This is a genomic window from Cellulomonas uda, assembly GCF_006538705.1.
GTDB classification, from domain to species: Bacteria; Actinomycetota; Actinomycetes; order Actinomycetales; family Cellulomonadaceae; genus Cellulomonas; species Cellulomonas uda.
The window spans coordinates 1-57,671 of the sequence record NZ_BJLP01000001.1 but is presented as its reverse complement, the minus strand read 5'-3'; the positions used below and the strand labels follow the sequence as shown (position 1 = coordinate 57,671).

Here is a 57,671-nt window from a genome sequence, read left to right as displayed (position 1 = left end):
GGAGCAGCACGACGGGCCGCGGGCGGGCGCGTGCGGCAAGCAGCACGGCGAACGTGCTCTTCCCGCTCGCGCCCCGCCCGTCGACCGCGACGAGCGCGCGCCCACCCACCGGCACGCCGTCGAGCACGCCGTCGAGCACGCCATCGAGCACGTCGCCCAGCACGCCCTCGAGCACGTCGCCCCGCCCACCCGTCACCACGCCGCCCATCCTGCCCCCCGCCCCCGCCCCTCCCCCACCCCGCCCCCTCCGCCGCCGAGTGCGCACGGTCGTGCGCGAGTGCGCATGCCCGGCGTGCGCACTCGGGTCGGGACGTGCGCACTCGGCGAGGGGGGGCGGGGGGACCGGGGCGGGTGGGGATGTCGTCGTCGGGGTGCTGCGGGTCAGCGGGTGGGTGTCGGGGTCCAGAGGACGCCGCGCTCGGCGAGGAAGTCGCCCGTGACCGTGAGCACGTGGCCCTTGTCGCTGAGGTCGACCACGTCCACGTCGTCGGACGTCGGCCTCCCGAGCCGCTGGAGGTGCCCGCCCTGCCAGACGAACGGCTGCGTGAGGTCGGCGCTCGTCGAACCGAGCGCACCGGCCACCTGGCCACGCTCGTTCACGTCGGTCGCGACGCTCCACCCGCTCGTCGTGACCGGTGTGAGCACCCCCGCACGCCACACGAACCCGGTCCCCCGCTGCCCCGGCGCCACCGCGCTCACGCCGACCACCACGTCCTTGTCGTTCAGCGCGTACGCCTGCGACGACGCGGTCCCGGGCAGCGCGCCGAGCCGGACGATCCCGCCGCCGCGCCACAGCGCCGCCTCGCGCAGCCCGCCGCCGAGCCCGACCGACCCCGCGACCCGGCCGCGGTTGCTGAGGTCGACGCCGCGCAGCACGGCGCCGTCGTCGCGCAGCTCGGTGAACGTGCCCTTCGACCACACGTACGCCAGGTCGGAGTCGTCGTCGTACTCGCCGTCGCCCAGCACCACGCCCTTGTCGTTGAGGTCCTTGATCGACGCGACCGAACGCGCGCCCGGGAACGGCGGGGACGGCAGGTCGACGCGCGTGCCCGCGGTCCACACGAACGGGTTCTCCGACCACGTCTCGGGCTTCGCGACGACGCCGCCGACCTGCCCGCGCTCGTTGACGACCGTGCCGTAGGCGCCCTCGGCCACCACGGTCGTGGTGCCGCGGCGCCAGACGAACGCGTCCGAGTCCTCGCCCGGCTGCGGTTGCACCCAGCCGCTGACGTGGCCGCGGTCGGAGATGTCCGTCGCGGTGCTGTCCTGCGCGTCGGGCGTCAGGTCGGTCATCACGCCGTTCACCCACAGGAACGCGTGCCACCGGCCGTCGGCGACCTGCGAGCGGCCGACCACCTGGCCCCTGTCGTTGACGGCGGTCGGTGTGGTGCGCTCGCCACCGAGCGTGCCGAGCTCGACGGCCTTCCACGTGGGCGGCGGGCACGGGCGCCCGGGCGCCGCGCTCGCGGGCACGGCGGTCAGTGCGAGCGCGGCGGCGAGCGCCGCCGCGGTCAGGGCAGGACGAAGTCGTGCGGTCATCGGGCAACCCCCTGGGACCTGCGACGCCGCACCCTGCGACGTCCGGTTCGTCCGTTCTAGGGTCCGGGCCGCGGCGCGACAAGGCGCGGCGCGGGTGAGACCCGAGGTTCACCCGTCCCGCAGGACGCCGCGGCCGGGCCCGCCTCGACGCCGGCCCGCGAACCCGCCGCGACTCGAGGAGCCCGGCGATGAAGGCCGTGGTCTACGACCGGCGGTCCGGAGGTCCAGCGCGTCGCGGAGGTGCCCGCCCACGCCCCGCACCGGGTCAGGTGCTCGTGCGGGTGGCGGCGACGTCGTCGGCCTGCCGCAACGCGGCGCACCGTGGGTGCCGCTGCTCGCGTTCGCGGTGCCGTGGGTGCGCTGCTGCCGGTCCTCGCGCTGCTGTGGTGGCTGGTGGGCGACGCGCGTTCCTCGGCAAGTCGTGAGTTTCTCGCCAGGTCGTGCAGTCATCTGCACGACTGACCGAGGAACTCACGACCTCACCGGGACCGCGCGTCGCCCAGCAGGCCCGCGAGGCGCAGGGCCTCGTCGACGAAGCCGTGGCGGGGCAGGTCCGCAACCGCGTCCAACGGGAACCAGGCGGCGCGGTCGGTCGAGCCGTCGACCTCGTCGCGCAGCGCGCCGCCCGTGACGTGCGCGCGATACACGACGCGCAGCGCGTGCCGGTCCGGCGCACCGGCCGCACGGACGGCACGACCTCGGAGCCGACGCCGAGCAGCGCGTCGAGCGCGACGTCGTAGCCCACCGCGTACGCCCCCACCCGCTGCTGCACGCCTGCCACGCCAGCCGCGTCGTCGTGAACGGGTCGCGACGATCCTCCCCACAGGTGTCGAATTCCGTCAGGCCCGTTCGTCGGGAAGGTGAGAGGCGGTCATCCGGACCGCGTCGTAGGACCACCCGTGCACCGAGGAGACCCGAGATGCCCAAGTACCTGCTGTCCGTGTTCGGCCCCGCCGAGCGCACCCCGTACGGCAACTACGCGTCCAAGGAGGCGATGCTCGAGGCGTTCGCCGACACCGGCGCGTTCAACGACAAGCTCGTCGCCGAGGGCTACTTCGTCTACGCCGACGGTCTCGCCGAGGCGACGACGGCCACGGTCGTCGACGGCCAGGGCGACCAGCCGGTGATCACCGACGGCCCGTACCTCGAGTCGAAGGAGCACATCGGCGGGTTCTGGATCGTCGACGCGCCGGACCTGGACGTGGCGCTACGCCTCGCGGCCGAGGGCTCGAAGGCATGCCGCGGCAAGGTCGAGGTCCGCCCGTTCCAGACCGAGGAGTCGATCAAGGACCTGCTCGGGTCGTGACACCCGAGGTCGAGGCGGCGGTCACCCGCGCCCACCACCAGGAGTGGGCGCGGGTGGTCGCCACCCTCACGCGCAGGTTCGGCGACCTGGGGGTCGCCGAGGACGCGGCCGCGGAGGCGTTCGCGGCGGCCGTCGAGCGCTGGCCGCGCGACGGGGTCCCGACGACGCCCGGTGCCTGGCTGACGACGACGGCGACCCGCAAGGCGCTCGACCGCGTCCGGCGCGAGTCGCACCGCGACGCCAAGCACGAGGAGGCGCGGCTGTTGTTCGACGACGACGAGCGCGCACCGCTCGGTGCGGTGGACGACGACCGCCTGCGGCTGGTGTTCACGTGCTGCCACCCGGCGCTGTCGCCGGACGCGCGCGTGGCGCTCACGCTGCGGATGCTGGGCGGGCTGACCGTGCCGGAGATCGCGCGCGCCTTCCTGGTGCAGGAGACGACCACTGGGTCGCAGCGCGCAGGCGCGCGAGGCGTACGGGCGGGCGATCGAGCTGGCGGGCAACACGGCGGAGGTGGCGCACCTGACCCGGCGGCGCGACCAGCGGGGCCGCGCCGAGCCCCGGCGCTGACGCGCGGGCGCCGACACTATCGCCGGGTCGGCCGCGGTCGGACGGCGCGTCGAAGGGCGTGGCACGCGCGGCCTCGTCGTCCCCGGGACACCCACCTCGCGCTGACCTGAACAGACGTCGTCGAACGGTCTCTCGAAGCGGTTCGATATCGGAAAGCCGCGCGAAATCGGCAAACGATTAGGTTCGTTGACGGTCGGATTGTCCCGGCGAAGAGTGACCCTCGCCGACCGGCTCACCGTGGATCCGGGCCACGGCCGACCTAGGAGAGACGATGACCCCCTCATCCATGTCCAGACGCGCGCGCGTCGCGTCCGCGCTCGCGATCGTCACGCTCGGCGCGACCATCGCGACGACGATCCCCGCCCAGGCCGCCGGCAGCACGCTGCAGGCCGCGGCCTCCGAGAGCGGCCGGTACTTCGGTACCGCCATCGCGGCGTTCAAGCTCAACGACAGCACGTACTCGTCCATCGCGAACCGTGAGTTCAACATGATCACGGCCGAGAACGAGATGAAGATGGACGCGACGGAGCCGTCGCAGAACAACTTCAGCTACTCCAGCGGCGACCAGATCCTCAACTGGGCGCGCAGCAACGGCAAGCGGGTTCGTGGGCACGCGCTCGCGTGGCACTCGCAGCAGCCGGGCTGGATGCAGAACATGTCCGGCACCCAGCTGCGCAACGCGATGCTCAACCACGTCACTCAGGTCGCGACGCACTACAAGGGCAAGATCTACGCCTGGGACGTCGTGAACGAGGCGTACGCGGACAGCGGCGGCGGCCGTCGCGACTCGAACCTGCAGCGCACCGGCGACGACTGGATCGAGGCGGCGTTCCGCGCGGCCCGCGCCGCGGACCCGGGCGCCAAGCTCTGCTACAACGACTACAACACGGACAACTGGACCTGGGCCAAGACGCAGGGCGTCTACAACATGGTCAAGGACTTCAAGGCCCGTGGGGTGCCGATCGACTGCGTCGGTTTCCAGTCACACTTCAACTCGGGCAGCCCGTACCCGAGCAACTACCGGACCACGCTGCAGAACTTCGCCGCGCTCGGCGTCGAGGTGCAGATCACCGAGCTCGACATCGAGGGCTCGGGCCAGCAGCAGGCCCAGACGTACGCCAACGTGGTCGCCGACTGCCTCGCCGTGAAGGCCTGCACCGGCATCACGGTGTGGGGCGTGCGCGACTCCGACTCGTGGCGCTCCTCGGGTACCCCGCTGCTGTTCGACGGCTCGGGCAACAAGAAGGCCGCGTACACCTCCACGCTCGACGCGCTGAACCGCGGCGGCGTCCCGACGGACCCGACGACGCCGCCCACGGACCCGACCACGCCGCCCACGGACCCGACGACCCCGCCCACGGACCCGACCACCCCGCCGACCGACCCCACCACGCCTCCGACCGACCCGACGGGCCGGTGCACGGCGAGCCTGGCGATCGCGAACGCGTGGCCCGGCGGGTACCAGGCGACCGTGACCGTCAAGGCGGGCTCGTCGTCGATCAACGGCTGGCGCGTCACGCTGCCCAGCGGTGTCAGCACGAGCAACCTCTGGAACGGCGTGCTCGCCAACGGTGTGGTGACCAACGCGCCGTACAACGGCTCGGTCGGCGCCGGCCAGTCGACGACCTTCGGGTTCGTCGGCAACGGCAGCGCTCCGAGCGCAGGCTCCGTGACCTGCGCCTGAGCCGCTGACCCCCGGCTTGTCGCCGGAACCACGACGGCGTCGCACCCCACCGGTGCGGCGCCGTCGTCGTGTCCCTGGCCGCCTGTCCACAGCCACTCACACGACCCGTCCGCGCGATGTCCGGTTCGTGTACTTTCGGGCCCCATGAAGAACCAGGGGGCCATCACCGCACTCGCGCTCGCCACACTCGTGCTCACCGCGTGCACCGACCAGGGGCCCGCGGCGCCCACCACACGAGCGACGACGACCACGGCCCCCGCTCCGCCCTCGGCATCCGCCGGCCCCACACCCACGCCGAGCCCGACACCGAGCGCACTCCCGGACGTCACGGTCCCGCCCCAGCCACCCGCAGCGCTCGAAGGTCCAGCAGATGCGGACAACGCGCAGGCCGTCGCCCAGTACTTCATGTCCCTGTTCCCATACGTCTTCGCGACAGGCGATACGACGGCCTGGGACGAGCTGAGCGGCGAGGACTGCGGCTACTGCGCCGACATCACCGACTTGGCAGCCGCAGATCGCTCCAAGGGCTATCACGAAGTCGGCGGCCACATCGAGTTCACGTTCGCAAGCGCAATGGACTTCGAGGACGGGACGTTCAGCGCGACGATCGCGTTCGACGAGCACCCGTCCCAGACCGTCAACAGCGACGGCGAGGTGGTCGAGGACTACCCAGGGATCAAGGTCACCCAAGCAGACGTGAGCTTGGAGTGGCGTGACGGTCGATGGCTCGTCCAGGGCGTCGACCCGACGCTCGTCGAGAAGAAGCTGTGAGGGCGCGGCTCCACGCCCTCGTCCTCGTGACGTGCGCAACGCTCCTGGCCCCCGCGTCCCCTGCGAGTGCCAAGGAAGTTGTCGTGTCGGGCGACGGCGACGAGGCGTTCTGGCTCAGGGCGTTCAAGGCGAACCGGGTCTACGAGGCCTATCTGAAGACGACCGCGAACGACCCGGACCGCACCGTGGAGTACAAGCGCAAGGCGATCTGCATCGAGGACTCCGACGACGAGCCCGGCATCGACCAGCCCTGCTACCTGCCTCCGGACACTCAGGTCGAGCCACCGCCGTGCGAGGACGGGCCCGCGGTCGAGCCCCTGTGGCGGCACACCCTGCGGGAGCGCACGGCGGAACGCGACGTCTGGAACCGCTGGGAGCAGGTGCTCGGGTGGTCATGCCCCGAGCACCAGCTCCCGCCCCTGACGCAGGAGGAGTTCCGCCGGCTCGTGATCGACGCACCCGAGGTGAACGTCCAACCGTCCGCCGACGTCCTGGTCAACAAGCGGACGATCCTCTACACCGACGGCAGCGAGCAACGGTTGCGCACCACGGTCTTCGGCACGTGGGGCATCGACATCGTCGCGACTCCCGTCGAGTACCACTGGACGTTCGGCGACGGCGAGTCGGTCGTGAGCGCGATCCCCGGAGCCCCGTACCCGTCGTTCGACGTCACCCATGTCTTCACTGAGCCCCTCACGCACACCACGGTCGGGCTGTCCGTGGTGTGGGAGGGCAGGTTCCGCATCGACGCCGACCCGCTGCACAAGTGGCGCGACGTCGCCGGGACCGCCACGACGCAGTCCGTCAGCGCACCGTTCGACGTGGTCGAGCTGAGGTCCCACCTGACCGGCTGACGACACGGGCTCAACGGCGAGCGGCGAGGGGGCAGCCTGCGCACGCGGGGGACGGGCGGCACGACGAGCAGGCGGACGCGGCGGCGTGCGGCGCGGGCCGTTCGGTGCGCGCGGCGCTGGCGTCGCCGCGGGCGACGAGGCGCGCGAGCGCGGCGTCCACGAGCCCGCGGTCGAGGCGCAGGCCGCGGGCGATCGCGTCGGGGGTCGCGCCCGTGCGCGCGGCCGTCAGCACGTCGTCGAGCACGCTCATCCGAGTGCCTTCCCGACCGTGAACACGAGCACCGCACCGACCCACGCGACGACGAGCCCGACGACGAGCCCGAACGCGGTCCACCGGCTCCCGAGCAGGCGGCGCTGCTCGGCGAGCGTCGCGAGGCACGGGCTGTACGCGAGCACGAACCACAGGAACGCGGCGGCCGCTGCGGCGCCGTGCCCGCCCGACGACGCGTCGAACGTCGCCTGCAGCCGCTCACCCACCAGGCCGGGCTGCGCAGGGTCGTCGGGCTCGGCGACCGCGGCGGTCTGCGCGAACGAGCCGACGACGACCTCCTTCGCGACGAACCCGGTCGCGAGAGCCGCTGTCGCCTCCCACGAGCCGAACCCGGTGGGGCCGAACACGGGCGCGGCGGTGTGCGCCGCGCGCCCGTACAGCGAGTCGGCGACGGGTACGGCGGCGAAGTCGTGCCCACCGGCCACGGGCACGGCCAGGAGCACCCACACCGCGGTGAGGGTCACCACGATGATCGACCCGGCCTTGCGCACGAACGCGCGCGCCCGCACCGCGCTCGACACCGCGATGGCTCGCAGCCCGGGGCGCTGGTAGGCGGGCAGCACCAGGACGAGCGGCTGGCGCACGAGGTCGCGGAACAGGGTGCGGCGCAGCACCGTCCCGCCGAGCACGACGAGCAGCACCGATGCGACGTACATGACGAAGATCGCGGTGCCGGCATGCTCGGGGAAGAACACCGACGCGAGCAGCACGTAGACGGTCAGCCGTGCGGTGCACGACGTGAACGGGACGAGCAGCCCGACGAGCAGGCGCTGGCGCGCGTGCGGGAGGGTGCGGGTCGCGGCGAGCGCGGGCAGGTTGCAGCCGAAGCCGACGACGAGTGGCAGCACCGCGCGGCCGTCGAGCCCGAGCGTCCGCATCGCACGGTCGGCGACGAACGCGGCACGCGCGAGGTAGCCGCAGTCCTCGAGCAGCGCGACCGCGACGAACATCAGTGCCATGAGCGGGACGAACGACAGCACGGTCCCGGCACCCGCGAGCACGCCGTCGACGACGAGCCCTTGCAGCCACCCGGTGGGCAGCACGCCGCGCACCGCGTCCGCGACGACGCCGTTGACGAGACGGTCGACCCCGTCGACCAGCGGCGCGGCCACGCTCGTCGTGAGCTGGAACAGCGCCCACATGACGCCCAGGAAGACCGGCACGCCCAGACGCGCGTCGAGCAGCACGCGGTCGATGCGGTCCGACCACGTCCGCACGGGGCGGACGGGCGCCGGGACCGCGGCCAGCACGTCCGCGACCCAGTCGTAGAGCGCGTCGTCGGGTGCGTCGTCGTCGGGGATGGCCAGGGTCATCGTCGGGCGGGTGCGCACGGCCGCGGTGACCACGCGCGCGAGCTCGCCCGCACCCGCGCCCGTGCGCGGGTCGACCTCGACCACCGGGACGCCGAGCCGCGCTCGCAGGTGGTCCGCCGCGCGCCCGAGCCCGCGCGCCCGAGCGACGTCGCCCATGGTCAGTGCCACGACGACCGGCACGCCGCGCCCGTCCGGGCCCGCACTGCGGGCGACCTGCCCCGCGAGCAGCAGGGACCGCGCGAGCGCGCTCGCGTCCGCCACGAGCACGACGAGGTCCGCGGCGCCGCCGTCGAGCTCGTCGGCGACGACCTGCTCGTCGGGCGACGCTGCCTGCAGCGCGTACGTCCCGGGCAGGTCGACGAGCCGCAGGTCGACGTCCTCGACGCGCCAGCGGCCCTCCTGCAGCTCGACAGTCGTGCCGGGCGCGTTGACGACGCGCTGGCGCGCGCCCGTGAGCGCGTTGAACAGCGTCGACTTGCCGACGTTCGGGTTCCCGACGAGGACGACGCGCGGGGCGTCGAGCACGCTCGTCGCGGCGGCCGGTGCCGCGTCGTCGTCGTGGCAGCTCACGAGCGCACCGCGACGGCCTCGACGCGCACGCGTCGGCACGTGCCTGCGTCGAGCGCGAGCCGGTCGGCACCCACGCCGACGACGCGTCCACCGAAGCCGCCGCGGTGCGTCACGTGCAGCACCGCGCCCGGGGCGAGCCCGAACGTGCGGAACCGGCGGCGGGTGCTCTCGTCGAGCTCGACGTCGAGGACCCGGACGGTCGCTCCGGGTTCACACGAGGCCAGGTCCACGCGTCGACGCTAGCGATCAGGCAAGCCTTACCTCATGGGACCTCGGTCCCGTCCTCACTCGCACCACCCGCCGCCGGGCACCTCACTGCGTGGGCGGCTCGTCCTGGCCCGACTCCTCCGCGGCGTCCGCCTCCTCCTTGGTCGCGTGCACCGCGCCCTCGGCGTGCTCGGGCGGGCCGTAGACCGTGTAGAGGATCAGCGGGTTCTCGCCCGTGTTGACGAAGTTGTGCGTGCGGCCCGCGGGGACGACGACGAGGTCGCCCTGCGCCACGTTGCGCTCCTGACCGGAGACGATCGCCTTGCCTGTCCCCGAGACGAACGTGAGGATCTGGTCGATGTCCTCGTGGACCTCCTGACCGATCTCACCGCCCGGCGGGATCGTCATGACGACCAGCTGCGTGTGCTGCCCCGTCCACAGCACCCGGCGGAAGTCCGGGCTCTGCTCGGCGACGGTCGCGATCGTCCAGTGCTCCACGTGTCCTCACCTCTCGTCGGGTCGACGTCCTGGTCATCCTGCAACCGACACCGCGATGCCGCGCGTCGAGCGGCGCACTCGCCCGAGATGCCGGGCCGACGATCTCCGGAGAAGGTGGGCGACATGGGGACGATGACCGCAGGAGCAGTCGGTACCGCCACGTCACGCGACCGGGTCCGCCAGGTCACGGTGCTCGTCGGCGCGGTGGTCGCGATCGTCGGCGCGACCATCGGGTCCGGCGCGTTCGGCGGGCAGCCCATCGCCCAGGCCGCCGACGGCGCGCTGTCGGCGACGGCCACGCCCGTCGCGCCCGACAGCCCGGCGTTCTCGATCTGGTCGGTGATCTACACGGGCCTCGCGGTGTTCGCCGTGGTGCAGGCGTTGCCACGCCACGCGGCCGACCGGCGCCTGCGGGCCGTCGCGTGGTGGGTGCTCGCGACGATGCTGCTCAACGCGCTGTGGATCGGGGTGGTGCAGGCCGGGTCGGTGGGCGCGAGCGTGCTGGTCATCGCCGTGCTGCTCGCGGTGCTCGCCGCCGTCTACGTGAAGCTGGTCCGGCTCGAGCACACCTCCGCCCTGCCGTCGGTCGTGACCGACGTGACCATGGGGCTGTACACCGGGTGGGTCGGCGTCGCGACGCTCGCGAACACCGCGGCATTCCTGGCCGACGCCGAGGTGGGCGAGCTGGGCCTCGGCGCGACCGGGTGGTCCGTGGTGCTGGTGTCGCTCGCCGCGGTGCTCGCCGTCGCGTACGCGTTCTACGGGCGGCGCCGGCCGACCGTCGTCGTCCCGGTGGGGCTGGCGATGGCGTGGGGTCTGCTGTGGATCGGCCTGGGCCGCACCACCGGCGAGCTGGTCGACGAGACGGCCGCCAGGGCCGCGTTCGTCGCAGCGACCCTCGCCCTCCTGGCCCCCGTCGTCGCCACGTCGACAACCCGCCACCCCTAACCCCACCCGTGGCGCCGTCGGGTCGCGCGTCTCTCGATAGGTCGTGCGGATGACTGCGCGACTCATCGTCAAACGCACGACCCGACGAGAGATGCACGACCTCACCGGGGGTGACCGGCCGCGCTGACCAGCGGCGGGAGGGGTGCGGGGCACCCGGGTGCGTGTCAGGGTGTGGGCATGGTCGGGGCGCGGGGCGTGCTGGCGCTGGTGCGCGCCGCGCACGCCGCGCCCGCGATCGCCGTCACCGCGTTCGCCGGGGCGTACTCGTGGGCCGTCGGTGCGCCCGCATGGCTGGTCACGGCAGCGGTGCTCGCGGGGCAGCTGTCGATCGGCTGGTCGAACGACTGGGTCGACGCGGCGCGGGACCGCGCGGTCGGCCGCACCGACAAGCCGATCGCGACCGGGGCCCTCGACGTCCGCACGGTCCGCACCGCGGCGCTCGTCGCGGTCGCCGCATGCGTGGTGCTCTCGTTCGCGCTCGGCGCCGCCGCGGGCGTCATGCACCTGGTCACGGTCGCGTCGGCGTGGTCGTACAACCTGTGGCTCAAGTCCACGCGGTGGTCGTGGGCGCCGTACGCGCTGTCGTTCGGCCTGCTGCCGTCGGTCGCGACGCTCGCCCTGGACCCGCCCCGCGCCGCACCGGTCACGACGACGGTCGCCGCGGCCCTGCTGGGCGTCGGGGCGCACCTCGCGAACGTGCTGCCCGACCTCGAGGACGACGCGGCCACGGGCGTCGTCGGGCTGCCGCACCGCCTCGGTCGGCGCCGCACCACGCTGGGCGCGGTCGCGCTGCTGCTCGCGGCGACCGCGCTCGTCGTGCTGGGCACGCCCGGCGGGGCCACGGCCGTGGGGATCGCCGCGCTGGTCCTCGCGGCCGCGCTCGCCGCGAGCGCCGCTTGGGTGGCCGCACGCCGCCCCTCGCGCCGGTACCCGTTCCTCGCGGCGATCGGCGTCGCGGCGGTGACGGTCGCGGTCCTGGTGACCACAGGCTGACCACAGGCTGAAAGCGAGCGCTCCGGCACCCGGACACCACCTCGCGCGGCCGGCGCATCCGCGTGCGACGATCCCGGCATGTCCCGGATCGTGGCGGTTGCACCCGTGCTGCCCCGCCATGCCTACCCGCAGTCGCAGATCGCCGACGAGCTGGCCGACATCCTCACCACGGACCCCGCGCGCCGCGTCCTGCTGAAGCGGCTGCACGCGTCGTCGGGCATCGACACCCGGCACCTCGCGGTCCCCCTCGAGCGCTACCGCACGCTCGGCGGGTTCGACGAGACCAACGCCCTCGCGCTGTCGACCGGCCTGGACCTCGCCGAGCGCGCCGTCCGCGCGGCCCTGGCCGCCGCGGGCCTCGAACCCGCCGACGTCGACCACCTCATGCTCACCACCGTCACCGCGATCGGTGCGCCGTCGATCGACGCGATGCTCGTCGACCGGCTCGGGCTGCGCCCGGACGTCACACGGCTGCCGAGCTTCGGCCTGGGCTGCGCGGGCGGCGCCGCGGGCCTCGCGCGCGTGCACGACCACCTGTCGGGCCACCCGGACCAGGTCGCGGTGCTCGTGTCGGTCGAGCTGTGCTCGCTGACGCTGCAGCGCGACGACGACTCGACGGCCAACCTCGTCGCGAGCGGGCTGTTCGGTGACGGTGGTGCGGCGGTGGTCATGGCGGGCAGCGGACGTGCCGCGCCCCGGGCGGCGTCGGGCCCCGCACGCCGGACCTGGACGTCCGCGCCCCGCGTCGTCGGGTCCCGCAGCGTGCTCTACCCCGGCTCCGCGGACGCGCTGGGCTGGCAGGTCGGCTCGTCGGGACTGCGGATCGTGCTGTCCGGAGGGCTTCCGGACGTCGTGCGCGCGCACGTGGCCGACGACGTGAAGGCGCTGCTCACCGCGCAGGGCGCGGTCCCCGACGACGTCGCGACGTGGCTCGTGCACCCCGGTGGCCCGAAGATCCTCGACGCCGTGCAGGACGCGCTCGACCTGCCGCACGGCGCGCTCGCCCGCTCGTGGGCGAACCTTGCGCGCGCCGGGAACCTCTCGTCGGCGTCGGTGCTGCACGTGCTCGCCGACGGCATGGCGGACACCCCGCCGCCCGGAGCGCTGGGCGTGCTCACGGCGTTCGGGCCGGGCGTGGGCGTCGAGCTGGTCGCACTGCGCTGGCCGTCCGACGAGCACCCGTCCGACGAGCCCCCGTCCGACGAGGATGGTGTGGCATGAGCCTCGCGCTGTACACGGTGCTCGTCCTGGCGACGGGCGTGGAACGGCTCGTCGAGCTCGTCGTGTCGGCGCGGCACGCGCGCTGGTCGTTCGAGCGCGGCGGGCGCGAGAGTGGGCGCGGGCACTTCCCCGCGATGGTCGCGCTGCACACCGGTCTGCTCGTCGCGTGCGTCGCGGAGGCCACGCTCGCCGACCGGCCGTTCCTGCCGTGGCTGGGCTGGCCCATGCTCGTCGTCGTTCTCGCGGCGCAGGCGCTGCGCTGGTGGTGCATCGCGACGCTCGGCCCCCAGTGGAACACGCGCGTGATCGTCGTGCCCGGCAGCGGCCTGGTGGCGCGCGGCCCGTACCGGTTCCTGCGCCACCCGAACTACGTCGCGGTCGTCGCGGAGGGCGTCGCCCTGCCGCTCGTGCACACCGCGTGGGTCACGGCGCTCGCGTTCACCGTGCTCAACGCCGTGCTCCTGCTGGGGTTCCGGATCCCCGCCGAGGAGCGCGCGCTCGCGGACGCGCGGCAGGCCTGAGCGGTGCCCGCGGGAGGTCTCGACGCGGACGTGCTCGTCGTCGGGGGCGGACCGGTGGGGCTCGCCGCGGCCGTCGAGGCGCGCCTCGCCGGGCTGTCGGTGCTGGTGCTGGAGCCGCGCACCGGGCCCGTCGACAAGGCGTGCGGCGAAGGGCTCATGCCGGGTGCGCTCACGGCCGTGCGTCGGCTCGGGGTGGACCCCGAGGGGTACGAGCTGACCGGAATCGCGTACGTGGACGCGACGCGCCGCGTGGAGCACCGCTTCCCGCGCGGGACGGGCCGTGGCGTCCGGCGCACCGTGCTGCACGACGCGTTGGCGCGCCGCGCGGCGGCGCTGGGCGCCGAGGTGGTCGTCGGGCGCGCGTCGAGCGTGCGGCAGGACGCGCACGGCGTCACGGTCGACGGTCTGCGGGCCGGGCACGTGCTCGCGTGCGACGGGCTGCACTCGACCGTCCGGCGGCTGCTGGGCCTCGAGGCCCCGGTCCGACGAGCGGGCGCGGACGGGCGTCGGCGGTTCGGGCTGCGCCGGCACTACCGGGTCGCGCCGTGGAGCCACCTGGTCGAGGTGCACTGGGCGCCCCACGCGGAGGCGTACGTGACGCCCGTGGGCGCCGGGCTGGTCGGCGTCGCGGTCCTCGGGCCCGCCCGCACGGACCTCGACGCGACCCTGGCCGCGCTCCCCGCGCTCGCGCACCGCCTCGCCGGTGCCGAGCCGGACGGTCCGGTGCGCGGCGCGGGCCCGCTGCTGCAGCGCACCACCGCGCGCACGGCCGGACGGGTGCTGCTCGTCGGGGACGCGTCCGGCTACGTGGACGCGCTCACGGGCGAGGGCCTGCGCGTCGGGCTCGCGCAGGCGGCCGCCGCGGTCCGCCACCTCGACGACCCCGCGGGCTACGAGCGCGCGTGGGCGCGCGCCACCCGCGACTACCGCGTGCTCACCACGGGCCTCGTCGCCGCCGCGACGTCCCCGGCCCGCCGCACGATCGTCCCGGCGGCCGCCCACCTGCCCCGCGTCTACGGCGCGATCGTCGACCGCCTCGCCCGCTGAGCCGGACCGACCTCGCCGCCCAAATCGATTCGAGACCCCCCGCTCGGCGAGCCTGCCACCCCGGCGCAGGACCACACTCGCGGGGCGACGAGTGTCGTGGCGGCACCCCCGCCGCCCGGCACGTCCTTCAACGACGAGGAGATCGATGTCCGCGCGTCTCAAGTCAGCTTCCCTGGTGCTCTCGTCCCTGCTCGCGACGGTGGGCATCGGGGCGGTCACCACGTCCTCGGCCCAGGCGGCCGTGGGCTGCAGGGTCGACTACGCCGTCACCAGCGAGTGGGGCGGGGGGTTCGGGGCCGCCGTCACGGTCACGAACCTCGGCGACCGCCTCGACTCGTGGACCGTGGGCTGGACGTACGCGTCCGGCCAGCAGGTCACGCAGGCGTGGAACGCCACCGTCACGCAGTCCGGGACCGCCGTCACCGCCCGCAACGCGAGCTACAACGGCACGCTCGCCACCGGTGCGTCGACGAGCTTCGGCTTCAACGGGTCGTGGTCCGGTGCCAACCCGAAGCCCACGGCGTTCACCGTGAACGGCGTCGCGTGCACGGGCGGGACCACCACCCCGACCGCCACGCCCACGCCGACCCCCACGCGGACCCCCACACCGACGCCCACCCCCACCACGACGACCCCGCCGCCGCCCACGGGCACGACGCCCCTGGCGGTCAACGGCCAGCTGCGGGTCTGCGGCGTGAACCTGTGCAACCAGTACGGCAAGCCGATCCAGCTGCGCGGCGTGAGCACGCACGGCCTGCAGTGGTTCCCCGGCTGCTACAACAACGCGTCGCTCACCACGCTCGCGGAGGACTGGAAGGCCGACGTGCTGCGCATCGCGATGTACGTCAACGAGGACGGCTACGTCACCAACCCGTCCGGCTTCACGTCGCAGGTGAACAGCCTGGTGGACGCGGCCGAGCAGCGCGGGATGTACGCGATCGTCGACTTCCACACGCTCACGCCCGGTGACCCCAACGTCAACCTGGACAACGCCAAGACGTTCTTCCGCAGCGTCGCCGCCCGCAACGCCGCGAAGAAGAACGTCATCTACGAGATCGCCAACGAGCCGAACGGCGTCTCCTGGCAGGGCATCCGCAGCTACGCGAGCCAGGTCATCCCGATCATCCGGGCCGCCGACCCCGACGCGGTGATCCTCGTCGGGACCCGCGCCTGGTCGTCGCTCGGCGTCTCGGAGGGCTCGAGCTCCGCGGAGATCGTGGCCAACCCGGTGCCGTTCGACAACATCATGTACACGTTCCACTTCTACGCGGCGTCCCACCAGGACAACTACCGCAACGAGGTGCGCAACGCGGCCGGCAAGCTCCCGCTGTTCGTGAGCGAGTGGGGCACGACGAGCGCGACCGGCGGCGGCACGGTGGACCTCGCGAGCTCGCGCACGTGGCTCGACCTGCTCGACTCGCTGAAGATCAGCCACGTGAACTGGACGTTCTCCGACGCCCCGGAGTCCAGCGCGGCGTTCCAGGCGGGCACCTGCTCGGGCTCCGACTACGGCACCTCGCGGCTGTCGCAGTCCGGCCAGTTCGTGCGCAGCCGGGTGATGACGGCGGACAGCTTCCCGACGAGCTGACGGCTCGCCGCGCGCGATCGGGGGACCCGACCTAGCGTGGTCGGGTCCCCCTGTGCGAACCACGGAAGGAGCACGCCATGGCCACGATCGACGAGTCCGTCGAGGTCGACGTCCCGATCAGCACCGCGTACAACCAGTGGACGCAGTTCGAAGACTTCCCGGAGTTCATGGGAGGTGTCGAGGAGGTCCGGCAGGTCGACGACACCCTCACCCACTGGCGTACGTCCATCGGTGGCGTCGAGCGCGAGTTCGACGCGCAGATCGTCGAGCAGACGCCCGACACGCGCGTCGCCTGGCAGAGCATCGACGGCACGACGCACGTCGGGCAGGTGACGTTCGAGCCGCTCGGCCCGACGCAGACCCGCGTCCGCGTGCAGACCGCGTGGGAGCCGGAGACGCTCGTCGAGAAGGCGGGTGCGGTCGTCGGCGCCGACGACCGTCAGGTGAAGGCGGACCTCAAGCGTTTCAAGGAGTTCATCGAGTCGCGCGGCGTCGAGACGGGCGCCTGGCGCGGCACCGTCTGAGGACCGACGCACGTCACGGTGGGGTCGACCGCACGGTCGGCCCCACCGTCGTGCGTGGGGGCTGCTCGGCACGACCATGAGCGCTGGCCGTGGTGGCGCAGTTCGATCCCGACTGGGGCGCGGCGGACGCGATCCGCGCGACGCTCGCCCCGTTCCGCACGCGCTGAGCCCCGCACGCGCTGAGCCCCGGACGAGCTCCGGCGCGGTCAGCGGGCGAGGTCGCGGTGGCGGAAGCCGGCGAGGCCGACCGTCACCAGGCCCGCGGTGACGAGGGCGAGCCAACCCAGGCCCGTCCAGTCCGGGTCGCCGGCGGTGACGGTGGGGACGTGCCAGAACGGGCTGATGCCGAGCACCCAGTCGTCCAGCCCGAACGTGGGCCCGAGCAGCGTGAGCAGGAACGAGACGAGCACCCCCGCCCACGCGGCACGGCTGGCCGCGGGTCGCGCGCCGACCAGCGCCGTCGCGAGGGCCACCACGGTCCACACCGCGGGCACGGTCGCCGCGGCCTGCACCAGCACGTCGCGGGTGCTCACCCCGATGTCCGCCCCGCCCGCGAGCACGGCGACGACCGTCCCGGCGAGCAGCACCAGCACCGCGACGGTGCCGAGCGCGAGCAGGAGGTGGCTCGCGTAGAACCGGGTGCGCGCGACGGCGCCCGCGAGCACGGGCTCGACGCGGTCCTCGAGCTCCTCCGCGCGGACCCGGAGCAGCACCTGCACGCCGGGCACGCACGCGATGATCCCGACGAGGCTGAGCACGGTCCGGACGAAGGCGCCCGTGAGCTGGGCGGGGCTCGCAGCCCCGGCGGCGAGGATGCGCTGCACCGCCGGCTCGCCCGCGAGCAGGTCCTCGATCGACGTCGTGAAGTGCCCGAACACGACGCCCAGCACGACGAACACGCACGTCCACGTCAGCAGCGACGGGCGGTTGACCCGGACCGCGAGCCGCCAGGGGGTGCGTGCGGTGCCGCGCGCCGGGCCGGGCCGCTGCGCGAGCATGCCCTGCCCGAAGTCACGCCGGGCCTGCAGCGCGAACGCGGCACCGACGGCGGCCACCGTGAACGCGACCGTCAGGAGCAGCGGCGCCCAGTGGTCGCCGGTCGCGGGGCGGGTCTCCAGCGTCCAGCCCAGCGGGTTGGCCCACCTGGTCCACGCGGGCGCGTCGAGGGAGGTGCTCAGGCCGCGCAGCAGGAACAGCGTCCCGAGGGTGCCGACCGCGAGCGCGCTCGCCGTGCGTGCGTCCGAGCCGACCTGCGCGGTGACGGCCGCGACCCCCGCGAACATCCAGCCCGTCGCGGTGTACGTCGCACCCAGCAGCAGCGACGACGACCACGCACCCCCGCACAGCCCGGTGGTCACCCCCGCGACGAGCCCGGCCGCGAGCGACCCGACGAGCGCGAGCGCGACACCCGCCATGAGACGCGACGAGCGGCCCAGCACACCGGACGCGAGCAGCTCCGCCTGCCCCGAGTCCTCCTGCGCGCGGGTCGCGCGCGTGACCGCGAAGACCGCACCGAGCGCGACGAGGAAGCCGCCGAGCGCGAGCGTGCGCCACGCGTTGAACCCGTCGGCGGTCGACAGGTCGTACGCCGGGCCGAAGATGAGCCCCAGCGCGGGGTTCGCGCCGATCGCCACCGCGAGCGCCTCGCGGGACGCCTGGTCGGGGAACACCCACGGGTAGACGACGACGGACGAGGTCGACAGCAGGGTCGCGACCAGGACCCACGGCGCGAACAGCCGTCCGTCGTGGCGCATGGTCGCGTGCAGCAGCGTGCGCGTCCCGACGAGGCTGCCCGCGCGCGGTGCGCTCACCGCGGTCATCGTGCGCGCTCGTCGGGCACGGCTTCGTCGGACGCGCGCTCGTCGTCGCCGTACAGCCGCAGGAACAGGCTCTCGAGGGACGGCGGCGCGACCGTCAGCGACGTCAGCCCGAGCGGTGTGAGCAGGGCCATCGCCGCGCCGACGCGCGTGGACTCGACGGTCGCGGTGAGCCGGTCCCCGTCGACGCGCACGTCCCCGAGCCCGGCGAGCTCGTCGTGCCCGGGCACGCGCGCGAGCGTCGCGTGGATCGTCGTGCGCGTCTGGCCGCGCAGGTCCGCGAGCGTGCCGGACCGCACGACGCGCCCGTCGCGGATGATGCTGATGCGGTCCGCGAGCGCCTCCGCCTCGGCGAGGATGTGGCTGGACAGCAGCACGGTGGCGCCGCGCTGCGTCGCCTCCCCGACGGCCTCCTGGAACACGTTCTCCATGAGCGGGTCGAGGCCGCTGGTCGGCTCGTCGAGCACGAGCAGCTCGACGTCGGAGGCGAGCGCGGCGACGATCGCGACCTTCTGCCGGTTGCCCTTGGAGTACTGCCGGCCGCGCTTGGTCGGGTCGAGCTCGAACCGCTCGACGAGCTCGGCGCGGCGCCGCTCGTCGAGGCCGCCGCGCAGGGACCCGAGCAGGTCGATCGCCTCGCCGCCCGTCATGCCGGGCCACAGCGACACGTCGCCGGGGACGTACGCCAGGCGGCGGTGCAGCGCGACGACGTCCGCCCACGGGTCCCCGCCGAGCAGCCGCACGGTGCCGGAGTCCGCGCGCAGCAGGCCCAGCAGCACGCGGATCGTCGACGACTTCCCCGCGCCGTTGGGGCCGAGGAAGCCGTGCACCTCGCCCCGCTCGACACGCAGGTCCAACCCGCGCAGCGCGGGGAACCGCCCGAAGGACTTGGTGAGTCCCTCGATCTCGATGACTGCCTCAGCGCCCATGAGCCGAACGTACTCACGCCGCCGGCGCAAATCAACAGGTGTGGATATGCGGCGCCGCGCGTACCCTGCGGACGTGACGACCGACGCCTCGACCCCCCGCCGGCGCGGTCGCGGCGAGAAGTTCCCCGGCGGCCGCGACGCGATCCTCGCGGCGGCCCGCGACCAGTTCGCCGAACGCGGCTTCGCGGGCGCGACCATCCGCGGCATCGCCCAGGCCGCGGGCGTCGACCCCAAGCTCGTCATGCACTTCTTCTCGAGCAAGGACGACCTGTTCGCCGCGTCGCTCGAGCTCCCCGTCGAGGGCCTGCGCGCGCTGCTGGGCGCGCTGCAGGCACCGGTCGACGAGGTGCCCGAGCGGCTCACGCGCGCCTACGTCGAGATGTGGGAGTCCCCCCTGACGGGCCCCCAGGTGCGCGCCATGCTCATGTCGATCGCCACCACCGACTCGGCCGCCGACGCGCTGCGCACCGCGTTCGAGCAGCGGATCGCCGGTGCGCTCGGCGACCGGTTCGAGCCGGTCGCGGTCGTCACCGCGATGAGCCAGCTCCTGGGCGCGGCCTTGATCCGGTACGTCGTGCGGATGCCCGCGTTCGACGCGCTGACGCGTGACGAGTTCACCGCGCAGCTCGTGCCGTCGGTCGCGGCGAGCCTCGAGCGCGGCCGGGTGGCACCGCCGCCCGCGGCTCGCCCCGCGTGACCTGCGCCGCGTGACCTGCCCCCGGACTCGTCGGGAAGAAATCCGCGCGAGGTGCATCCGAACCCGGACCTCGGCCGGAAGAAGGGGTGTCAGGCGCCAACCCGGCGCCCGCTCCCGGAAGGACGCACCATGCGCACTCGACTCCTCGCCGGCACCGCAGCCGGTGCCCTCGGTCTCGCCGCCGTCGCCCTCACCGCAGGTCCCGCCTCCGCCGCCGACGACGCCGCACTGTCCGTGCTGCACGGCGTCCCGGACCTCACCGTCGACGTGTACGTCAACGGTGAGCTGACGCTCGACGACTTCGAGCCGGGCGAGCTCGCCGGGCCGCTCGACCTGCCCGCCGGGACGTACACGGTCTCGATCACGGCGGCCGACGCGGCCGACGACAGCGACCCCGCGATCGGCCCCGTCGACCTCGAGCTCGCCGCCGGCACCAGCTACACGGCCGTCGCGCACCTCGACGCGTCGGGCGAGCCGACCGCGACGCTGTTCACCAACGACACGTCCGCGACCAAGGCCGGCGAGGGCCGCCTCACGGTGCGTCACGTGGCCGCCGCGCCCGCGGTCGACGTCCTCGCGGGCGGCGACGCCGTCATCTCCGGCCTCGAGAACCCCGACGAGAAGGTCCTCGACCTGCCCGCCGGGACGGTCTCCGCGAGCGTCGTCGCCGCCGGCACCACGGAGCCCGCGCTGCTCGGCCCGGCCGACGTGAACGTCGCCGAGGGCACCAACACGATCGTCTACGCGTGGGGCTCGGCGACGTCCGACCCGGCGACGCTCGCGCTCGCCACGCAGACCATCGACGGGCTGCACAGCGACCCGGGCGCCGTCCAGGCCGGTGAGCTCGGCCTCGCGGCCGACGAGCCGGGTGCGGCCGTGTGGCCGTACGCGCTGGCCGGCATCGCCGTCCTCGGCGCCACGGGCCTCGTCGCCGTCCGCCGGCACGCGACCGCCACGCGCTGACCCATGGCACGACGACACCGCACGCCGGCCGGGGTCCTCCCCGGCGCCCTGGCCGGCGTGCTCGCCGCGGGGCTGCTCGCGGGCTGCACCTCCGAGCCGCCCGTGCCCGAGCCCGTCGCGCGCCCGGTGTCGTCGGCGCCACCCGGACCGACCACGGCAGCGCCGTCCCCAGCGCTGTCCGACGTCCCGGTCCGGGACGCGACCGCACCGGCGCCCGAGGTCCGCGCGGCGCCGGTGCGGCTCGCGGTCCCCGACGTCGACCTCGACATGCCGGTCGTGCCGGTCGGGGTCCTCGACGACGGGACCATGGAGATCCCCGAGGACGCGGGCGAGGCCGGCTGGTACCGGTTCGGCCCCGTCCCCGCGGACGACGACGGCAACACGCTCGTCGCCGCGCACGTCGACTCCCGCCTCACCGGGATCGGCCCGTTCGCCCGGCTGCGGGACGTCCCGCCGGGCGCGACTGTCACCGTGACCGACGCCGACGGGACCGCGCACCGGTACCGCGTCACTGGCGTCGATGTGGCCGTCGCAGTTGATCGGCGGGGAACTCTTCGACTTGTTTGGCGGGGCCGGCGCCGACGACCGGCCGAGGCGTCCGGGTTCCGTTAGGGAAGGTCGACCTCTCGTCAGGAGAGCGTCTGGAGTGTCCGGGTTGGCCTGGGGGCGGGTGCTCAATGGGTGCTGGGGCCCGCGGGGTTCCCGCCGTCGGTGACGGTGTCGATCTCGTTCGGAGCTGACTCGTGGCTGATCTGGCCGTCGTGTTGCTGACCTGTGCGTGCTTTGCCTTGCTCGGGGCCTTGGTCGCGGGAGTGGGAAAGCTGTGAGCGTGGAGTCCGTGGTTGCGCTCGTCGTGGCTGTTCTCCTGGCGGGGTACCTGGTGTGGACCCTGCTGCGTCCGGAGCGGTTCTGATGTCCCCGGTTGTGGCGGCCGTCCTGCAGGTTGGGCTGCTGGTGGGTCTACTCGCGCTCGTCCACGTGCCGCTGGGTGACTATATGGCGCGGGTCTTTGCCGGTGATCGGCACACCCGGGTGGAGCGGTTGGTCTACCGGGTGGCTGGGATCGATGCCGGGGCTGATCAGCGCTGGTCGGTGTACGCGCGGTCGGTGCTGGCGTTCTCCTTCGTCAGCGTCCTGGGGTTGTATGCGTTCTTGCGGGTCCAAGAGCACCTGCCGTTGTCGTTGGGGATGCCGGCAATGGGCTCGGACGGCGCGTGGAACACGGCCGTGTCGTTCGTGACGAACACGAACTGGCAGTGGTACTCCGGGGAGAGCGCGGCCGGGCACCTGGTGCAGATGGCGGGCCTCACGGTGCAGAACTTCGTCTCGGCCGCGGTCGGTCTGGCGGTCGCGGTGGCCCTGGTCCGCAGCTTCGCCCGCACCGGCACGGACCGGCTCGGCAACTTCTGGGTGGACCTGGTCCGTGGCACGCTGCGGATCCTGCTGCCCATCGCCGCTCTCGCCGCCGTCGCGCTGATCGCCGGCGGGGTCGTGCAGAACTTCACCGGCCCTACCGAGATCACCACCCTGGCCGGCGGGACGCAGTCCATGGTCGGCGGCCCGATCGCCTCACAGGAGTCGATCAAGCTGCTGGGGACCAACGGGGGTGGCTTCTTCAACGCCAACAGCGCGCACCCGTTCGAGAACCCCACCGCCTGGACCAACTTGCTGCAAATCTTCTTGATCCTGGTGATCCCGTTCAGCCTGCCGCGCACGTTCGGGCAGATGGTGGGCGACCGGCGCCAGGGTGTGGCGATCGTGGCGGTGATGGCCTCCCTGTGGGGGGCGGCGGTCGCCGTCATCTCGTGGGCCGAGATGCGTGGCCTGGGCGCAGTCCCGCAGCTGGCTGGCGGGGCGATGGAAGGCAAGGAGGCCCGCTTCGGGGCCGCGGGTTCGGCACTGTTCGCCGCGTCGACCACCGGCACGTCGACCGGTGCGGTCAACAGCTTCCACGACTCCTTCACCGCCGTCGGCGGTGGGGTGACGTTGCTGAACATGATGCTCGGTGAGGTCGCCCCCGGTGGGGTCGGCGCCGGCCTGTACGGGATGCTGGTGCTCGCGGTCCTGGCGGTGTTCCTGGCGGGGTTGATGGTCGGGCGCACCCCGCAGTACCTGGGTAAGAAGATCGGCCGTACCCAGGTCACGTTGGTGGCCCTCTACATCTTGACCATGCCGGCCCTGCTGCTGGTCGGCGCGGCGATTACTGCCGCTACCCCCGCCCTGGTGGACGCCTCGGTCCAGGACCCCGGCGCGCACGGCCTGTCGGAGATCCTCTACGCCTACGCCTCGGCGACCAACAACAACGGCTCGGCGTTCGCCGGCTTCGCCGCGGGAACCCCCTATCAGAACACCGCCCTGGGACTGGGCATGTTGTTCGGCAGGTTCGTGCCGATAGTTCTGGTCCTGGCCTTGGCCGGCAGCCTGGCTGGCCAGCGGCCCGGCGCCACGACGGCGGGCACCATGCCCACCCACGGGCCCGTGTTCGTCGGCCTGCTCGGGTTCGTGGTGCTCGTCGTCGCCGGCCTGACCTTCTTCCCCGCCCTTGCTCTGGCGCCGATCGCGGAGGCACTGCTGTGACCACCACCGTCCGCACCCACCAGCCCACCCGCGCCCACCCGAACCGGGTCCGAGCGGGTGCGTTCGAACCGCGCCAGCTGTGGCACTCGCTTCCGCAGGCCCTGGCCAAGCTGGACCCGCGCCACCAGGTGCGCTACCCGGTGATGTTCGTGGTGTGGGTCGGGTCGGTGGCCAGCACCGTCCTGGCGGTGCTGCACCCCAGCGTGTTCTCGTGGTCGATCGCGGCGTGGCTGTGGGTCACGGTCGTGTTCGCCAACCTTGCCGAGTCCGTCGCCGAGGGCCGCGGCAAGGCTCAGGCCGACTCCTTGCGCGCCGCCCGGACCCACACCCTGGCCCGCCGCGTGATCGGTGAAGGGTCGGAGGAGGCGGTGCCGGCGACCGCACTGCAGGTCGGTGACCTGGTCGTGGTCGAGGCCGGTGAGGTCATCCCCAGCGACGGGGACGTCGTGGAAGGGATCGCCAGTGTCGATGAGTCGGCGGTGACCGGTGAGTCGGCGCCGGTGATCCGCGAGTCCGGTGGGGACCGCAGTGCGGTCACTGGCGGCACCAAGGTGCTCTCGGACCGGATCGTGGTGCGCATCACGGCCCGGGCCGGTGAGACGTTCCTCGACCGGATGATCGGACTGGTCGAGGGCTCGACCCGGCAGAAGACCCCCAACGAGGTCGCGCTCAGTCTGCTGCTGTCAGGTCTGACCTTGGTGTTCCTGCTCGCGGTCGTGACCTTGCAGCCCTTCGCCGTGTACTCCGGTCAGGCCCAGTCCCTGACGGTGCTGGTGGCGCTGCTGGTGTGCTTGATCCCCACCACGATCGGCGGGCTGCTGTCCGCGATCGGGATCGCAGGGATGGACCGGCTGATCCAGCGCAACGTCATGGCCCTGTCCGGGCGGGCGGTCGAGGCGGCCGGCGATGTGGACGTGCTGCTGCTGGACAAGACCGGCACCATCACGTTCGGCAACCGGCAGGCGGCCGAGATCATCCCTGCCGAGGGCCTGAGCGAGGAGAAGGTCGCTGAGGCTGCGCAGCTGTCCAGCCTGGCCGACGAGACCCCCGAGGGGCGCTCGATCGTGGTGCTGGCCAAGGAGCGGTACGGCATGCGCGCGCGATTCCACACCCAGCTGCCCAACGCCACGTTCGTGTCGTTCACCGCCCAGACCCGGATGAGCGGGGTAGACCTGAGCGAACGGGACGGGCTGTGGCAGATCCGCAAGGGCGCGGCCAGCGCCGTCATGAAGTGGGTCCGCGACAACGGCGGGCACCCGACCGCGGACGTGGGTCGTGCGGTCGACGCGATCAGCGCCTCCGGCGGCACGCCCCTGGTGGTGGCTGAACGCCTGGGTGAGGCGCCGGCCCGGGCAGTCGGGGTGGTGCACCTGAAAGACGTGGTCAAGCCCGGCATGCGTCAGCGGTTCGACGAGCTGCGCCGGATGGGCATCCGCACCGTGATGATCACCGGGGACAACGCGCTGACCGCCCGGGCGATCGCCGAGGAGGCCGGTGTCGACGACTTCCTCGCCGAGGCCACCCCCGAGGACAAGATGGCCCTGATCCGCCGAGAACAAGCCGGTGGGCGCCTGGTCGCGATGACCGGCGACGGGACCAACGACGCACCCGCCCTTGCCCAGGCCGACGTCGGTGTGGCGATGAACACCGGAACCTCGGCCGCCAAGGAGGCCGGGAACATGGTCGACCTGGACTCCGACCCCACCAAGCTCATCGAGATCGTCGCCATCGGCAAGCAGCTGCTGATCACCCGGGGCGCGTTGACGACCTTCTCCATCGCCAACGACGTCGCCAAGTACTTCGCGATCATCCCGGCGATGTTCGTGGGCCTGTACCCCCAGCTGGAGCAGCTGAACGTCATGCGCCTGTCCTCACCGCAGTCCGCGGTCCTGGCAGCGGTGATCTTCAACGCGCTGATCATCATCGCGCTGGTCCCGGTGGCACTGCGGGGCGTGCGCTACCGGCCCGCGCACGCCTCGGCGATGTTGCGCCGCAACCTGCTGATCTACGGGCTCGGCGGGCTCGTCGCCCCGTTCGCGGGCATCAAGCTCATCGACCTGGTCCTGTCCTTCCTGCCTGGCCTGTGAGGGCCAGAACACTGTGGAGCTGATCTGATCGTGACCTCCTTCGTTCGCCAGTGCTTTGCCGGGCTGCGCCTGCTGCTGGTCCTAACTGTGCTGCTTGGCCTGGTCTACCCGCTGGGCGTGTACGGGGCCGGGCGCCTGATGCCCGACCACGCCGACGGCTCACTGCTCGAGGTCGACGGCCGCGTCGTCGGCTCGCGCCTCCTCGGGCAGGGGTTCGACGGCGACCAATGGCTCCTGCCGCGCCCGTCGGCAGCCGGTGACGGATACGACCCCCTGGCCTCCGGCGCGTCCAACCTCGGACCGGAGAACACCGATCTCCTGGCGACGGTCACCGACCGGCGCGATGCCGTCGCCGAACGTGAAGGGGTCGAGCTGGCTGCTGTCCCGGCCGATGCGGTGACCGCATCAGGATCGGGGCTGGACCCGCACATCTCACCGGCATACGCGGCGCTGCAAGCGCCCCGCATCGCCCGCGAACGTGGCCTGGACCTGGCGGTCGTGCTGGGCGTGATCGACGATGCGACGACAGGGCGCGACCTGGGCTTCCTCGGCGAGCCCACGGTGAACGTCCTGCAGGTCAACGCCGCACTGGCGATGCTTGACTGAGCACACCGTGACCACCACCGAGCACCCCAAAGCCGAGCACGCCAGCCCTGTGCCCGCCGTGGCGGCGGGCACTCAGCCTTGCGGGCGGGGGCGGTTGCGCGTCTACCTCGGCGCCGCGCCGGGGGTCGGCAAGACCTACGCCATGCTCGACGAGGGCCGGCGGCGCCTGGACCGCGGCGTCGACGTCGTCATCGGGCTGGTCGAGACCCACGGGCGGGTGCACACCGCCGAGCTGGTCGACGCCCTGGAGGTCGTCCCGCGCCGCCAGGTGCAGCACCGCGGCGCGGACTTCACCGAGATGGACATCGACTCCGTCCTGGCACGCGCACCCCAGGTCGCCCTCGTCGACGAGCTGGCCCACACCAACATCCCCGGGTCCCGCAACACCAAGCGCTGGCAGGACGTCGAGGAGCTCCTGGCCGCAGGGATCGACGTGGTCACCACCGTCAACATCCAGCACCTGGAGAGCCTGAACGACGTCGTACAGGCGATCACCGGGGTGCGTCAGCAGGAGACGGTGCCGGACCAGGTGGTTCGGCGCGCCGAGCAGATCGAGCTGGTCGACATGAGCCCCGAGGCGTTGCGTCGACGCCTGGCCCACGGCAACGTCTACCAGGCCGAGAAGGTCGACGCGGCGCTGAGCAACTACTTCCGGGTTGGGAACCTCACCGCGCTGCGGGAGCTCGCGCTGCTGTGGACGGCGGACCGCGTCGAGGATGCGCTGGAGACGTACCGGCACGAGCACGGGATCCACGACACCTGGCCCACCCGTGAACGCATCGTCGTGGCCGTCACCGGCGGCCCGGAGAGCGAGACCCTTATCCGCAGGGCAGCCAGGATCGCCCAGCGCACCAGCGGCAGCGAGGTTCTTGCCCTGCACGTGCTGCGCGGGGACGGTCTGACCGGTGCCTCACCCCAGGCGCTGACCGGTCACCGGGGCTTGGTCGAGTCCCTCGGGGGCACCTGGCACGTCGTCCTGGGCGAGGACGTCGCCGACGCGGTGCTCGCCTTCGCCCGCGGGGTCAACGCCAGCCAGATCGTCCTGGGCGCGACCCGCCGCACCCGGCTGGCAGCGGTGCTCTCCCCGGGGATCGCCCCCCGGGTCGTCAACGGCTCCGGCGACATCGACGTCTTGATCGTCACCCACGAGCGCGCCGGGCACGGTCGCCGAGCGCCGGCGCGCCGCAGCGCGCTGACCCGACGTCGGGTGATCAGTGGCTGGGTGCTCGCGATCCTCGGCCCCGTGCTGCTCGCCATGAGCGTCCTGTCCACCAACGCCGCCGACGCGCTGTCGGTGGTCCTGATGCTCTTCCTCGCCCTGACGGTCGCGGTCGCACTCGTCGGCGGACTGATCCCCGCGCTGGTCGCCGCGGTCACGGGCGGGTTGCTGTCCAACTATCTCTTCGCCCCGCCGGTGCACACCTGGACGATCGCCGAACCGCACAACGCCTTAGCGATCGTGGTTCTGGTGGCCGTGGCGGTCGCCGTCTCCGCGGTGGTCGACCTGGCCGCCCGCCGGACGGTGGAGGCCGCCCGCAACCGCGCGGAGGCCGGGGCCCTGACCACCATCGCCGGGACGGTCCTGCGTGGCGGGGATGACGCCATCCCCGCGATGCTCGAGCAACTGCGCGAGTCATTACAGCTGAACGCCGTCACGCTCTTGGTGCGCGAGAACAACACCTGGCTGGACAGAGTCCACGCCTACCCTATCGCAGCCGACGAGTCGAACCCGACCGCGCCGGGCCACACCGTCAACGTCACCGACGACGTCAGACTCAACCTTCACGGCCCGGCACCAACTTCACAGGGCTACCGTCTCGCCGTCGTCGTCGGCCAGCACGCCCAGGCGGCCCTGGAACGCGACCGCCTGCGCACCGAGGCCGGCGCAGCGCGCGAGGAGCGTGAACGCGGCGCCATGCGCACCGCGCTCCTGGCCGCCGTCTCACACGACCTACGCACCCCGCTGGCCTCGATCAAGGCAGGTGTCACAGCGCTGCAGACCAGCGGTGAGCACATCCCCGTTCCAGACCAACGTCAGCTCCTCGCCGACATCGACCACGAAGCCGACCGGCTCCAGTTGCTGATCGACAACCTGCTGGACATGAGCCGGCTCGACATCGGAGCCGTCACACCCCGCCGCGAGCCCGTCACAATGGACGAGCTGATCCCCAGAGCCGTCGACGCGGTGCCCCACGGCGCGGTGATCCTCGCCGTCCCCGAGACCCTTCCTCTCGTGCACGCCGACGCCGGCCTACTCGAGCGAGCTCTGGCCAACATCGTCGAGAACGCCGTCCGGTACAGCCCACAAGGCGCCCCGCCCACGATCCGCGCGGAGCACCTGGGCTCCGAGCTCGTGATCCGTGTCGTCGACCGCGGGCCGGGGGTGCCCGATGACCGCAAGGCCCAGATGTTCGCTGCGTTCCAACGCCTCGGTGACACTCCCCAAGGGCACGGGGTCGGCCTCGGGCTCGCTGTCGCCCGCGGGTTCGTGACAGCCAACGGCGGCACCCTCGAAGCCCAGGACACGCCGGGAGGTGGACTGACCATGGTCATCACCCTGCCCCTGACGGAAGCGGACCTATGACCATTCGCGTGCTGATCGTCGAAGACGAACCACCCCTCGCCCGTGCCCTGGCCGTCACCTTGCGCGCCAACCGCTACGAGGCCACCGTCGCGCACACCGGCGCCGCGGGACTGGACGCCGTCGCGAACTGGCACCCCGACCTCATCGTGCTCGACCTCGGCCTACCCGACCTAGACGGGATGGAGGTCCTACGCGCAGTCCGCGCATGGTCCAGCGTCCCGGTGGTCGTCCTCTCCGCGCGTCAGACCAGCGACGACAAGGTCGAAGCCCTCGACGCCGGAGCCGACGACTACGTCACCAAACCCTTCGGCATGGACGAGCTGCTCGCACGCATCCGAGCAGCGGCACGCCGCCGACCCAACGACGCACCACCGGTCGTCCACACCGCCGCCTTCTCCGTCGACCTAGCAGCACGGCGCGTCCGCACCACCGCCGGGGCCGACGTGCGGCTCACACCCACCGAGTGGCACATGCTCGAGATCCTCGCCCGCCACGTCGACAAGGTCGTCAGCCAGCGCGAGCTCCTCCAAGAACTGCGCGGCCCGACTCTGAACCAGGAAACCCACTACCTACGTGTCTACCTCGCCCAGCTCCGCCGCAAGCTCGAGCCCGACCCCGCCCACCCCCGCCACCTCATCACCGAACCCGGCATGGGCTACCGCCTTCAACCCTGATCACGCCCCCAGTGCTACGTGCGCCAAACGAACGTTTCCGCTACACCGCAGGAGGGCCCGGTCGGCGCAGGTCGCCGACGAGGCGCTCGATGTAGCGGAACTGTGTGCCGGAATCTACGGCACGATACTTCCCGCGCGGGACGGGTTTCGCTACGGTCGGAGAGTGGGACACCTCCTGGGCTACGCGCGCGTGTCGACGACCGACCAGGACGCGGCGCTGCAGATCGACGCGCTGACCAAGGCCGGGTGCTACCGGGTGTTCGTCGACACCGGCTCCGGGTCGCTGCAGCACCGACCGGAGCTGGACAAGCTGCTGGACCAGCTGCGCCCCGGAGACACCCTGGTCGTGTGGCGCCTGGACCGCCTCGGCCGGTCGATACGTCACCTGATCGACCAGCTGCAGGTCCTGGCCGACCGCGGCGTGGGGTTCCGGTCCTTGCAGGAAACGATCGACACGACCTCCCCTGGCGGACGGCTGGTGTTCCACGTCTTCGCCGCCCTGGCGGAGTTCGAGCGCGACCTGATCCGAGAGCGCACCAACGCCGGCCTGGCGGCCGCTCGTGCACGGGGCCGCACCGGTGGGCGCCCGGCGTCGCTGTCCGGGGACCAGGTCCGGGCTGCCCGGCAGATGTACGAGCAGAAGGACATGACCGTCGCCCAGATCGGTCAGGTGCTCGGCGTCTCCCGCACCACGATCTACCGGGCCTTGAACCGCCCACCCGCCGGCGCGGCGCCGTCACGACGAGCCACGAGCGCCGTGTAGGCCGGTCGTGGACGCGGACGGGAGGTGGCAGATCCTGCGGCTACATGTCGAGGACCAGGTCCCGCTCGCCGCGCTGGCCCGCCACCACGGCCTGGGCGTGCGCACGCTGGAACGCTGGCATGCCCGCTACCGCGCCGGCGGCCTGCCGGCCCTGAGCCGACTGCCGCGGGCGGACGCCGGCGGGCATCGCCTACCGGCGGACCTCATCGCCCTGATCGAAGGGCTCGGACTGACCCGACCCCGCCCACCAATCGCCGCGATCCACCGGACGGTGGTGAAGGTCTGCGCCGGCACCGGGTGGCCAGTCCCGTCCTACGGCGTCGTCCGATCGATCATCACCGCACTGGACCCCGGCATGGTCACCCTCGCCCTCGAGGGACCAGCCTCCTACCGGGACAAGTACGAGCTCGCCTTGCGGCGCACGGCCGACCACCCCAACGCGATGTGGCAGGCCGACCACACCTTGCTGGACATCGTGCTCGCCGGCACGGACGGCAAGCCGGCCCGGCCGTGGCTGACCGTGGTGATGGACGACTGCTCCCGCGCGATCTGCGGGTACACGGTCTTCTTCGGTGCGCCGTCGACGATGCACACCGCCCTGGCGCTGCGGCAGGCGATCTGGCCCAAGACCGACCCGCGATGGCCGATGTGCGGCATCCCCGAGGCGCTGTACGTCGATCACGGGTCGGACTTCACCAGCGACCAACTGGCCCGCACCGCGGTCGACCTGCACGTCCGCCTGATCCACTCCGCCGTCGCGAGACCCCAAGGCCGGGGCAAGGTCGAGCGCTTCTTCGGCACGGTCAACACCGAGCTGCTCACGACCCTGCCCGGACACCTCCGCAGTGGCGGGGAGCGCTGGCCCACGCCAGCCCTGTCCTTGGCCGACCTCGACGCCGCCGTCGGGGCGTTCGTCCTGGACTACAACGGCCGGGCCCACAGCGAGCTCGGCGTCGCGCCGCGGTCGGCGTGGATCGCCGACGGCTGGCTGCCACGCCTTCCCGACACCCTCCAGGCCCTGGATGGGCTGCTGCTGACCGTCGCCCGATCCAGGACGGTGCGCCGCGACGGCATCCACTTCCAGGGCATGCGCTACGTCTCACCGACCCTCGCCGGCTTCGTCGGGCGCCCCGTGGTCATCCGCTACGACCCCAGAGACATCACCGAGATCCGCGTCTTCGACCACGACCGGTTCCTGTGCACCGCCGTCGACCAGGACCACCACGCGCAGCAGATCAGCCTCAAGGACGTCCAGACCGCCCGCAACGCCCGTCGCCGCGCCCTGCGCCGAGCCATCAACGAGCGGATTGCCGTGGTCGCGGCCCACAGCCCTGAGGTCCCGACCAGACCGCTGCCGCCACGGACACAGGGCTCGGCGCGGCTCAAGGTCTACAAGGAGGACCTGAGGTGAGCGAACGCTTCATCGTCACCAAGGAGCACCGCCGCTTCACCGAGTTCGCCGACTCCGTCCGGCGCAGTCGCACCATCGGGCTGTGCTTCGGCCCGGCCGGGGTCGGCAAGACCGTCTCCGCGCGCCGCTACGCCCACTGGGACCAAGCGCACGAGCTGCTCGCCGACTGGGGCCCGCGCTGCGAGGACGACGCCAAGATCTACGCCGCCCTGGCCAAGAACCGCACCGCCCTGTACACACCCGGGGTCCTGGTCACCCCGCGGCTGCTGCGCGAGGAGTTGGACCGCATCATCACGCGCACCAGCATCTGCATCCAGCAGCACGTCGAAGTCCCGGGCCGCATCCCCCTTGACCGGTGGGGCACCCGGCGCCCCACCAACTACGTCCAGCTCGTCATCGTCGACGAGTCCGAACGCCTCAGCCCCACCGCGCTCGAGCTCCTACGCGACCGGTACGACCGCGACCAGATAGCCCTGATCCTCATCGGCATGCCGGGCCTGGAGAAGCAGTTCAGCCACTACCCCCAGTTCTACAGCCGCGTCGGCTTCGCCCATCAGTACCGGCCCCTGAGCACCGACGAGCTGCTGTTCGTCCTCCAACGCCACTGGCGTGCCCTCGGCAAGACCCTTAACGCCGACGACTTCACCGACGCCCAGACCATCGCCGCGATCAGCCGCATCACCCGCGGCAACTTCCGCCTCCTGGAGCGACTCTTCCCCCAGATCGAACGCGTCCTGAAGATCAACGAGCTGCAGACCATCACCAACGACGTCGTCGAAGCCGCAGCCAGCACCCTCGTCATCGGGACGACCTAGACACCGCCATCCATCAGCACCAGCACCCCGCCACGCACCGGCGAAAGTCACACGGTGCTCGTGCCGTTCTTGGTCGCGTCCCAGTAGAACGTCCTCAGCTCCACAGCTTCTGGCTCGCCTTCACGATTCCGGGCTTCTTGTCGTTGATGCCGTACCCGAGCAGGAACTCGCCGCCGACCTTGGTGATGCCGGAGAAGTACGTGGCGGAGAACAGGCGCGGGTTGTGCCGGCGGCGGTGCGGGAGCAGCGACGACCACGAGTGGACGAACCGGCGGCGGCCCAGGCGGACCGTCGCCTCGGGCCGGCCCAGGTCGGTGAACGTCGCGGGGCGGCCCATGTAGAGCAGGCGGCCCATGATGCGTCGCTTCTCGTGCACGATCCCGTAGTACTTGTTCCCCTCGCGGTACAGCGGCGTGCCGAGCGCGTGCAGGTGGACGGGCCGCGGCTCGGCGGCGGGGGGCAGGCGCCAGAACTTGAGGTCCTCGTCGCGCCCGAGCGTCCCGCCCGTGTGCTTGAGCAGGATGAGCGGCTCGACCTGGTAGACCACGCCGATCCCGCCGTCGGGGTGCACGAAGAACACCCAGTTCTTCTCCTGCCGGCGACGCTTGTGCACGACGCAGCGCTGCGGCGGGCACAGCTCGGGCGCGACGCGCATGACGTAGATGTCGTTCTTCGCCTCGCCCTTGACCGATCCGGTGTTGAACGTGACGTACGCGCGGCCGCTCACGACGAACAGCTTGGGGTCGGCCACGACCGTGACGCCGTGCGCGGCGCCGTGCGCGGTGAGGTCGACGATCTCGGCCGGGTTCGCGCCGTCCAGGTCGACCGACGTGTAGTACGAGCGGAACGGCCGCTGCGCCCCGGGGTGCGGCAGCGCACGCCACGCGACGTGCAGCCGCGATCCGATGCGGACCACCGAGACGTTGAAGACGTTGCTCTGGCCCGCGCCGGCCGTCAGCTCCCGCAACCAGCCGATGCGGCCCTTGTCCGTCCGTCGGCCGACGAAGTGAAGGTTGCGTATCGCGCGTAGGGAGGGCACGCCGTGAGATTCCTGTCCACCGTGGAGGCCCGGACCGCCCGAGCGGGGTCAGACTACCGGGCGGCCGAGCGGCCCCCGAGGGGTGTCCGGGAGCCGCGTCAGGTCACGCCGGAGGCGTGCGGTCCTCGCGCGGCAGCCGCCACAGCGTGTAGCCGAGCGCGAGCAGCGCGGTCAGCACGAGCAGCACCAGCCCGACGGTGTAGGAGTGCGCGGCCTCGTCGTACGTCGCCCCCATGACGAGCGGCGGGAAGTACCCGCCCAGCCCGCCGGCGGCGCCGACGACGCCCGTGACCGCACCGACGCGGTCGGCGGGTGCCCGCCGTGCGACCCACGCGAACACGCCACCCGCACCGAGGCCCAGGAAGAACGCCATGAGGACGAAGACGGCACCCGCGGGGATCTCCGGGGCGGGCTTCAGCGCCATGACGACCGCGCACGCGGCGGCACCCGCGAGGGACGTGACGACGACGAGCTTGGGGTGCGTGCGGTCCGAGAGCACCCCGCCGATCGGGCGGGCGACCACGGCCGCGATCGCGAACCCCGCGGTCCGCGTGCCCGCGCCCGCGAGGTCGAAGTCGTAGACGTCCTTGAGGTACGTCGGCAGGTAGGTGGAGAACGCGACGAACCCGCCGAACGTCACGGCGTACAAGAACGACATCTGCCACGTGACACCGAGCCGCACGGCCGCCGCGAGCTTCGGCAGGACCGCCTGCGTGCTGGGGGTCCAGCCCGGCGCGTCCCGCGCGAGCAGCCAGACCACCGCGCCCGTGACCGCGAGCGCGACCGCGAGGATCACGTGCGCGGTGACGTACCCGAACCACTCGACGAACCGCGGCGTGAAGAACGCCGACAGCGCCGTGCCGCCCATGCCCGCACCGAACACGCCCGTCGCGAAGCCGCGCCGCGCGGGCTCGTACCAGGCGTTGACGAAGGGCACGCCCGCCGCGAACGACGTGCCCGCGATGCCGAGCAGGAAGCCGAACACGAGCAGCAGCGCGTAGGACTCGCGCTCACCGGCCCACGCGACGAGCAGCACGGGCGGCACCGACGCGACGCACAGCACCGAGAGCATGACGCGCCCGCCGTAGCGGTCGGTGAGCGCCCCGACCGGGATCCGCCCCACCGCACCCACGAGCACGGGCGTCGCGACGAGCAGCGACTTCTGGCTCGCCGAGAGCCCGAGCTGCTCGGTGTACCGGACCGCGAGCGGTCCGACGACCGCCCAGGCCCAGAACGTGATGGCGAACGCCCAGGTCGCGAGCGCGAGGTTGCGCGCGCGGCCCTGGGTGGTCGCGGTGGTGGCGGCGCTCGTCGTCGAGGTGCTCATGAGCCGGCTCCCGGTCGCAGGGGTCGTCAGCGGTGGGTGGAGGTGTCGCGGTCGCGCGTGCCGACGGGGTCCCACCCGCGCCGCGGCGCGGACGCACCGGGCGTGGGACGGCGGTCACGGCTGCGGTAGACCACGTACGGGCGGAACAGGTAGTGCAGGGGTGCGGTGAACGCGTGCACGAGCCGCGTGAACGGGAACAGCAGGATCAGCGCGAGCCCGAGGAGCACGTGCAGGTGGAACTGCAGCGGCGCGGCCGCCATGGCGTCGACGTCGGGCCGCAGCGTGAACAGCGAGCGGAACCACACCGAGACGGACGTGCGGTAGTCGTGCGTGTCGTGGCCCTGAGAGAAGGCGATCACGGTCGTCGCGAGCCCCGTGCAGATCGCGAACACCAGCGCCGCGTACATGAGCTTGTCGTTGCGCGTCGTCGCCATGAAGACCGGACCGGTGCGCCGGCGCCGCACGATCAGGATCACGATGCCGGTGAGCGTGCAGATCCCCGCGACCGACCCGATCCACAGCGCACCGGCGTGGTACGTCTCCTGGTCGACGCCCACCGCGTCCGTCCACGACTCGGGGATCAGCAGCCCGACGACGTGCCCGACGATCACGAACAGCAGACCGAAGTGGAACAGCGGCGAGCCGATGCGCAGCAGCCGCGACTCGTACAGCTGCGACGAGCGCGTGGTCCAGCCGAACTGGTCGTACCGGTACCGCCAGACGAGGCCGCCGACGAACGTCACGACGACGAGGTAGGGCAGCACACCCCACAGGACGACGTCCATCAGGACCTCCCGGACTCGGTGAGCGGCAGCAGCCGCGGGTCGGCCGCGTCGAGACCGACGCTCTCGGTGGGTGGGCCCGCCGACGCCATGCGGTGCACGGCCGCCTTGTCGGCGGGCGACGGGCCGGGCAGCGTGGCGCACACCGCCTCGAGCAGGCCCGCGTACGGCGTGCCCGCCTCGATCAGCGCGAACCGGGTGAGCTCGAGGCTCGCGCGGTACTCCTGCAGCAGCGCCGCACCGTCGTCGGGGTCCGCGAGCGCCGCGTACTCCAGCACGAGCGGCAGGTGGTCGGGCAGCTCCCCGCGGGTGTCCACCAGGAAGCCCGACGCGCGGTAGCGCTCCTTGAACGCGGCGAGCACCTCACCGCGGCGGCGCGTGTCGCCGTCCGTCCAGTACGACAGGTACAGGGCCTGCTTGCGGGACAGGTCGAACAGGTGCACGTAGTCCGACTGCAGGCACGGCAGGGGCGTCGTGGTCGCGTGGTCCAGGAACGTGCGCAACCCGTCGCGCGCCCGGCCGCCGCCCAGCTCGTCGACCGCGGCGGCGAGCAGCGGCAGGCGCTCGACGAGCGCCTCGTCCGGGTACGCGAGGCACCAGGACGCCACCTGGTGCACGACGCGCGTGGCCGCGCCCGGGAGCGCGCTCGTCGACGTGGCCGACGAGCGGCGGGTGCGCAGCCTCATCGGGCGTCCTCCTCGTCGCGCACCGGGTGGTCCGTCGGGTCGTCGCGACCCTCGGTGGCGATGGCCTCGTCGGCGCTCTCCGGCGGTCCGTCCTTGCGGGGGAACAGCCCGGGCGGGGTCCCGACGCCGTCCCAGTTCAGGAGGTTGACCCGGCCGCGCATCTCGTCGGACGGCGCGATGCCCTCCGACGTCTGGCGCTGGCGCAGCGCGTGGAACGTCTCGACCGCGACCGGGACCGGCCGGCCCGACGCCTCGCCGAACGCGGCCGACTCGTACATGCCCGGGCCCTCGTCGTAGTCGAGCGAGCAGCCCAGCTCCTCGAGCTCGTGCCCCCGTTCCTCGTGCGCCTTGGGGATCACGTAGCGCTCGTCGTACTTGGCGATCGCCAGCAGGCGGTACATCGCGTACATCGCCTGGCCCGTCATGCCGACGGCGTTCGGGATCGACTCGTCGGCGCCCTCGTCGAGCGTGATGCCGCGCAGGTAGGAGCGCATGGCCGCGAGCCGCTTGAGGACGTTCGTGACGATCTCGGTGTCGCCCGCGGTGAACAGCTCCGCGAGGTACTCCACCGGGATGCGCAGCGCCTCGATCGCGCCGAACAGGGTGCCCGGGTCCTCGGCGTCGTGCCCCTGCTCACGCAGCAGGTCCACCACCGGCGACAGCGGCGGGACGTACCAGACCATCGGCATCGTGCGGTACTCGGGGTGCAGCGGCAGCGCCACGCGGTACGTCTTGGCGAGCGCGTACACCGGGCTGCGCCGCGCCGCGTCGATCCAGTCCGCCGGGATGCCCTGCTCGCGCGCCGCCGCGACGACCGCGGGGTCCTGCGGGTCGAGCATCAGGTCGAGCTGAGCCTCGTACAGGTCCTTCTCGTCGGGCACCGACGCGGCCTGCGTCACGCGGTCCGCGTCGTACAGGAACACCCCGATGTACCGCAGCCGGCCCACGCACGTCTCCGCGCACACCGTCGGCAGACCGACCTCGAGCCGCGGGTAGCAGAACGTGCACTTCTCGGCCTTGCCGGTCTTGTGGTTGAAGTAGATCTTCTTGTACGGGCAGCCCGTCACGCACTGGCGCCAGCCGCGGCAGCGGTCCTGGTCGACGAGCACGATGCCGTCCTCGGCGCGCTTGTAGATCGCACCCGACGGGCACGACGCCATGCACGACGGGTTGAGGCAGTGCTCGCAGATGCGCGGCAGGTAGAACATGAACGTCCGCTCGAGCTCGAAGCGGATCTTGTCCTCCGACTCGCGCCGCACCTTCTCGACGATCGGGTCGAGGTGACCCATCTCGTGCGTGCCGCCCAGGTTGTCGTCCCAGTTGGCCGACCACGTGATCTTGGTGTCCTCGCCCGTGATCAGCGACTTCGGCCGCGCCACGGGGAAGTCGTCGCCCAGCGGCGCCTCGACCAGACGCTCGTAGTCGTACGTCCACGGCTCGTAGTAGTCGTTGAGCTCGGGCTGCACGGGCGAGGCGAAGATCGACAGCAGGCGCCTGCCGCGCGAGCCCGTGCGCAGCGTCAGACGTCCGCGCTTGTTGAGCGTCCACCCGCCGCGCCAGCGGTCCTGGTCCTCGTACCGGCGCGGGTACCCCTGCCCGGGGCGGGTCTCGACGTTGTTGAACCACACGTACTCGACGCCGGCACGGTTCGTCCACGCCTGCTTGCACGTCACCGAGCAGGTGTGGCACCCGATGCACTTGTCGAGGTTCATCACCATGGCGACCTGGGCCATCACGCGCATGTCGTCGTCCTCCTCAGTACTCGACGTCCTGCGAACGACGACGGATCGTCGCGACGATGTCCCGCTGGTTGCCCGTCGGGCCGAGGTAGTTGAACGCGTACGACAGCTGCGCGTACCCCCCGATCAGGTGCGTCGGCTTGACCAGCAGCCGGGTCACCGAGTTGTGGATGCCGCCGCGCCGGCGCGTCTTCTCCGTCTTCGGGACGTCGATCGTGCGCTCCTGCGCGTGGTGCACGAACACCACCCCCTCGGGCATGCGGTGCGACACGATCGCCCGCGCGACGAAGATGCCGTTCGCGTTCGAGCACTCCACCCACTCGTTGTCCTTCGCGCCGATCGCGTCGGCGTCCGCGGGGCTCATCCAGCACGTCGGGCCACCGCGGGACAACGAGAGCATCAGCAGGTTGTCCTGGTACTCCGAGTGGATCGACCACTTGTTGTGCGGCGTCAGGAAGCGCACCGTGACCTGCTTCGCGCCGTCCGGGCCCAGCTCGGGCTCGCCCAGCAGGCGGTGCAGGTCGAGCGGCGGGCGGTAGATCGGCAGCGCCTCGCCCAGGTCCTTCATCCAGCCGTGGTCCAGGAACAGGTGCATCCGGCCCGTGAGCGTGTGCCACGGCTTGAGCCGCTCGACGTTGAGCGTGAACGGCGCGTACCGCCGCCCGCCCGTCTCCGAGCCCGACCACTCGGGCGACGTGATCACCGGCACCGGGCGCGCCTGCGTGTCCGGGAACGTGATCCGCTTCTCCTCCGAGCCCTCCGCCAGGTCGTGCAGCTCCTTGCCGACCCGCCGCTCGAGCGAGCGGAAGCCCTGCGTCGCGAGCTCGCCGTTCGTCGTCCCGGACAGCGCCAGGATCGCCTCCGCGAGCTTGACGTCCGTGTCCAGCGCCGGGCGGCCGTCCCCCGCACCGCCGAGCATCACGCCGTTCGCACGGGCCAGCCGCTCCACCTCGTGCTCGAGCCGGAACGTCACGTTCTTCACCGTGAAGCCCAGCGTCGACGCCAGCGGGCCCAGCGACCCGAGCTTGTCAGCGATCGCCGTGTAGTCGCGCTCGACCACCTGGAGCACCGGCATCGTCACGCCCGGCACCGCGGGCGCGTCCCCCCGCCGCCAGTCCCCGCCGACCCCGCCGTCTCGCGGCGCCTCACCCGGGGTGTCGTGCTGCATCGGCACGCTCACCAGGTCGTGCCGCACCCCCAGGTGCGTGCGCGCCAGCTCCGAGAACCGGCGCGCCACCAGGTGGAACGCGTCGAAGTCGCTGCGCGCCTCCCACGGCGGGTCGATCGCCGGGGAGAACGCGTGCACGAACGGGTGCATGTCCGTCGAGGACAGGTCGTGCTTCTCGTACCAGGTCGCGGCCGGCAGCACGACGTCCGAGAGCATCGTCGTCGACGTCATCCGGAAGTCCGCGCTGACGAGCAGGTCGAGCTTGCCCTCCGGGATGTCGTCACGCCACGTCACGTCGCTCGGCCGCGCCGTCGGCTCCGGCGCCGCGACGTTCGAGTGCGTGCCCAGCAGGTACTTCAGGAAGTACTCGTCACCCTTCGCGCTCGAGCCCAGCAGGTTCGAGCGCCACAGCACCAGCGTCCGCGGCCAGTTCTCCGGCGCGTCGACGTCCTCCACCGCGAACCGCAGCGCACCGTCCTTGAGCTGCCCCGCGACGTGCGCCGCCGGGTCCGGCGCCGCGCCCTGCTCCGTGGCCGCGCGCGCCTCGTCGGCCAGGTCGAGCGGGTTGCGGTCGAACTGCGGGTAGAACGGCATCCAGCCGGCCCGCGCCGACGCGGCGATCGTGTCCGCGGTGTGCATGCCCGTCAGGTGGCCGTCCGCCATCGGCCACGCGAGCTCGTCGGCCGCGTACCCGTCGAACCGCCACTGGTCGGTGTGCATGTACCAGTACGACGTGCCCGTCATCGTGCGCGGCGGGCGCGACCAGTCCAGCGCGTTCGCGAGCGAGATCCACCCCGTCAGCGGGCGGCACTTCTCCTGGCCCACGTAGTGCGCCCACCCGCCGCCGTTGCGGCCGAAGCAGCCCGTGAACGCCAGCAGCGCGAGGATCGCGCGGTACGTCGCGTCACCGTGGAACCACTGGCAGATGCCCGCGCCCATGATGATCATCGAGCGGCCGCCCGACTTCTCGGCGTTCGTCGCGAACTCGCGCGCGATGCGGGTGCACGCGTCCGCCGGGACCGACGTGTGCTGCTCCTGCCACGCGGGCGTGCAGCCCTGCGTCGGGTCGTCGTAGCCCGCGGGCCACTCGCCCGGCAGACCGTCGCGGCCCACGCCGTAGTGCGCGAGCGTCAGGTCGTACACCGTCGTGACCAGGTGGCCGTCCACGCGCGTCACCGGCACGCCGCGGCGCTGCACCGCGCCCGCGCCGCCGGGGTCGTCGAACCGGGGCAGCAGCACCTCGACGGCGGTCGGCGACGTGTCGGCGTCCGACGAGGCGGCGTCCGACGAGGAGGCCGCGTCGCGGATGCTCAGCGCGGGCGTGACGCCCTCGAGGTCGAGGTTCCACCGGCCCTCGCCGGAGTCCGTGTAGCGGAAGCCCAACGAGCCGTTGGGCACGACCGGCCGCCCCGTGGTCGCGTCCAGCAGCACGGTCTGCCACGCCGCGCCCTCGGCGTCGGGCGCGGTCACCGGGTCGGTCGCGTGCTCGTCGGACAGGTCCGTGGCGCGCAGGAACCGGCCCGGGACGTACGCGCCGTCACGCTCCTCGAGCGTCACCAGGAACGGCAGGTCGGTGTAGCGCGAGACGTAGTCGCGGAAGAACGGCACCTGACGGTCGACGAGGTACTCCCGCAGCACCACGTGACCCATCGCCATCGCGAGCGCGCCGTCCGTGCCGGCCGCGGCCGGCAGCCACTCGTCGGCGAACTTCGTGTTGTCCGCGTAGTCCGGCGAGACGGAGACGACCTTGGTGCCGCGGTAGCGCACCTCCGCCATCCAGTGCGCGTCGGGCGTGCGGGTGACCGGCACGTTCGAGCCCCACATCATGAGGTACGTCGCGTCCCACCAGTCACCCGACTCGGGGACGTCCGTCTGGTCGCCGAACATCTGCGGGGAGGCGACCGGGAGGTCCGCGTACCAGTCGTAGAAGCTCGTCATGACGCCGCCGATGAGCTGGATGAACCGCGTGCCCACCGCGTGCGACACCATCGACATCGCGGGGATCGGCGAGAACCCCGCGCACCGGTCGGGTCCGTACGTCTTGATCGTGTGCACGTGCGCGGCGGCCACCATCTCGACCGCCTCGTCCCAGCTCACGCGCACCAGGCCGCCCTTGCCGCGGGCCTGCTGGTAGCGGCGGCGCCTGTCCGGGTCGCCCGTGATCTGCGCCCACGCCTCGACCGGGTCGCCCAGGCGCGCCTTCGCCTCGCGGTACATCTCGACGAGCACACCGCGCGCGTACGGGTAGCGCACGCGCGTCGGCGAGTACGTGTACCAGGAGAACGCGGCGCCGCGGGGGCAGCCGCGCGGCTCGTACTCGGGGCGGTCCGGCCCGACCGACGGGTAGTCGGTCTGCTGCGCCTCCCACGTGATGATCCCGTCCTTGACGTAGACCTTCCACGAGCACGAGCCCGTGCAGTTCACGCCGTGCGTGGACCTGACCACCTTGTCGTGGCGCCAGCGGTCCCGGTAGAACACGTCGCCGCGTCGTCCGCCCTCGCGGAACACGGCCCGGCCGTCGTCGGTCTCGTCCCAGCGCGAGAAGAACCGGCCGGCGCGCAGCAGCACGTCGGACGCCGGTCCGTCGAGGCCAGGGGTGTGCGGCTCTGCCATGGGTTCGAATGTAGTGATCGGTGTGATCCGCACCACCCGGGACGCACCGTGGAAAAGCACCGCGTTCGGAACGGGTCGCCCACGCCGGGGTGGGACGGTGCGCGCCCGGGCCGTCCGACGCGACCGTCCGATGCCCGCCGCAAACGCGTGGGCAGACGCGCGGCCCGCGGGTACGTTGCCGCCATGACGCCCACGACGCTGCCCTCCGACGACGCCGGCTGGGCGTCGTTCCTCACGACGACCGTCGACGGTGCGCTCGACGAGGCGCGCACGCACCTCGCGGCGCTCAAGGACGGCTCGCCGCGCACCGCCGCCGAGGTGCTCGCCCTGTGGAACGCGTCCGACGACGCGCTCGCGCGGGCCTCCGCCGCCGCCCACCTCCTCGCCGAGGTGCACCCCGCCGCCGAGCTGCGCGAGGCCGCCGAGGCGCGCGCGCAGGCCGCCGAGGACCTGGCGACCGAGCGCGGCCTCGACCGTGCGCTGTTCGAGGCGTTCAGCGCGACCGACCCGGCGGGACTCGACGACGACTCGGTCCGCCTGCACGCGCACGTGCTGCGCGACTTCCGCCGCGCGGGCGTCGACCGCTCCGCCGAGGAGCGCGAGCGGCTGCGAGCGCTCGCGCAGCGCTGCACCGAGCTCGGGCTGGAGTTCGCACGCAACATCCGGGAGGGCGCGCGCTCGATCCGGGTGCGACCCGAGCAGCTCGCGGGGCTGCCCGAGGACTTCGTCGCCGCCCGTCCCGCCGACGACGACGGGCTGGTCACGCTCACCACCGAGTACCCCGACCTCATCCCGGTGCGGACGTACGCGCACGACGCGTCGGTGCGCCGCGCCCTGACCACCGAGTACCTGCGCATCGCGTACCCGGACAACGAGCCCGTGCTCGCCGAGCTGCTGCGCCTGCGCGACGAGCGCGCACACCTGCTCGGCTACCCGGACTGGCCGACGTACGACGCCGAGGTCAAGATGATCGGCTCCGGCGCGGCGGTCGCCGAGTTCGTCGAGCGGCTCGACGCCCTCACCGCCGAGCCCGCCGCGCGCGACGTCGCGGTCCTGCTCGAGCGCCTGCGCGCCGACGACCCGTCCGCCGCCGCGGTGACCCCCGCGGACTCGCTGTACTACGACCAGGTCGTGCGCCGTGAGACGTACGACGTGGACGCGCAGGAGGTGCGCCGGTACTTCCGCTACGACAAGGTCCGCGACGGCGTCATGGCGACCGTCGGCCGCCTGCTCGGGCTGGCGTTCACGCGCGTCGACGCACCGTCCTGGCACGGGTCGGTCGAGGTGTACGACGTGCGGTCCGTGGACGCCGACGAGTCGCTGCTCGGCCGCTTCTACCTCGACATGCACCCCCGCGCGGGCAAGTTCAACCACGCCGCGCAGTTCACGCTCGTGCCGGGGGCGCGGGACTCACGCCTGCCCGAGGGCGTGCTGGTGTGCAACTTCCCCACCGGGAGCATGGAGCACGACGACGTGTGCACCTTCTTCCACGAGTTCGGCCACCTGGTCCACGAGATCGTCGGCGGCCACCAGCGGTACGCCGCGTTCACGGGCGTCGCGACCGAGTGGGACTTCGTCGAGGCGCCGTCGCAGCTGCTCGAGGAGTGGGCGTGGGACGCGGACGTGCTCGCGTCGTTCGCGACCGACGACGACGGCACCCCGATCCCCGCGTCGCTCGTCGCGCGGATGAACCGCGCCGACCGGTTCGGCCGCGGTGCGTGGACCCGCCGTCAGCTCAACTTCACCGCGCTGTCCTACGGCCTGCACGCCACACCGCCGGAGGACCTCGACGCGTTCACCGCGCAGGTCGACGAGCGGTTCGGCCCGTACGCGTCGCTGCCGGACACCCACCAGTTCACGGGCTTCGGGCACCTCGACGGGTACGGCTCGGCGTACTACACGTACCTGTGGTCGCTCGTGATCGCGAAGGACCTGCTCACCGCGTTCGACGGCGCGCTGATGGACGAGGCCGTGGGCCGCCGCTACCGGGACCTGGTCCTCGCGCCGGGCGGCAGCCGCGACGCCGCGGACCTGGTCGAGGACTTCCTGTCCCGCCCCCGCTCGTTCGACCCCTTCACCACCTGGCTCACCCCCACCACCCCCTGACCCCGCCGTTCGCGTCTCCCCAGGTAGGTCGCGCATCTCTCGGAAGGTCGCGCAGTCATCCGCACGACTCACCGACGAAGGCGCGACCCACCTGGAGACGCCCGACGAGGTCGCGCGGCGGACACCGCCAGCCGACCACAGGGCCGCGCCGACGACGGGCCCTCCACAGGCCCGGGGGTGCGGCAGCGCGTCGTGGCGACGGACGGTGCACCGTGACCCGCATGCCGCGACGTCCCGGATCCAGCAGCGCAGTCCTTCCCGTCCCCCGGCCCGTCGTCGTGCACGCCGACGAGCACCCCTCGTGGGTCGTCGCGCGACAGGTCGCCGCCGGCGCGTGGACCCGGGCCGGGTGCGGCGTGTACGTGCCGGCGGGCGTGAGCGACCCGCGCGCGCTCGTCGTCGCCCGCGCCGCGGGGGTGCACCGCAGGACGCGTGCGCGCCACGTGCTCAGCCACACCACCGCCGCCGTGCTGCACGGGCTGGCGCTGTGGGAGGTCGAGCCCGTCACGCACCTGCGCCACGCGCACCGGGGCAGCGGGAGCGCGGACCCGTCGGTCCGGCACCACCGGCCGCTGCCCCCGGACGAGCACGTCACGGACGTGATCGGCCTACCGGTGACCGACCTGGCCCTCACGGTGCGGGACTGCCTGGCGGCACTGCCCCCGCTCGCGGGTCTGGTGGTGGCGGACAGCGCGCTGCGCGCCGGGCTCCCCCGGTCCCGGCTCGAGGAGCTCGTCACCGCGGCGCGCGGGCCGGGCAGCGCGCGGGCGCGGCTGCTCGCCGCGCTCGCCGACGACGGAGCCGAGTCCGCGCGCGAGAGCATGACCCGGTTCGCGTTCCTGCGTGCCGGCTGGCCACCGCCGCTGACCCAGGTGCGTGTCGCGACACCGCGCGCCGTGTACTGGGCGGACCTCGGCTGGCCGGACTGGCGCGTGGCGGTCGAGTACGACGGGATCGACAAGTACGCCGACGCCCCGCGTCACAAGCTCCTCGAGGAGAAGCTGCGGCGCGACGCGTTCGCGGAGGCCGGCTGGCAGACGGTGCACGTCACCGCGGCGGACACGCTCACGACGATCCTCGACCGCACCCGCCGCGTCCTGCCCCCCGGCGCCCTCCCGCCGACGCCCCGCCCCCACCCCCTGCTGTCCCCCCTCACGGGCCGCCGCTGACCTGCCGACCAGGGGAGTCGCGCGTCTGGTGATGGTTCGCGCATCTGATGGTGGGACGCGCGGACGACTGCGCGGCAGACCACCGGACCCGCGACCACGCCGGGGGGAGGGGCGGGCCGGTGGGGGCGGCGGGTACGTTGGGCCGGTGGGGGATGTCGTGCGGCACGTGGTCGGGGTCGTGCGGCGGATCGGTGAGCGCGGGGGCGGGCGGCCCGTGCGGGTCGGGGTCGACGGGGTCGACGGGGCCGGGAAGACATGGTTCGCCGACGCGCTCGCCGACGCGCTGCGCGCGGCGGACGTCCCCGTGGTGCGGGTGTCGGTCGACGGTTTCCACCACCCCGCGCGCGAGCGGTACCGGCGAGGCCGGACCTCGCCGGAGGGGTTCTTCCTCGACTCCTACGACTACGCCGCGCTGCGCCGCGAGGTGCTGGTGCCGCTCGGCCCGGGCGGCGGCCGGCGGTACCGCACCGCGGTGTTCGACCACCGGTCCGACGAGCGCGTCGACACCCCGCAGCGCGTCGCACCGGACGACGCGGTGCTCGTCGTCGACGGGATCTTCCTGCACCGCGACGAGCTCGCCGACCAGTGGGACCTCTCGCTGTTCCTCGACGTGCCGTTCGCGGAGACGTTCCGCCGCATGGCGGTGCGGGACGGCTGCCCGCCCGACCCGCAGGACGCCCGCAACCGCCGGTACGTCGAGGGGCAGCGGCTCTACCTGAGCACGTGCGCGCCCGCGCAGCGCGCCACGCTCGTCGTCGACAACACCGACCCCACCGCACCGGCGCTCCGCCCACCCCTGCCGGACGCGCGTCCGGGACGGTAGCCAGGGCGCCGGGCGTCAGGCGACGAGCGCGCCGAGCAGCGCCGAGACCCCCACACCCAGGAGCACCCACGCGACCATGCTGCCGACGAGGTAGCCGACGAACGCCGCGCGGCGGCCGGCCGAGCCCTCGAACCGCGGGGCGGGCGCCCACCGGACGGTCTCGACGAAGCGGCGCACCCGGACCGAGGTGGCGACGGACGGGCGGGGGGGACGGGCAGCAGGGGACAGGGTGACGGCGGACACGACGAGCTCCTCGTGGGATGTTCTGACCAGGGGCCGGGGTCTCCGGCTCTCGTGATCGTCCCACGGGTCCGGCGGGCCGACCAGGGCCTTGGGTCCCCGGCGCCGGGTATCGTCGCACGGTGCTGCGCCGGACCGTGGAACTGCTCGTGCCCCGCCGGCTGGGCGTCCCGTTCCGCTGGGTGCTCGCGTCGTCGTGGACGACGAACCTCGCGGACGGGCTGGTGCTCGCGGCGGGACCGCTGCTCGTGGCGTCGCGCACCGACGACGCGTTCCTCGTGGCGCTCGCCGCGACAGTGCAGTGGCTGCCGCCGCTGGTGTTCGGGCTGTGGGCCGGTGCGCTGACGGACCGGCTGGATCGGCGACGGCTGGTCATCACGGTCGACGTGCTGCGGGCGCTCGTCGTCGCGGCGCTCGCGGTGGCCGTGGCGGTGGACGCGGCGCCCATCGCGCTCGTACTCGCGGCGCTGTTCGTGCTGGGCACCACGGAGACGTTCGCGGACAACGCGTCCAGCACGCTCGTGCCGATGCTGGTGCACCGCGACCACCTCGCGGCGGCGAACCAGCGCATCCAGACGGGGTTCCTGACGGTCAACCAGATGGCGGCCCCGCCGATCGGCGCGGCGATGTTCGCGGCCGGTCAGGCGGCCCCGTTCGCGGCGTACGGCGTGCTGGTGCTCGCGGGCGCGGTGCTCATCTCGCGGCTGCGGCTCCCGCCGCACGGGCGTGCACGCGCGGAGCGCACGCACATCCGCGCGGACATCGCCGAGGGCGTGCGCTGGGTGGTGCACCACGCGGCGGTGCGCACGCTCGTGCTGACGATCCTCATCTTCAACGTCACGTTCGGCGCGGCCTGGGCCGTGCTCGTGCTGTACGCGCGCGAGCACCTGGGGATGGGCGCGGTCGGCTTCGGCGTCATCACGACCGTGCAGGCCGTCGGCGGGCTCGTCGGGACCTCGGCGTACGGCTGGATCACGCGGCGGGTGTCGCTCGCGAACCTCATGCGCATCGGCCTGGTCATCGAGACGCTCACGCACCTCGCGCTCGCGCTCACGTCGACCCCGTGGGTCGCGCTCGTCATCTTCTTCGTGTTCGGCGCGCACGCGTTCGTGTGGGGGACGACGAGCATCACGGTGCGCCAGCGCGCGGTACCGACCGAGCTGCAGGGGCGCGTCGGGTCGGTGAACCTCGTGGGGGTGTTCGGCGGCCTGGTCATCGGCTCGGCGATCGGCGGTGTGCTCGCGCGCGAGTGGGGCGTGACCGCGCCGTTCTGGTTCGCGTTCGTGGGGTCCACCGTGTTCGTCGTCCTCATCTGGGGGCAGCTGCGGCACGTCGCGCACGCCGACGAGCAGCCCGCGCCGGTCGCCGACGCGGAGCCGGGACACCCACCGACGTAACCCTGGGCCCGCCCGGGACACTTCCAGGTGTGAGCACAGCCCAGCCGAGCGACGCGCAGCGGTTCTCCGACCTGTGGGACCGCTACGCCCCCCGCATCCAGGCGTACGCGCTGCGCCACGTCGACCGTGACGAGGCGCCCGAGATCGTCGCCGAGACGTTCCTGGTCGCCTGGCGGCGGCTCGCGGACGTGCCCGGCGAGCCGCTCCCGTGGCTCCTCGTCGTCGCCCGCAACACCGTCGCGTCCCACCGCCGTTCGCGCCACCGCGCGCGTGTGCTGTCCGACGAGCTCGCTCGTCTGCACGCCGTCGTGGCCCCCGCCTCGTCCTCCGCGGACGAGGTCGTCTCCGAGCGTGACGCGTTGCTGCGGGCCCTGGCGGCCCTCACCCCGGTCGAGCGGGAGGCCCTCCTGCTCGTCGCGTGGGACGGGTTGTCCCCCGCGCAGGCGGCCCGCGTGGCCGGTTGCTCGGTCTCCGCGTTCAAGGTGCGCCTGCACCGCGCCCGTCGCCGTCTCGACGGCTCGCTCGCCTCGCAGAGCGACGCCGACGACCCAGCGCCTTCGCCCGCCGCGCGCTCCGCACTCACCCTCGTCACCCCGGAAGGCTGACATGACCTCCTCGACCACGGACCGCCTCGCCGCGCTCCGCCCCACGGACCCGATCGACCCGGACGGGCTGAGCGATGCGCACCGCCTGGTGACCGCACGCATCGCGGCCGACGACGTGCCCACGCTCGCCGACCGCGCGCCGCGCCGCCGGCCCCGCGCCGCACGCCTGGCGCTCGTCGGCGTCGCGGCCGCCGCGGTGGCCGCCGTGCCGCTGCTCGTCCCGAACCCGACCGACTCCGCAGCGTTCGCGGGTTGGACCGCGGTGCCGGCCACGCTCGGCCCCGACGAGCTCGCGGCGGCGGGCGACGCGTGCCTGGCGCTGCGCACCGACGCCGCCGCGGGTGCCTCCGGCACGGACCTGCCGCGCAACCTCGACGGCGCGCGCCCCGTGGTCGCCGACCGCCGGGGCGCCACCACGTTCGCCGTCCTGAGCTCCGACGCGGGCCTCCAGTCGTGCCTGATCGGCCCGCGCGTGCGCACGTCGGTGACCGCGACCGACGCGGGTGGCTCGGCGTTCGTGGACGGCACGGGGTCGTCGGACGGCGAGCAGGTGGGGCTGGGCTTCGTCGGTGAGGACACGCCGCCGGGTGACGACGGTGCGTCGTTCGTCTCGGGCGGTGTGCAGAACGTCGGGTCGGACGAGCCGTGGGCCTTCGCCCTCGGGCGCGTCGGGGGTGACGTGGCGGCCGTCGAGGTGCGGCTGAGCGACGGGTCGACGCTCGAGGCGAGCGTCGCGGACGGCGTGTGGGCCGCGTGGTGGCCGTCGGACGAGACCGTGCGGGAGGTGCGACCGACGCTCGCGGACGGGACCGCCGGCACGGCGGCGGAGCTGGACCGCTTCACCGTGGACGTGCGTCGCGCGGGCGAGGAGCCGCCCGCCGAGGACGTCGTCACGCAGGTCGCGGAGGACTGACCGCGCGGCGCGGGTCACCGGCGCAGCCGACGTGACCCGCGCCGCGCGTCAGGACGCGACGAGCAGCACCAGCAGCGTCGCGTTGAGGACGACGACGAGCGCGACGACCAGCACGAGCGCCACGTGCAGCGGCGTGCGCGTGCGCGCCTCGCCCATGACGTCACGGCTGCGCGTGAACCGCACGAGCGGGATCACGGCGAACGGGATGCCGAAGCTGAGGACCACCTGGGAGACGACGAGCGTCCACGTCGGGTCGGCACCGAGGGCGAGCAGCAGCACGGCGGGGATGATCGTCACGACGCGCCGCACGAGGATGGGGATCCGCCGGTGCAGGAGGCCGGCCATGATCGTCGCGCCGGCGTAGGCCCCCACGGACGTGGACGCGAGGCCGGAGGCGAGCAGCCCGACCGCGAACGCGAGCCCGACGACGGGCCCGAGCGCGTCGGTGATCGCGGCGTGCGCACCCTCGATCGAGTCGGTGCCCGGCTCGCCCCGCAGGCCTGCGGCGGCGAGCAGCAGCAGGCCGATGTTGACGATGCCGGCGACGACGAGCGCGATGCCGACGTCCCAGCGGGTCGCGCGCAGCAGCCGGTCGCGCCACGGCCCGGGCTCGGCGTGCCCGTGCCGGTCCCGTGCGAGCGCGGAGTGCACGTAGATCGCGTGGGGCATGACGGTGGCGCCGAGCATCGAGGCGGCGAGCAGCACGGAGTCGCTGCCCTCGAACCGCGGCACGAGGCCGGACAGCATGCCGCGCGCGTCGGGTGGCGAGACGACGAGCCCGGCGAGGAACCCGATGGTGATGACGGCGAGCAGCGCGACGACGACGTGCTCGAACCGCCGCTGCCCGTAGCGGTCCTGCGTCGCGAGCAGGACGAGCGACACGGCGCCGACCATCACGCCGCCGAGCCACAGCGGGAGCCCGAACAGCAGGTGCAGCGCGATCGCGCCGCCGACGACCTCGGCGACGTCGGTCGCGGCGGCGACCAGCTCGGCCTGCGCCCAGTACGCGAGGCGCGGTCCGCGGCGCAGGCGCGCGCCCAGCACGTCGGGCAGCGACCGGCCGGTGACGAGGCCGAGCTTGGCGGACTGGTACTGGACGAGCACCGCCATGGCGTTGGCGGCGACGAGCACCCACAGCAGCACGTAGCCGTAGCGCGCCCCGGCGGTGAGGTTCGCGGCGACGTTGCCCGGGTCGACGTACGCGATGGCGGCGACGAACGCGGGTCCCAGGAGCACGGCACCGCCGCGGCGGCGCGGCACGTGGGACCGCTCGTGCGGCGTGCGCGCGACGGTGGGCGCGTCGGCCATCCGGCTCTCCTCGTCCAGAAGTTCGGTCATCCGAACTCTAGCGCGGACAGCCGGGCACGCACCCCTGCCCGCTGGCGCGTCCGCCCGGGCGGGCTACGCCGCCGCGACCGCCCTCGTCCACGTCCCGTCCGCGCCCGGCGCGAACCCCACCCGCCGGAAGTAGTCCCGGTTCGTCGCGAGCGGCTCCACCACCAGCCGGTCGAACCCCCGCTCACGGAACACCCCGCTGCGCCGGTACACGAACTCCCCCGGCGTGAAGTCACGGAACCGCGGCGTCACGTAGTCGAGCAGCACCCGCGCGGTGCGCGCGCCCTCGTCGCGCAGCTGCACCACCCCCACGGTCTCGTCGCCGCGCACGACGAGGAACGCGGCCGTCGCCCCCGCACCCGCCGCGCCCGCCGCGCTCGTCGGACGCACCACCGGCGACGACGCGAACCGCGCGATGTCCGCCGCGTGCACGTCCAGCACACGCTGCAGGTACGCGTCGTCGGGCGCGACCTCGACGACCTCGTACGCGGCCTCGTCGTGCCGCTCGCGCAGCAGCCGCCACAGCCAGTACACGTCGATGACCGCGATCGCGCCGTTCATCGCCGCGAACGGCCACACCCCGATCGCCACGTTGTACCCCGTCGCGATCGCCGCACCCACCAGGTTCAGCACCCGGAAGCGCAGCACGCGCGCCTGCATCAGCGACACGACGACGAGCACCGAGCCGACCCACCCGATGACCTCGAGCCAGTTCATGACCCGAGGGTAAGCGGGGAAATCACGTGACGTGCCGGACCCGACGCGCGCACGCTGAACGCGTGGTGAGCATCCGGGAGGTACCGGTCACGGCCACGGCGACGGAGCCGGCGGCCGCGCTCCTGCGCGGGTACGTCGCCGCGTCCAACGAGGTCAGCCGCGACGTCTGGGGCACGGACGACTACGAGCGCGACGCCGCCGAGATGCTCGCCGGCATGCGCCCCCGGCCGTACGAGCGGGTCGTCCGGCTCGTCGCCGTGGACCACCGGACGCCCGACGAGGACGTGCGGCCCGACGACGTGCTCGGCTGCGCCGTCGTCGTCATGCCGCTGCAGGACAACACCGCCTGGGCGTACGTCGGTGTCACCGTGCGCCCCGCGCACCGGCGCCACGGGGTCGGCACCGCCCTGTACGACGAGGCGCTGCGGCTCGCCCGCGCGGACGGCCGCAGCACGCTCATGGCGGAGACTGACCACCGCGCCGAGCCGGCGCCGGGCCCGGGTGCCCGGACCGCCACCACCGGGTCCGGCCGCATCCCCGTCGACGACGCGGGCGTGCGGTTCCTCGTCGCGCGCGGGTGGACGCTCGAGCAGGTCGCCCGGCGCTCCGTGCTCGCGCTGCCCGTGGCCGCCGGCACGGTCGAGCGGTTCCGCGCCGACGCCGCGCGGGCCGCGGGCGCCGACTACCGCGTGGTCACGTGGGACGACCGCGTGCCCGACGAATGGCTCGACGAGGCCGCCGCGCTCTACACCGAGATGAGCGTCGCGCCGCCCCTGGGCGGGCTGGACTACGAGCAGGACCTCTGGGACGCCGCGCGGGTCCGCGACCACGAGGACACCCACCGGGACCGCGGCACCCGCTCCTGGACGACCGCCGTGCAGCACGTGCCCACCGGCCGGCTCGTCGGCTACACGACGCTGCAGCAGATCCCGCCCGTGCGGGACCTCGTGCACCAGGAGGACACGCTCGTCGCGCAGGGCCACCGCGGGCACCGTCTGGGCATGCTGCTCAAGGCCGTGAACCTGCAGCGGCTCGCGGCCGCCCGGCCCGACGCCCGGCGCGTCGCCACCTGGAACGCCGAGGAGAACGACCACATGCTCGCGATCAACGTCGCGCTCGGCTTCCGGCCGGCCGGCTGCTCGGGCGAGTGGCAGCTCACGTCGGGCTGACCCTCCCGACGACCGTCGGCGACGCGGGGCTCGCGTGCCGACCGTCGCGCCTGCCCCGGCCGGGTCACGGCCGCGGGGAGTCCGGGCCCTCGTCGGTGCCGGCGTCGGTCGGGGTGCTGCCGCCCGGGCCGGTCCCGGGGTCGCGTGCGGGCTCACCCGTGGGATCGTCGGCCAGCAGACGGTAGAGCTCGCGACGGGCCGCGTCGATCGCGGCGACCGCGCGCTCCACCTGGTGCGGCGTGCCCGCGCGGGCGACCTGCTCCGCCGCGCCCGCGAGGGTGCCGACCGCGCGGTGCAGCTCCCGGCCGGGATGCTCGGGCCGCTCGCTCGCGGCCTGCCACGGGTCGCCGAGCTCGTCGGCGCGCTGCGTCACGTACGTGCCGCCCGCCTCGGTGAGCCGGGCCAGCTTGCGGCCCGACTCGCGCTCGATGCTCACCAGACCCTCGTCCTCGAGCGCCGACAGCGCGGGGTAGACCGCGCCCGGGCTGGGCCGCCACCGCCCCTCGGTGCGCTGGGCGATCTCCTGGATGAGCTGGTAGCCGTGCATGGGCTGCTCCGCGAGGAGCAGCAGGATCGCCGCGCGCGTGTCGCCGCGCCCGGCCCGGCCGCGGTGGCCGCGGGGACCGCCGAAGCCGTGCGGACCGCCGGGTCCGAAGCCGAAGCCCGGCCCGCCCGGGCCCTCGGGCCAGCCGCCGCGCGGACCGAAGCCGCGACCGCCGCGGCGGCCGCGCCGCGGCCCGTCCCAGCCGTCCGGGACGTCCGCCCAGGGACCGCCCTCGGGCCGGCGTCGTCGTTCGCCGCACTCGCGGCCGGTGATGTTCTCGATCGGGTCGGGGCGCTCGTCGCGCCGCCCGCACCCTGCGTGATCGTGTCGCATCGGGGTGCCTCCTGGAGGTTCGTGGATGCGCCGGTGTTCCGGCGACGCGCTAACGATATATCGTCAATACATCGTCCACAACCCCTCCCGCGCCATCGCCCCCGCGACCGACGACGACCCCGCCCTTCCTCCGCCTCTCACGCCCCTGAGCCGGAGCAACCCCGGGGTCGACCGTCGTCCCGTCCGCGAGACCGTCATCGCTCGCGGTATCGCGGCGCTGAGCCGGAGCAACCCCGGGGTCGACCGTCGCCCTGTCGCGAGACCGCCATCGCTCGCGGTATCGCGGCGCTGACCCGGAGCAACCCCGGGGTCGACCGTCGACCTCTCCGCGAGACCGTCACCGCTCGGGGTTTGGCGGCGCTGAGCCGGAGGAAAGACGGGGTCGTGGAGCGGGACGGGGCGCGGTCGTGGAGGGGGACGGGGCGGGGTGGGGGTGTGGGCGGGGTCGGAGGCGGGGGCGGCCTAGACTTCGGGGGCGTGATTCCGTTCGGGGTGGCGCTGGCCGCCGGCGTGGTGGCCGCCTGGCACGTGCGGCGGTTGCGCCGGCGCGGTGAGCGCGGCGTGCTCCTGCTGACGTCGGGCACGCTCGTCGTCGCGCTCGTCGCGCTCGGCGTCGGGGCGTGGCACTGGCAGCAGGGCCGCGCGGCGTACCTCACGCTCGTCCTCGCGTTCGTCGTCGCGACGATCCTGGGCCGCCCCGACGAGCAGGCGGGCGCCGACGCCCCGCCCCCGGCTGACGGTTGACCGACCGGCGACTGCCGGGTCGCCGACGACCGCCGCGTCAGCCCGTGGTGACCAGCGGCTCGTGCACGCCGACCGACCGCCACCACGCCTGCCAGCGCGCGGCGACCTCGGCGAACTCGTCGTCCTGCACCCCGTACACGGACAGCACGGCGGTCACCGTGCCGTGCGGCGGGTGGGCCCCGATGGGCGTCTCGAGCACGACGAGCAACGAGTCGCTCGGCCCGTGCAGCCGCACCCCCACCTGGTGGTCGGTCTTGTAGAGCAGCGTGCCGCCGAGCATCGACCCGTCCGGCCGCTGCGCCTGCAGGTTCCCCCCGACGGGCACACCGCGCACGCCGTGCAGCCCGAGCCGGTCGAGCAGGCGCGTGCGGCGCTCACCGGCGTCGGCGTCCTGCACGACGAGCGTGCGGCGGTCCTTTCCGGGCTGGTGCGTGAGCGCGAACTGGAGCTGGTGGACGTCGGCGATCCACCGCTCGTCGACCTCGTCCATGTTGCCGTCGAACCGCACGGGCAGGGCGTCGTGGCTGCGCCGCGTGACGACGAGGCGCGTGCGGTGCGGCGCGTGCGCGGCCGCGCTCACGCGCAGGACGTCGTGGTTGGGCCAGGTGAGCGTGTGGGTGGTGGAGTCGTGCTCGACGTCGCGCCGCTCGATCGCGGTCTCGACGAACGCGCGCGCACCGGGGTCCTGGCCGCCGGCGTCCGGGCCGTACCACCGGCCGACGAGCGCGGGCTCGCGCAGGTGCTCCCACACCGTGGCGAGACCTGCGGGGATCTCGAGGGACACGACCTCTCGACGGTCCAACGTCATGGCGCTCACCTGCCCGTCTGGTTCGTCGTCTCGGACGCTAGCCCCGCGACCAGGTGCGCGCACGTCGGCCCGGCCGCCGGGCGACGGACGGGTCGGGCGTCAGCCCGCCGGCGGGGACGGGGCGGGAGCCGGGGGGAGGACGACGACCGCGCCGGGCGTCGCCTGCAGGTGCACCGCGGTGCCCGGAGCCGGGAGCAGACCGGCCGGTGCGGTGGCGGTGACCTCGCCGACGCCGGGGACCTCGACGTGCAGCGCGGGTGTGCCGCGCCGCGTCCGGACCGCGAGCACGACGCCGTCCACCGGCGCAGCGGGCGCGGTCGTGCGCGAGGTCGTGGGTGAACCGGCTGCCGAGGTCGGGGACGGCGTCGCGGGGGGGACGACGACGAGCGCGCCCGGCGCTAGCGCGAGCGTCGACGCCTCGTCGGGCACGTCCCCGGCGGCCGCGCGCACGGTGGCCGGCGCGTCCGCGGCGACGACGAACGCCTCGTACCCCAGGAACCGGGCGACGTCCTCGCTCGCCGGCGCGCGCCACAGCTCGGCGGGCGCGGCGACCTGCAGCAGACGCCCGGCGGACATCACGGCGACGCGGTCGGCGACGACGAACGCCTCGTCCTGGTCGTGCGTCACGAACAGCGCGGTCGTGCCCGTGGCGAGCAGTGCGGCGCGCAGGTCGAGCGCGAGGCGCTCGCGCAGCGAACGGTCCAGCGCGGACAGCGGCTCGTCGAGCAGCAGCAGGCGCGGTGCGGGGGCGAGCGCGCGGGCCAGGGCGACGCGCTGGCGCTCACCACCGGACAGCGTCGCGACCGACCGTGCCCCCGCACCGGGCAGCCCGACCAGCTCGAGCAGCCGCTCGACCCGCGCCGCGACCTCCGCGCGCGGCCGGCCGGCCAGCCCGTAGGCGATGTTCCCCGCGACGTCGCGGTGCGCGAACAGCTGGCCGTCCTGGAACATCAGGCCGAAGTCGCGCCGGTGCACGGGCTCGTCGGCGACGGACCGCCCGTCCCACGTGACGTCGCCGCCCGCGAGCGGCTCGAGCCCCGCCACCACGCGCAGCAACGACGACTTGCCGCACCCGGACGGGCCGAGCAGCGCGAGCACCTCGCCGCGCGCGACGTCGAGGCTCACCCCGTCGACGGCGGTGGTGCCGGGCAGCCGGCGGCGCGCGGACGGGTAGCGCACGACGACGTCGCGCACGCCCAGCCCGCTCGAGGCGGGCCTCGGGGCTGCCGGCGCCGGAGCGACGCTCGCCGCCGTCGTCGGGACGCCCGTCGTCGGGACGCCCGTCGTCGGGACGCCCGTCGTCGGGACGCCCGTCGTCCTCGTGCTCCCCGTGGTCACCACTCGCCTCCCTCTCCCGCGCGGCGCAGCCGCTCGCACACCGCGACGACGCCCGCCGTCAGCACCGCGAGCACGACCGACGCGGCCAGCGCCGCACCGTACGACTCGGGCCCGGGCCGGCCGATGAGCCGGAAGATCACGACGGGCAGCGTGGGCCGGTCGGGCCGCGCGAGGAACGACGTCGCGCCGAACTCCCCGAGCGACGCGGCGAACGCGAACCCGACGGCGAGCCCGAGCGCCCGCCCGGCCAGGGCGAGGTCGACCGAGCGCAGCACGCGTCCGGGTGCGGCGCCGAGCGTCGCGGCGGCCTCGCGCAGCCGTGGGTCGATGGCGCGCAGCACGGGCAGCACGGTCCGCACGACGAGCGGGACGGCGACGACGGCCTGCGCGACCGGCACGAGCAACGGCGACCGGCGCAGGTCCAGGTCGAGCCCGAACGGCTGGTGCATCGCGAGCAGGAACCCGAACCCGACGGTCACGGCGGACACCCCGAGCGGCAGCATGAACAGCGCGTCCATCCCGGCGACGGCGCGGCGCGCGGCGGGCCGGCGCGGGCGGCGGGACACGACGAGCGCGACGAGCCCGCCGACGAGCAGCGCGAGGAGCGTCGCGTCGACGGCGGTGCGCAGCGACGTGAGCGCGGCCTGCCAGACGGTCACGGTGACGCCGCCACGCACGCTGGACAGCGCGACGTAGTGGTCGAGCCCCCAGCGGTCGCCGACGCGCAGCGAGCGGACGACGAGGTTCACCAGCGGCAGCGCGAGGAGCGCGACGACGAGCGCGGTGACGAGGGCCGCGGCACGCTCGAGCCCCAGCCCGTCGTCGCGGGGCTCGCCGGCGCTGCGGCGCAGCCGCAGGGGCCGCACGGCGGTCCCGGTGCTCGCGAGCGGGAGCGCGCGCTCACGCCGTGCGCGGGCCCGGTTCGCGGCGAGCAGCGCGACCACGACGACGACGAGCTGCACCACGGACAGCACGGCGGCGGCGCGCAGGTCGAGGAACTGGGTGGTCTGCACCCAGATCTCGGTCTCGACGGTGCCGTAGCGCAGCCCGCCGAGCACCAGCACGGTGCCGAACGCGGTCGCGCAGAACAGGAAGACGAGCGACGCGGCGGACGCGATCGCGGGCGTCAGCGCGGGCAGGGTGACGGTGCGCAACGCACGCCACGGCGTCGCGCCGAGCGCGCGCGCGGCCTGCTCGGCGCGCGGGTCCAGGCGCTCCCACATGCCGCCGACGCCGCGCACGACGATCGCGTAGTTGAAGAACACGAGCGCCGCGACGACGGCGGCGAACGTGCCGTCGAGGTGCAGGAACCCGAGCGGACCGTTCTCGACGAGCAGCGACCGGAACGCGACGCCGACGACGACGGTCGGCAGCACGAACGGCACGGTGACGAGCGCGCGCACCGCGGCGCGGCCCGCGAACCGCCGCCGGTACAGCACGTACGCACCGGGCACGCCGAGCAGCACGCTGACGGTCGTGGCGAGGCCGGCCTGCGCGAGCGTCTGCCCGATGATCCGCCACGTGCGAGGACGCGCGAACACGTCCGCGAACCCCGACAGGTCGAGCCGCCCGTCGCTCACGAACCCCCGTCCGGCCATGACGGCGACGGGGTAGGCGAAGAAGACGACGAGGAACGCGAGCGGCACGAGGACCGCGACGGTCCAGGCCGCGCCCCGACCGAGCCCCGCTCCCCGCACGCGCACGCGGGCCGTCGGGCGCGCGGGCCCG

At 73.5% G+C, this 57,671-nt stretch carries 54 protein-coding genes (1 of these 54 running past the window's edge); 32 read left to right on the top strand and 22 right to left on the bottom strand.

The window, feature by feature from the left end; all coding sequences use genetic code 11:
• The 3 genes from CUD01_RS00270 to CUD01_RS16335 form a co-directional block, all read right to left on the bottom strand.
• A protein-coding gene (locus CUD01_RS00270) for a nucleoside/nucleotide kinase family protein (protein ID WP_208405293.1) crosses the window boundary here: on the bottom strand, positions 1–199 show its 5' portion. It extends 485 nt beyond the left edge of the window; only the first 199 of its 684 coding nucleotides appear in the window; its start codon is at positions 197–199; its stop codon lies off the left edge, out of view.
• Positions 200–381: 182 nt separating this feature from the next.
• The gene (locus tag CUD01_RS16755; protein ID WP_208405292.1) at positions 382–1,539 is read right to left on the bottom strand and encodes a hypothetical protein; all 1,158 of its coding nucleotides are present in this window, start codon (positions 1,537–1,539) and stop codon (positions 382–384) included.
• A gap of 479 nt (positions 1,540–2,018) precedes the next feature.
• A complete protein-coding gene (locus CUD01_RS16335; RefSeq protein WP_166772066.1) occupies positions 2,019–2,186 on the bottom strand; it encodes a hypothetical protein in 168 nt (55 codons plus the stop codon).
• A 272-nt stretch (positions 2,187–2,458) separates the two neighbouring features.
• Here CUD01_RS16335 and CUD01_RS00255 point away from each other — a divergent pair, with 272 nt between their 5' ends.
• The 5 genes from CUD01_RS00255 to CUD01_RS00235 all read left to right on the top strand — a co-directional run bounded on the left by CUD01_RS00255 (position 2,459) and on the right by CUD01_RS00235 (position 6,724).
• Positions 2,459–2,845, top strand: a complete 387-nt coding sequence (locus CUD01_RS00255; RefSeq protein ID WP_141317749.1) for a YciI family protein — start codon at positions 2,459–2,461, stop codon at positions 2,843–2,845.
• Positions 2,842–3,525, top strand: a complete 684-nt coding sequence (locus CUD01_RS16890) for a sigma factor (RefSeq protein WP_307722654.1) — start codon at positions 2,842–2,844, stop codon at positions 3,523–3,525. Before CUD01_RS00255 ends, CUD01_RS16890 begins: the two co-directional genes overlap by 4 nt.
• Before the next feature lie 161 nt (positions 3,526–3,686).
• Entirely contained in the window at positions 3,687–5,099 is a 1,413-nt protein-coding gene (locus CUD01_RS00245) for an endo-1,4-beta-xylanase (protein ID WP_141317746.1), read from the top strand.
• Positions 5,100–5,243: 144 nt separating this feature from the next.
• Entirely contained in the window at positions 5,244–5,870 is a 627-nt protein-coding gene (locus CUD01_RS00240) for a DUF6318 family protein (RefSeq protein WP_141317744.1), read from the top strand.
• Positions 5,871–5,953: 83 nt separating this feature from the next.
• Positions 5,954–6,724, top strand: a complete 771-nt coding sequence (locus CUD01_RS00235; RefSeq protein WP_141317742.1) for a PKD domain-containing protein — start codon at positions 5,954–5,956, stop codon at positions 6,722–6,724.
• 10 nt (positions 6,725–6,734) lie between these two features.
• On the opposite strand, the gene CUD01_RS00230 is transcribed toward CUD01_RS00235, so the two are convergent.
• The 4 genes from CUD01_RS00230 to CUD01_RS00215 all read right to left on the bottom strand — a co-directional run bounded on the left by CUD01_RS00230 (position 6,735) and on the right by CUD01_RS00215 (position 9,583).
• A complete protein-coding gene (locus CUD01_RS00230; protein WP_141317740.1) occupies positions 6,735–6,974 on the bottom strand; it encodes a hypothetical protein in 240 nt (79 codons plus the stop codon).
• Positions 6,971–8,878, bottom strand: a complete 1,908-nt coding sequence (gene feoB / locus CUD01_RS00225; protein ID WP_141317738.1) for a ferrous iron transporter B — start codon at positions 8,876–8,878, stop codon at positions 6,971–6,973. The genes CUD01_RS00230 and feoB overlap by 4 nt, the downstream gene beginning before the upstream one ends.
• A complete protein-coding gene (locus tag CUD01_RS00220) occupies positions 8,875–9,108 on the bottom strand; it encodes a FeoA domain-containing protein (RefSeq protein WP_141317736.1) in 234 nt (77 codons plus the stop codon). Before CUD01_RS00220 ends, feoB begins: the two co-directional genes overlap by 4 nt.
• 82 nt (positions 9,109–9,190) lie before the next feature.
• The gene (locus CUD01_RS00215) at positions 9,191–9,583 is read right to left on the bottom strand and encodes a cupin domain-containing protein (RefSeq protein ID WP_141317734.1); all 393 of its coding nucleotides are present in this window, start codon (positions 9,581–9,583) and stop codon (positions 9,191–9,193) included.
• 123 nt (positions 9,584–9,706) lie between these two features.
• Here CUD01_RS00215 and CUD01_RS00210 point away from each other — a divergent pair, with 123 nt between their 5' ends.
• From CUD01_RS00210 to CUD01_RS00180, 7 genes are all read left to right on the top strand, one after another.
• Positions 9,707–10,531: a TspO-related membrane protein gene (locus CUD01_RS00210; protein WP_141317732.1), complete on the top strand. Its 825-nt coding sequence runs from the start codon at positions 9,707–9,709 to the stop codon at positions 10,529–10,531.
• 177 nt (positions 10,532–10,708) lie between these two features.
• On the top strand, positions 10,709–11,524 hold the full coding sequence (locus CUD01_RS00205; protein WP_141317730.1) for a UbiA family prenyltransferase: 816 nt from the start codon (positions 10,709–10,711) through the stop codon (positions 11,522–11,524).
• Between the two features lie 78 nt (positions 11,525–11,602).
• Positions 11,603–12,745, top strand: coding sequence for a type III polyketide synthase (locus CUD01_RS00200; RefSeq protein ID WP_141317728.1), 1,143 nt, complete (start codon positions 11,603–11,605; stop codon positions 12,743–12,745).
• Positions 12,742–13,266, top strand: a complete 525-nt coding sequence (locus CUD01_RS00195) for an isoprenylcysteine carboxyl methyltransferase family protein (RefSeq protein WP_094181247.1) — start codon at positions 12,742–12,744, stop codon at positions 13,264–13,266. Before CUD01_RS00200 ends, CUD01_RS00195 begins: the two co-directional genes overlap by 4 nt.
• 3 nt (positions 13,267–13,269) lie before the next feature.
• On the top strand, positions 13,270–14,313 hold the full coding sequence (locus CUD01_RS00190; protein ID WP_094181248.1) for an NAD(P)/FAD-dependent oxidoreductase: 1,044 nt from the start codon (positions 13,270–13,272) through the stop codon (positions 14,311–14,313).
• A 145-nt stretch (positions 14,314–14,458) separates the two neighbouring features.
• The gene (locus CUD01_RS00185) at positions 14,459–15,901 is read left to right on the top strand and encodes a cellulase family glycosylhydrolase (protein ID WP_141317726.1); all 1,443 of its coding nucleotides are present in this window, start codon (positions 14,459–14,461) and stop codon (positions 15,899–15,901) included.
• A 77-nt stretch (positions 15,902–15,978) separates the two neighbouring features.
• On the top strand, positions 15,979–16,425 hold the full coding sequence (locus CUD01_RS00180; protein ID WP_094181250.1) for an SRPBCC family protein: 447 nt from the start codon (positions 15,979–15,981) through the stop codon (positions 16,423–16,425).
• A gap of 206 nt (positions 16,426–16,631) precedes the next feature.
• Here CUD01_RS00180 and CUD01_RS00175 read toward each other — a convergent pair whose 3' ends face one another.
• Both CUD01_RS00175 and CUD01_RS00170 read right to left on the bottom strand, forming a co-directional pair.
• On the bottom strand, positions 16,632–18,236 hold the full coding sequence (locus CUD01_RS00175; RefSeq protein WP_371860739.1) for an ABC transporter permease: 1,605 nt from the start codon (positions 18,234–18,236) through the stop codon (positions 16,632–16,634).
• A 5-nt stretch (positions 18,237–18,241) separates the two neighbouring features.
• A complete protein-coding gene (locus tag CUD01_RS00170; protein ID WP_141317722.1) occupies positions 18,242–19,171 on the bottom strand; it encodes an ABC transporter ATP-binding protein in 930 nt (309 codons plus the stop codon).
• Between the two features lie 73 nt (positions 19,172–19,244).
• Between CUD01_RS00170 and CUD01_RS00165 the strand changes: the two genes are divergently transcribed.
• The 12 genes from CUD01_RS00165 to CUD01_RS00110 all read left to right on the top strand — a co-directional run bounded on the left by CUD01_RS00165 (position 19,245) and on the right by CUD01_RS00110 (position 32,348).
• On the top strand, positions 19,245–19,868 hold the full coding sequence (locus CUD01_RS00165) for a TetR/AcrR family transcriptional regulator (protein ID WP_166772065.1): 624 nt from the start codon (positions 19,245–19,247) through the stop codon (positions 19,866–19,868).
• A 129-nt stretch (positions 19,869–19,997) separates the two neighbouring features.
• A complete protein-coding gene (locus CUD01_RS00160) occupies positions 19,998–20,831 on the top strand; it encodes a DUF4397 domain-containing protein (RefSeq protein ID WP_141317718.1) in 834 nt (277 codons plus the stop codon).
• Between the two features lie 3 nt (positions 20,832–20,834).
• Complete coding sequence (locus CUD01_RS00155; protein WP_141317716.1) at positions 20,835–21,443, top strand: class F sortase; 609 nt, start codon at positions 20,835–20,837, stop codon at positions 21,441–21,443.
• Positions 21,444–21,654: 211 nt separating this feature from the next.
• Positions 21,655–21,744: a K(+)-transporting ATPase subunit F gene (gene kdpF / locus CUD01_RS00150; RefSeq protein ID WP_141317714.1), complete on the top strand. Its 90-nt coding sequence runs from the start codon at positions 21,655–21,657 to the stop codon at positions 21,742–21,744.
• Positions 21,744–23,408 (top strand): potassium-transporting ATPase subunit KdpA, encoded by a 1,665-nt coding sequence (gene kdpA, locus CUD01_RS00145; protein ID WP_141317712.1) that lies wholly within the window; start codon positions 21,744–21,746, stop codon positions 23,406–23,408. The genes kdpF and kdpA overlap by 1 nt, the downstream gene beginning before the upstream one ends.
• A complete protein-coding gene (kdpB, locus tag CUD01_RS00140) occupies positions 23,405–25,495 on the top strand; it encodes a potassium-transporting ATPase subunit KdpB (RefSeq protein ID WP_094181094.1) in 2,091 nt (696 codons plus the stop codon). The genes kdpA and kdpB overlap by 4 nt, the downstream gene beginning before the upstream one ends.
• Before the next feature lie 30 nt (positions 25,496–25,525).
• Complete coding sequence (gene kdpC, locus CUD01_RS00135; protein ID WP_232514463.1) at positions 25,526–26,101, top strand: potassium-transporting ATPase subunit KdpC; 576 nt, start codon at positions 25,526–25,528, stop codon at positions 26,099–26,101.
• A gap of 7 nt (positions 26,102–26,108) precedes the next feature.
• Positions 26,109–28,685, top strand: a complete 2,577-nt coding sequence (locus CUD01_RS00130; protein WP_280525794.1) for an ATP-binding protein — start codon at positions 26,109–26,111, stop codon at positions 28,683–28,685.
• Positions 28,682–29,359, top strand: coding sequence for a response regulator (locus CUD01_RS00125; protein ID WP_094181096.1), 678 nt, complete (start codon positions 28,682–28,684; stop codon positions 29,357–29,359). Before CUD01_RS00130 ends, CUD01_RS00125 begins: the two co-directional genes overlap by 4 nt.
• A gap of 163 nt (positions 29,360–29,522) precedes the next feature.
• Positions 29,523–30,122, top strand: a complete 600-nt coding sequence (locus tag CUD01_RS00120; protein WP_094181097.1) for a recombinase family protein — start codon at positions 29,523–29,525, stop codon at positions 30,120–30,122.
• Positions 30,123–30,129: 7 nt separating this feature from the next.
• Entirely contained in the window at positions 30,130–31,533 is a 1,404-nt protein-coding gene (locus CUD01_RS00115; RefSeq protein WP_094181098.1) for a TnsB C-terminal domain-containing protein, read from the top strand.
• A complete protein-coding gene (locus CUD01_RS00110; protein ID WP_141317710.1) occupies positions 31,530–32,348 on the top strand; it encodes an AAA family ATPase in 819 nt (272 codons plus the stop codon). Before CUD01_RS00115 ends, CUD01_RS00110 begins: the two co-directional genes overlap by 4 nt.
• 94 nt (positions 32,349–32,442) lie before the next feature.
• On the opposite strand, the gene CUD01_RS00105 is transcribed toward CUD01_RS00110, so the two are convergent.
• The 6 genes from CUD01_RS00105 to CUD01_RS00080 all read right to left on the bottom strand — a co-directional run bounded on the left by CUD01_RS00105 (position 32,443) and on the right by CUD01_RS00080 (position 41,702).
• Positions 32,443–33,387 (bottom strand): hypothetical protein, encoded by a 945-nt coding sequence (locus tag CUD01_RS00105; RefSeq protein ID WP_141317708.1) that lies wholly within the window; start codon positions 33,385–33,387, stop codon positions 32,443–32,445.
• Between the two features lie 103 nt (positions 33,388–33,490).
• A complete protein-coding gene (locus CUD01_RS00100) occupies positions 33,491–34,714 on the bottom strand; it encodes an MFS transporter (RefSeq protein ID WP_141317706.1) in 1,224 nt (407 codons plus the stop codon).
• Positions 34,715–34,740: 26 nt separating this feature from the next.
• Positions 34,741–35,499 carry a respiratory nitrate reductase subunit gamma gene (gene narI, locus CUD01_RS00095; RefSeq protein ID WP_141317704.1) on the bottom strand — a complete coding sequence of 253 codons (759 nt, stop codon included), beginning with the start codon at positions 35,497–35,499 and terminating at the stop codon, positions 34,741–34,743.
• On the bottom strand, positions 35,499–36,182 hold the full coding sequence (gene narJ, locus CUD01_RS00090; protein WP_141317702.1) for a nitrate reductase molybdenum cofactor assembly chaperone: 684 nt from the start codon (positions 36,180–36,182) through the stop codon (positions 35,499–35,501). The genes narI and narJ overlap by 1 nt, the downstream gene beginning before the upstream one ends.
• Positions 36,179–37,924 carry a nitrate reductase subunit beta gene (gene narH, locus CUD01_RS00085; RefSeq protein ID WP_243861009.1) on the bottom strand — a complete coding sequence of 582 codons (1,746 nt, stop codon included), beginning with the start codon at positions 37,922–37,924 and terminating at the stop codon, positions 36,179–36,181. Before narH ends, narJ begins: the two co-directional genes overlap by 4 nt.
• 13 nt (positions 37,925–37,937) lie before the next feature.
• Positions 37,938–41,702 (bottom strand): nitrate reductase subunit alpha, encoded by a 3,765-nt coding sequence (locus CUD01_RS00080; protein ID WP_141317700.1) that lies wholly within the window; start codon positions 41,700–41,702, stop codon positions 37,938–37,940.
• Positions 41,703–41,885: 183 nt separating this feature from the next.
• Between CUD01_RS00080 and CUD01_RS00075 the strand changes: the two genes are divergently transcribed.
• From CUD01_RS00075 to CUD01_RS00065, 3 genes are all read left to right on the top strand, one after another.
• Positions 41,886–43,808, top strand: coding sequence for a M3 family metallopeptidase (locus tag CUD01_RS00075; protein WP_141317698.1), 1,923 nt, complete (start codon positions 41,886–41,888; stop codon positions 43,806–43,808).
• A 221-nt stretch (positions 43,809–44,029) separates the two neighbouring features.
• Entirely contained in the window at positions 44,030–44,977 is a 948-nt protein-coding gene (locus tag CUD01_RS00070) for a hypothetical protein (RefSeq protein ID WP_141317696.1), read from the top strand.
• Between the two features lie 145 nt (positions 44,978–45,122).
• Positions 45,123–45,800: a nucleoside/nucleotide kinase family protein gene (locus CUD01_RS00065; RefSeq protein WP_244937586.1), complete on the top strand. Its 678-nt coding sequence runs from the start codon at positions 45,123–45,125 to the stop codon at positions 45,798–45,800.
• A 15-nt stretch (positions 45,801–45,815) separates the two neighbouring features.
• On the opposite strand, the gene CUD01_RS00060 is transcribed toward CUD01_RS00065, so the two are convergent.
• Positions 45,816–46,043: a chemotaxis protein CheW gene (locus CUD01_RS00060; RefSeq protein WP_244937585.1), complete on the bottom strand. Its 228-nt coding sequence runs from the start codon at positions 46,041–46,043 to the stop codon at positions 45,816–45,818.
• Positions 46,044–46,165: 122 nt separating this feature from the next.
• Between CUD01_RS00060 and CUD01_RS00055 the strand changes: the two genes are divergently transcribed.
• Genes CUD01_RS00055 through CUD01_RS00045 form a run of 3 tightly spaced genes read left to right on the top strand, consistent with a single transcriptional unit; the run spans position 46,166 to position 48,955 of the window.
• Positions 46,166–47,437, top strand: coding sequence for an MFS transporter (locus CUD01_RS00055; protein WP_141317904.1), 1,272 nt, complete (start codon positions 46,166–46,168; stop codon positions 47,435–47,437).
• A gap of 29 nt (positions 47,438–47,466) precedes the next feature.
• A complete protein-coding gene (locus CUD01_RS00050) occupies positions 47,467–48,042 on the top strand; it encodes an RNA polymerase sigma factor (RefSeq protein WP_141317692.1) in 576 nt (191 codons plus the stop codon).
• Position 48,043: 1 nt separating this feature from the next.
• Positions 48,044–48,955: a hypothetical protein gene (locus CUD01_RS00045; RefSeq protein WP_141317690.1), complete on the top strand. Its 912-nt coding sequence runs from the start codon at positions 48,044–48,046 to the stop codon at positions 48,953–48,955.
• Between the two features lie 48 nt (positions 48,956–49,003).
• Here CUD01_RS00045 and CUD01_RS00040 read toward each other — a convergent pair whose 3' ends face one another.
• Together CUD01_RS00040 and CUD01_RS00035 are read right to left on the bottom strand one after the other, a co-directional pair.
• Positions 49,004–50,293, bottom strand: coding sequence for an Nramp family divalent metal transporter (locus CUD01_RS00040; RefSeq protein ID WP_243861008.1), 1,290 nt, complete (start codon positions 50,291–50,293; stop codon positions 49,004–49,006).
• Between the two features lie 63 nt (positions 50,294–50,356).
• Entirely contained in the window at positions 50,357–51,007 is a 651-nt protein-coding gene (locus CUD01_RS00035) for a hypothetical protein (RefSeq protein ID WP_141317688.1), read from the bottom strand.
• Between the two features lie 62 nt (positions 51,008–51,069).
• On the opposite strand from CUD01_RS00035, the gene CUD01_RS00030 reads away from it, so the two are divergent.
• A complete protein-coding gene (locus CUD01_RS00030; protein WP_141317686.1) occupies positions 51,070–52,176 on the top strand; it encodes a GNAT family N-acetyltransferase in 1,107 nt (368 codons plus the stop codon).
• A 64-nt stretch (positions 52,177–52,240) separates the two neighbouring features.
• Here the strand turns inward: CUD01_RS00030 and CUD01_RS00025 are convergent, their stop codons facing one another.
• Positions 52,241–53,053 carry a PadR family transcriptional regulator gene (locus CUD01_RS00025; RefSeq protein ID WP_141317684.1) on the bottom strand — a complete coding sequence of 271 codons (813 nt, stop codon included), beginning with the start codon at positions 53,051–53,053 and terminating at the stop codon, positions 52,241–52,243.
• Positions 53,054–53,530: 477 nt separating this feature from the next.
• Between CUD01_RS00025 and CUD01_RS00020 the strand changes: the two genes are divergently transcribed.
• Positions 53,531–53,797 carry a hypothetical protein gene (locus CUD01_RS00020; RefSeq protein ID WP_141317682.1) on the top strand — a complete coding sequence of 89 codons (267 nt, stop codon included), beginning with the start codon at positions 53,531–53,533 and terminating at the stop codon, positions 53,795–53,797.
• 37 nt (positions 53,798–53,834) lie between these two features.
• On the opposite strand, the gene CUD01_RS00015 is transcribed toward CUD01_RS00020, so the two are convergent.
• From CUD01_RS00015 to CUD01_RS00005, 3 genes are all read right to left on the bottom strand, one after another.
• Positions 53,835–54,605: a hypothetical protein gene (locus tag CUD01_RS00015; RefSeq protein ID WP_141317680.1), complete on the bottom strand. Its 771-nt coding sequence runs from the start codon at positions 54,603–54,605 to the stop codon at positions 53,835–53,837.
• Between the two features lie 99 nt (positions 54,606–54,704).
• Entirely contained in the window at positions 54,705–55,805 is a 1,101-nt protein-coding gene (locus CUD01_RS00010) for an ABC transporter ATP-binding protein (RefSeq protein ID WP_208405369.1), read from the bottom strand.
• A gap of 134 nt (positions 55,806–55,939) precedes the next feature.
• On the bottom strand, positions 55,940–57,646 hold the full coding sequence (locus CUD01_RS00005) for an ABC transporter permease (RefSeq protein WP_244937597.1): 1,707 nt from the start codon (positions 57,644–57,646) through the stop codon (positions 55,940–55,942).
• Positions 57,647–57,671 lie beyond the last annotated feature (25 nt).

What these genes read in the sequence shown, in the direction of transcription:
- CUD01_RS00170 (WP_141317722.1), bottom strand. Translation starts at nt 19,171, where the DNA reads ATGGGCGCTGAGGCAGTCATCGAGATCGAGGGACTCACCAAGTCCTTC.
- CUD01_RS00155 (WP_141317716.1), top strand. Translation starts at nt 20,835, where the DNA reads ATGGCACGACGACACCGCACGCCGGCCGGGGTCCTCCCCGGCGCCCTG.
- CUD01_RS00040 (WP_243861008.1), bottom strand. Translation starts at nt 50,293, where the DNA reads ATGACCGAACTTCTGGACGAGGAGAGCCGGATGGCCGACGCGCCCACC.
- CUD01_RS00045 (WP_141317690.1), top strand. Translation starts at nt 48,044, where the DNA reads ATGACCTCCTCGACCACGGACCGCCTCGCCGCGCTCCGCCCCACGGAC.
- CUD01_RS00180 (WP_094181250.1), top strand. Translation starts at nt 15,979, where the DNA reads ATGGCCACGATCGACGAGTCCGTCGAGGTCGACGTCCCGATCAGCACC.
- CUD01_RS00255 (WP_141317749.1), top strand. Translation starts at nt 2,459, where the DNA reads ATGCCCAAGTACCTGCTGTCCGTGTTCGGCCCCGCCGAGCGCACCCCG.
- CUD01_RS00015 (WP_141317680.1), bottom strand. Translation starts at nt 54,605, where the DNA reads ATGACGTTGGACCGTCGAGAGGTCGTGTCCCTCGAGATCCCCGCAGGT.
- CUD01_RS00160 (WP_141317718.1), top strand. Translation starts at nt 19,998, where the DNA reads ATGCGCACTCGACTCCTCGCCGGCACCGCAGCCGGTGCCCTCGGTCTC.
- CUD01_RS00195 (WP_094181247.1), top strand. Translation starts at nt 12,742, where the DNA reads ATGAGCCTCGCGCTGTACACGGTGCTCGTCCTGGCGACGGGCGTGGAA.
- CUD01_RS00210 (WP_141317732.1), top strand. Translation starts at nt 9,707, where the DNA reads ATGGGGACGATGACCGCAGGAGCAGTCGGTACCGCCACGTCACGCGAC.
- CUD01_RS00200 (WP_141317728.1), top strand. Translation starts at nt 11,603, where the DNA reads ATGTCCCGGATCGTGGCGGTTGCACCCGTGCTGCCCCGCCATGCCTAC.
- CUD01_RS00100 (WP_141317706.1), bottom strand. Translation starts at nt 34,714, where the DNA reads ATGAGCACCTCGACGACGAGCGCCGCCACCACCGCGACCACCCAGGGC.
- kdpA (WP_141317712.1), top strand. Translation starts at nt 21,744, where the DNA reads ATGTCCCCGGTTGTGGCGGCCGTCCTGCAGGTTGGGCTGCTGGTGGGT.
- CUD01_RS00240 (WP_141317744.1), top strand. Translation starts at nt 5,244, where the DNA reads ATGAAGAACCAGGGGGCCATCACCGCACTCGCGCTCGCCACACTCGTG.
- CUD01_RS00125 (WP_094181096.1), top strand. Translation starts at nt 28,682, where the DNA reads ATGACCATTCGCGTGCTGATCGTCGAAGACGAACCACCCCTCGCCCGT.
- CUD01_RS00080 (WP_141317700.1), bottom strand. Translation starts at nt 41,702, where the DNA reads ATGGCAGAGCCGCACACCCCTGGCCTCGACGGACCGGCGTCCGACGTG.
- narJ (WP_141317702.1), bottom strand. Translation starts at nt 36,182, where the DNA reads ATGAGGCTGCGCACCCGCCGCTCGTCGGCCACGTCGACGAGCGCGCTC.
- CUD01_RS00025 (WP_141317684.1), bottom strand. Translation starts at nt 53,053, where the DNA reads ATGCGACACGATCACGCAGGGTGCGGGCGGCGCGACGAGCGCCCCGAC.
- CUD01_RS00075 (WP_141317698.1), top strand. Translation starts at nt 41,886, where the DNA reads ATGACGCCCACGACGCTGCCCTCCGACGACGCCGGCTGGGCGTCGTTC.
- CUD01_RS00185 (WP_141317726.1), top strand. Translation starts at nt 14,459, where the DNA reads ATGTCCGCGCGTCTCAAGTCAGCTTCCCTGGTGCTCTCGTCCCTGCTC.
- CUD01_RS00035 (WP_141317688.1), bottom strand. Translation starts at nt 51,007, where the DNA reads ATGAACTGGCTCGAGGTCATCGGGTGGGTCGGCTCGGTGCTCGTCGTC.
- narH (WP_243861009.1), bottom strand. Translation starts at nt 37,924, where the DNA reads ATGCGCGTGATGGCCCAGGTCGCCATGGTGATGAACCTCGACAAGTGC.
- CUD01_RS16755 (WP_208405292.1), bottom strand. Translation starts at nt 1,539, where the DNA reads ATGACCGCACGACTTCGTCCTGCCCTGACCGCGGCGGCGCTCGCCGCC.
- CUD01_RS00070 (WP_141317696.1), top strand. Translation starts at nt 44,030, where the DNA reads ATGCCGCGACGTCCCGGATCCAGCAGCGCAGTCCTTCCCGTCCCCCGG.
- narI (WP_141317704.1), bottom strand. Translation starts at nt 35,499, where the DNA reads ATGGACGTCGTCCTGTGGGGTGTGCTGCCCTACCTCGTCGTCGTGACG.
- CUD01_RS00230 (WP_141317740.1), bottom strand. Translation starts at nt 6,974, where the DNA reads ATGAGCGTGCTCGACGACGTGCTGACGGCCGCGCGCACGGGCGCGACC.
- CUD01_RS00205 (WP_141317730.1), top strand. Translation starts at nt 10,709, where the DNA reads ATGGTCGGGGCGCGGGGCGTGCTGGCGCTGGTGCGCGCCGCGCACGCC.
- CUD01_RS00245 (WP_141317746.1), top strand. Translation starts at nt 3,687, where the DNA reads ATGACCCCCTCATCCATGTCCAGACGCGCGCGCGTCGCGTCCGCGCTC.